Source organism: Maricaulis sp. (genome assembly GCF_039978735.1).
Lineage (GTDB): Bacteria > Pseudomonadota > Alphaproteobacteria > Caulobacterales > Maricaulaceae > Maricaulis.
In genome coordinates this window covers 112624-166648 of the sequence record NZ_JBDWAS010000014.1, presented here as the reverse complement: position 1 = coordinate 166648, position 54025 = coordinate 112624, and the positions used below count along the sequence as shown (strand labels likewise).

The following is a 54025-nucleotide window of genomic DNA, read 5'->3' as shown; positions in this document are numbered from 1 at the left end:
CAAGAAGGACGATCGTCGCGGCCGTCGCGAGCGCAGCTAGAAAGGACTTAACAGATGTCTTCCGGAAACATTTCCAACCTGCCGGCACGCCGTCCGTTCATGCGTCGCCGCAAGGTCTGCCCGTTCTCCGGCGAAAACGCGCCGAAGATCGATTACAAGGACCCCAAGCTGCTGCTCCGCTACATGTCCGAGCGCGGCAAGATCGTGCCGTCCCGCATCACCGCGGTTTCGGCCAAGAAGCAGCGTGAACTGGCCCGCGCCATCAAGCGCGCCCGCCAGCTGGCCCTGCTGCCGTACGTGGTCGATTGAGGGAGGACTGACACATGAAACTGGTTCTCCTTGAACGCGTGGAAAACCTTGGCGCCATGGGTGACGTTGTCTCCGTGCGTCCGGGCTTCGCCCGCAACTTCCTGCTGCCGCAGGAAAAGGCGCTGCGCGCCACCGAAGCCAACCTGGCCCGTTTCGAAGCCGAACGCGAAGCGCTGGAAAAGCGTAACGCCGAACGCGCTGCGGAAGCGGCCACGGCGGGTGAAACGATCGATGGCGAAAGCTTTGTCATGATCCGCCAGGCCGGCGAGAGCGGTCAGCTCTACGGTTCGGTCACCTCCCGCGATATCGCCGACATCGTGTCGGCCAGCGGCACCTCGGTTGCCCGCTCGCAGGTCGTGCTGAACTCGCCGATCAAGACGCTGGGTGTCCACGATGTGCGCATCAAGCTGCACGCCGACGTCTCCGTGACGGTGTCGATCAATGTCGCCCGTTCCGAAGAGGAAGCCGAGCGCCAGGCGGCCGGTGAAGACGTGATCGCGGCCCAGGCCGACGAAGATCGCGCCATCGCCGAAGCCCAGGCTGCGGCCCTGTTCGAAGCCAGCGAGGAAGGCCAGGAACTGGCTGCCCAGCAGGCTGCGGAAGCCGAAACGGCCGGCGACGAAGCCGAGACCGAGGAAACCGAGCAGTAAGCCCTGCAGGTTCCCGAGTTTTCAAAGGGCGGCCCGCCGGGCCGCCCTTTTTCTTTGCACCTCGCCAATCCGGATGACGCGCGCTAGCGTATCAAATTGTAGGGGATGGCCGGACCTGCTTCCGTGCCGAGTAGACGCGAATGGGTTTTCCGGTTGTTTTCCGTCTCGTCGAGCGCTGGCTTGGCGTGATCCTGTGTTTCCTGCTCGCCCTGTCGCAGGGCTATTTCATTCTCGGCCTCTATGTGTTCTCGGTCGACGAATATGTCGATCTGGAACCCAATGTGACGTTCGAGGACGTGCGGCCGGTGATCGAATGGCCGCTGGAAACGGCGATCATCATCGCCTTTGCCGGCGCGGCGCTGGCCACCGTGCTGGCCATATTCAGATCCCGCTGGGCTTTTGCCGCCATCCTCGTGCACTTCATTGCGGCGAAAACGGCCTGGGTGCTGTCGACCTTCCTGCCCTATTATGACGGCGGTGCGATCGGCGCCTGGCTGACCGTGATCCAGATGGTCGCCATTGTCCTGATCTTCCGTACGACCACGCCTTTCCGGTCCCGGCCCGTCGCGTAACAGTCGCACTGTGGATAACCCGGCCGCGCAACCCCTTGTTTTCCCGCTCCTGAAACTCTCCTGCCCCAACCGTCAACACCATGACAGGCAAGGCGCACTTAACGTTATCCACAGCCATCAACAATCGTTAACGCCGACCGGGCCGGCAGCTGCATCTGACAGTGTTCGACAGTGGTCACGGGCGATCCGGACCGGTATTGATCCGCTCTTCGCCTGCGGGCGAGGTACAGGGGACAACCGGAATGACCACCGCGCTGCAGCCGTTCGTCGAGAACGGCTCCGAGATTGCCGATGCCGATACGGCGCCGCACAACCTGGATGCGGAGCAGGCGTTTCTGGGTGCGCTTCTGTATGACAACGAGATGTATCACCGGGTCGCCGACTGGCTGAAGCCGGCGCATTTCTACGACCCGGTCCACGGCCGCATCTATGAAACGGCCGCCGACCTGATCGGCCGCGGCTCGCTGGCCGATGCCGTGGTGCTGAAAACCCAGTTCGACCGCGATGACGGGCTGCGCGAAATCGGTGGCACCACCTATCTCGCCGTCCTGATGGAAGGCGCGGTGACAGGCAATGCGGCTGTCGAATACGCCAAGATCATCTACGAGCTGGCGCTGCGCCGCGAACTGATCCGCATCGGCCACGACCTGGCCAATGCCGCCAGTGGCGGTGGCGATGCCGAGATCCAGGCCCGTGCCCTGATCCAGGACATCGAACAACAGCTCTACAATCTGGCCGAGGAAGGCTCGGCCTCGCGCGGCTTTGTCAGCTTCAAGCAGGCACTGGCGGAATCGGTGGAAACCGCCTCGGCGGCCTATGAGCGCGAAGGCGGGCTGGCCGGTATCTCATCGGGTCTGAGAGAGCTGGACCGCAAGCTGGGCGGGCTGCACCCGTCGGACCTGATCATCCTCGCCGGCCGACCCTCGATGGGTAAGACCTCGCTGGCGACGAATATCGCCTTCAACATCGCCAAGGCCTACCGGTACGAGGAACAGCCCGACGGCACACGCAAGACCGTCAATGGCGGCGTGGTCGGCTTCTACTCGCTGGAAATGTCAGCTGAACAGCTCGCCACGCGTCTGATCGCCGACCATACCGGCATTCCCGGCTACATGATCCGCCAGGGCACGATCGATGCGGCCCAGTACGAGGACATCCGCGACGGTGTGCTCGAGATCCAGGGTCTGCCGCTCTATATCGACGATACCGGCGGTCTGCCCATCTCCGCCCTCGCTGCCCGGGCGCGGCGTCTCAAGCGCACGCACGGCCTCGACCTGATCGTGGTCGACTATCTGCAGCTGGTCACCTCCTCGCGCGCCCGTGCCGGCGCCAGCCGGGTGGAAGAGGTCTCCGAGGTCACCCAGAACCTCAAGGCGCTGGCCAAGGAACTCGCCGTCCCGGTGATCGCCCTCTCCCAGCTGTCACGTCAGGTGGAAAATCGCGACGACAAGAAACCGCAGCTGTCGGACCTGCGGGAATCCGGCTCGATCGAGCAGGATGCTGACGTCGTGCTGTTCGTTTACCGGGAAGCCTATTACAAGGAACGCGAGAAGCCGCGTGAAGACACGCCGGAATATCTCGCCTGGGAAGAAGAGTTCCGCCGGATTGAGAAAGTCGCTGAAGTCATTATCGGCAAGCAGCGTCATGGCCCGATCGGATCGGCAAAGCTCCACTTTGATGGCATGCTGACGAAGTTCACCGATCTCGAGACCCGCTATGACGACGAGTCCGACTGACACACGCGCCGAACCCGCTCCGCGCCTGATCATCGATCTGGCGACCATCCAGCAGAATTACCGCAAGGTCCGCGACCTCGCGCCCGGCGCCGAGGCCGGCGCGGTGGTGAAGGCCAACGCCTATGGGCTCGGCGCCATGGAAGTCGTGCCGGCCCTCGCCGATGCCGGCTGCCGCACCTTCTATGTCGCGCATACGTCGGAGGGCCGAGAGGCCCGCACGGCGCTCGCCGGACGCCCGGCCGATATCTATGTCTTCAACGGCTTCTGGCCCGCCGAACTGCCGGCCCTGCGCAAGGCCGAGCTCTTCCCGGTGATCAACGAGCTCGCCCAGCTGGAACAATTGCGCGAGCAGGCACCGGACCTGCCCTGCGCCCTGCATTTCGACACCGGCATGAACCGTCTGGGCCTCGGCCCCGAGGAAACCGACGCGCTGATCGCCAATCCCGCCCGGCTGGATGCGATCGATGTGCGGCAGATCATGAGCCATCTCGCCTGCGCCGACGAGCCGGTCTATCCGCTCAATGCGCGGCAGCTGGAACGCTTCTCCCGCATCCGCGAGGCCTTTCACGGCATTCCCGCCTCGCTGTCCAATTCCGCGGGCGTGCTGCTGGGGCCGGACTATCATTTCGACGTGCTGCGGCCGGGGCTCGCCCTGTTCGGCGGGGTTCCCGCGCCCGGCTATCCCTCGCCCTTCGAACCGGCGGTCGAGATCGACGCGCCGATCCTGCAGATCCGCACGCTGCGGCCCGGCGATACGGTGGGCTATGGCGCAACCTTCACGGCTGACACGCCGCGCCGCATCGCAACGGTCGCGGCCGGCTATGCCGACGGTCTGCTGCGCGCCTTCGGCAATGGCGGGTTCGGCCGGATCGGCGAGACCCGTGTGCCGATCCTGGGACGGGTCTCGATGGACCTGATCGGTGTCGACGTGACCGATGTCGATATACCGCTCGCACCGGGGCATCCGGTCTGCTTCCTCGGCGGGGATATCGAGGACATGGCCGACAGCGCCGCCACGATTTCCTACGAATTCCTGGTCCGCCTGGGCCTGCGTTTCCACCGCATCTACAAGCCGGCTGCCAAACGGCGCTGACCCCGGACACATTCTGTCATCCTCCCCTGCTTGACTGTGCGCAAACAGAAGGAGACACACCCACATGGCCCGATCCGATAGCGTCTATGTCTGCCAGTCCTGCGGCGCCGTCCATTCCAAATGGGCGGGCAAGTGCGATGATTGCGGCCAGTGGAACACCCTGGTCGAGGAAGCCGCATCCGCACCCCTGGGCACACAGGCAACCGCTCCGAAGAAACGTGGCCGCGCGGCCCGCCTGGAACTGGTCGATCTCGGCGCCGAGACCCCGGAAACGCCGCGCCTGCGTTCGGGGATAGACGAGCTGGACCGGGTCGCAGGCGGCGGGCTGGTGCCCGGCTCGGCCATCCTGGTCGGCGGCGATCCCGGCATCGGCAAGTCGACGCTTCTCCTGCAGATGATGGCGCAGCTGGCCAACCAGAATACGCGCGCCATCTATATTTCCGGCGAGGAAGCGATCGACCAGGTGCGCCGCCGCGCCCGGCGGCTCGGTCTGGCCGATGCGCCGGTGGCGCTGGCCGCCGAGACCTCGCTCAACGACATTCTGGACGGGCTGAAGTCGGAAAAACCGGACATCGTCGTGATCGATTCGATCCAGACGCTGTGGACCGACCAGCTGGCGGCCGCGCCGGGCACGGTGGCCCAGGTGCGCGCCTGCGCCCAGGAACTCGTCCGCTTTGCCAAGAAACGGAACTGCACCGTCATCCTGGTCGGCCATGTCACCAAGGACGGCCAGATCGCCGGACCGCGCGTGGTCGAGCACATGGTCGATGCGGTGCTCTATTTCGAGGGCGAGCGCTCGCACCAGTTCCGCATCCTGCGCGCCGTGAAGAACCGCTTCGGTCCGACTGACGAGATCGGTGTGTTCGAGATGGGCGACAAGGGACTCGGTGAGGTCGCCAACCCCTCCTCTCTCTTTCTCGATGGCCGCGCCGAGGCCAATCCCGGTGCCGCCGTCTTTGCCGGCATGGAAGGCACGCGGCCGGTCCTGTCGGAAATCCAGGCCCTGGTCGCGCCCGCCGCTTTCGGCACGCCGCGCCGCGCCGTGGTCGGCTGGGATTCGGGACGCCTGGCCATGGTGCTGGCCGTGCTGGAAGCGCGCTGCGGCGTCAATATCTCCAATCGCGACATCTTCCTGAATGTCGCCGGCGGGCTGAAAATCACCGAACCGGCCGCCGATCTGGCCGTCGCCGCCGCGATTGTCTCCTCGGCAATGGATGTGGCACTGCCCGGCAAGGGCGTTGTTTACGGAGAAATCAGTCTTTCCGGCGATGTTCGGCCTGTCGGCCGTTCGGAGGCCCGGCTGAAGGAAGCCGCCAAGCTCGGTTTCGACTCGGCCATCGCGCCCCAGGCAGCGGCCGACGGTAACGCACCCGTGCGGGTGCATGGCGTGGCCACGGCGCTCGAATTGGTGCAGACTTTGCGGGCTCTGGCGGGAGAGTAGGAGTTGCAGGGATGGATAGCACGCTGAGTGCCTTCGACGGGATCGGCCTCGCCATCCTGCTGATTTCCGGCCTCCTGGCGCTGGTGCGCGGCTTTGTCCGCGAAGCCCTGTCAGTCACCGCCTTCGTTGCCGCTTCACTGGCAGCCTTGTGGAGCCTGCCGGTCTTCATCGGTCCGGCCCGCGAAATCATCGACCCCGACTGGCTGGCACCTGTTGCCGTCGGTGCAGCCGTCTTCATCCTGATCTACCTGGCCGTCACCTTCGTGACGAGTTCCCTGTCCAAGGGGCTGGCAAAGGGCGAGGATGTGAATGTGGTCGATCGCACGCTCGGCTTCGTATTCGGCGTCGTGCGCGGTCTGGTCCTGCTCGGTCTCGGTGTGATCTTCATGGCCGCAACGATGGGTGAAAGCGGACGCCCGCCGGCCTGGGTGACCCAGGCGCGCATCTATCCGCTGGTCGGTGCAACGGCCCGGGCCCTGCAGACACTGGCGCCCGAGACCTCGCGACTGGCCGAGACCCGTCCCCTGCCCTATGGCGAGGACGACCCGATTGCAGAAACAATAAGAAATAATGACAGCTCCTATGGAAGCCGCGACCGAAACCGACTAGATGACCTCATCGGTTCGACCACGGATGACCAGGACGAGGACGGATGAGCCAGGCCAACCCCCAAACTGCCACGCTCACTTACGATCCCGAGACGGATCGCCCCCAGGAAGAATGCGGTGTTTTCGCCGTTTACAATGCGGTAGATGCCGGTGTTCTCACGGCGCTCGGGCTTCACGCCCTGCAGCATCGTGGACAGGAAGCCTGCGGCATCGCGACCCATGACGGGTCGCGTTTCCATATCGAGCGCTATCTCGGCCTTGTCGGCGAGAACTTCACCTCGCCGGACATGCCGCAACGCCTGCCCGGCAAGGTCGCGATCGGCCATGCCCGCTATTCCACCCAGGGTGCGTCGGTGCTGCGCAATGTGCAGCCGCTGTATTCGGATGTGCGCGGCGGCGGCATCGCCCTCGCCCATAACGGCAATCTGACCAATGCCCGCGTCCTGCGCGAGGAACTCGTCAGCCACGGCGCCATCTTCCAGTCGACCTCCGATTCGGAGGTCGTGCTGCACCTGGCTGCCCAGTCGAAGAAGACCAAGCTGACCAATCGTGTCCTGCAGGCACTGAAACAGGTCCAGGGCGCCTTCGCTTTCGTGGCGCTGGTCAATGACCGGCTGATCGCGGCGCGCGACCCCTACGGCATCCGGCCGCTGGTGATGGGCACGCTGGGTGACGCGGTGATCTTCGCCTCGGAAACCTGTGCGCTGGACATGGTCGGTGCGAGTTTCGTACGCGATATCGAGCCCGGCGAGGCTGTCGTGGTGAGCGAGGACGGCATCCGCTCCGAACGCTTCGCCCCGGCCCATCCGGCCCGTATCTGCGCCTTCGAATACATCTATTTTGCCCGCCCCGACTCGATCATCGGCGGCCGTTCGGTCTACGAGGCCCGCAAGCAGATGGGCCGCCAGCTGGCGATGGAAACCCCGGCCGATGTCGATGTCATCGTGCCCGTGCCGGACAGCGGCGTGCCGGCCGCGATCGGCTATTCGGAAGCTTCCGGTATTCCCTTCGAGCTAGGCATCATCCGCTCGCACTTCGTGGGCCGAACCTTCATCCAGCCGACCCAGGACCGGCGCGACCTGTCGGTCCGCCGCAAGCACTCGGCCAATGCCGCCGTGGTGCGCGGCAAGCGCGTCCTGCTGATCGACGACTCGATCGTGCGCGGTACGACCTCGCTGAAGATCGTGCGCATGATGCGCGAGGCCGGTGCGTCCGAAGTGCATTTCCGCTCGGCCTGCCCGCCGATCAAATTCCCGGACTTCTACGGCATCGACATGGCCGGACGGGCCGAACTGATCGCCGCGAACATGGACCTCGACGAGATGGCCGCCAAGCTCGAGGCCGACAGCCTCGGCTTCCTGTCGGTCGACGGTCTTTACCAGGCCGTCTGCGGCGAAGGGCGCAATGACGCCAACCCGCAACTCGCCGACCACTACTTCACCGGCGAGTATCCGACGCGTCTCGTCGACCATGACCGGGACCTCTCGGCCAAGGAATTCCAGCTCTCGCTTCTGGTGGACGCATGACCGACATCGATCTGAAAGGCCGCCTCGCTCTTGTCAGCGGGGCCTCGCGGGGTATTGGCCGGGCTCTGGCCCTGGAACTGGCCAAGGCCGGCGCCCATGTGATCGCCACCGCCCGCACGCAGGGCGCCCTGGAAGAACTGGACGACGCCATCAAGGCCGCCGGCGGAACCACGACGCTCGTGCCGATGGATCTGATGTCGGAAGACGGGATCGAGCAGCTCGGCCAGATCGTCACCGACCGGTGGGGCAAGCTGGACATCATGATCGCCAATGCCGGCGCGCTGGGCGAGCTGACGCCTGCCGCGCAGGTGAAGGCCAAGACCTGGCAGAATGTGCTGGGTGTGAACCTCGTCGCCCCGGCCCGCATGATCCGCGCCTTCGAAGGCCCGCTGCTCTCGTCGGATGCCGGCCGCGCCGTCTTCATCTCCTCGGGCGCCGCCAGCTCGCGCCGCGCCTTCTGGGCACCCTATGCGGCCGCCAAGTCCGGCCTCGACGCCCTCGCCCAGTCCTGGGCTGCCGAGCACGTGAATTCGCCCAGCCTGCGCATCAATGTCGTCTATCCCGGTGCCATGCGCACGCGGATGCGCGCCAAGGCCTTCCCGGGCGAGGATCCCAACTCCCTGCCGGAACCGGCCGCCCTGTGGCCGCTGGTCGCCGAACTGGTCGGCCCGGACTGCGCCCGCCACGGCGAAATCGTGCGGTTCGAGGGCTAGCGCTCAACTTGCCGTGAGCGCGTGACGCACCGGCTTCCCGTTGCCCCGGGCCGGTGCTAGCTGGCGTCATGCCTCAGCGTCCTGACATTACCTTCATACGCCTGACCGGGGTCGCGCCTGACGCGATCCTGGACCACATGTCCGATCCGCGTCTGGCCGAGCACATGCCCCTGCTGAAGAACGGGTGGGACATGGAGACCTGCACAGCCTTCATCGCCGCCAAGGAGGCGTGCTGGGCGCGGGACGGGCTGGGACACTGGGCGATCCTGGCGGACGGCCGCTATGCCGGCTGGGGCGGCTTCCAGAAGGAAGGCGAGGACTGGGATTACGGCCTGGTGCTGCGGCCGCAGGATTTCGGTCTCGGCCTCGCGATCATCCGAAAGGCCCTCGCCTATGCCCGCACCGATGCGCGCATCCCCCATGTGACCTTCCTCCTGCCGCCCTCGCGCCGCCATGTGCGCGGTCTGGCCCGGCTGGGCGCCGAGATGGTGGGCGAGATCACCTATGAGGGCGAGGTCTTCCGCAAATACCGGCTGGAGACGTCCTGAGCGCCGTGCAGGAAGGACCGGCTATTGTCAGCTGCGCTTGCGCGGCCCGACCGCCTTGCCCGGCTTGCCGGCTTTCTTGACCGATCCGGCGGCGCCCTTGGGCTTCTGACGGATGCGCGGCATGCTGGCCCGCGCCGGCGCTCCGGCCCGGACCGGCGCACTGCCGCCGCGCTCGCCATCGGCGTAAGGGTTCTTGCCCGCTTTCACGATCAGACGGATCGGCACACCGGGCAGATCGAAGGCCTCGCGAAGCCCGTTCACCAGATAGCGCTTGTAGCTTTCCGGCAGTTCGCTGGCGCGCGAGCACATCATCACGAAAGTCGGCGGACGGCCCTTGGTCTGGGTGATATAGCGCGGCTTGACGCGGCGGCCATTGATCGAGGGCGGCGGATGCCGCTCGATCATCTCGTGCAGCCAGTCATTGAGATCCCGGGTCTTCACCTTGGCATCCCAGTCGGTATGCAGTCGCGACAGGGCCGGCATGATCGTCTCCAGCCCCTTCTTCTTCAGGGCGGAGATCGGCAGGATCGGCGCGCCGGTCATCTGCGGCAGCAGGCGCTCGAACTCGGTGCGGATGTCCTTGATGAAGGCGTCGCGCTGGTGCACGAGGTCCATCTTGGAAACAGCGATCGCGACCGCCCGGCCTTCCTTGTAGGCCATGTCGGCCAGGTGCAGGTCCTGCTTTTCCAGCGGGTGGCCGGCATCGACGATCAGCAGCACGACTTCGGCAAATTTCACGGCGCGCAGCGTGTCGGCCGCGCTCATCCGCTCCAGCCGGTCATTGACCTTGCCGCGCTTTCTAAGGCCTGCCGTGTCGTGCAGGCGTACCCGGCGGCCGTCCCACATCCAGTCGATCGAGATCGCGTCGCGGGTGATCCCCGCTTCCGGACCGGTAATCAGGCGTTCCTCGCCGATCAGCGCATTGATCAGGGTCGACTTGCCGGCATTCGGACGGCCGATCACGGCGATCCGCAGCGGCGGATTCTCGCTGTCGTCACGATAGCGTTTGGCATCGCGGGCCATGGCGCCCAGGCCGGTCTCGACGGCGTCATAGAGATCGCCGATACCGCCGCCATGCGCCGCCGACAGGGGGACAGGCTCGCCCAGGCCGAGGCCATAGGAGTCCATCAACCCGCTCTCGCCGAACCGGCCTTCGCACTTGTTTGCGACCAGCACGACCGGCTTGCCCGAGCGGCGGATCACATCGGCAAAGCTCTTGTCCAGCGGCGTCACGCCGGTACGGGCATCGATCAGGAAGAGGCAGAGATCGGCATCCTCGAGCGCGATCTCGGTCTGGGTGCGCATTTCAGCGTCCAGACCGGCCTTTTCGCCATCGTCATAGCCCGCCGTATCGATCAGCAGGAGTTCCATGTCGCCCAACCGGCCGCGCGCCTCGCGGCGGTCACGCGTGACCCCCGGGCGATCGTCGACAATCGCCAGCGGCTTTCCGGCCAGCCGGTTGAACAGGGTGGATTTGCCCACATTGGGCCGTCCGACGACGGCGATGCGGGGAAGATATGCAGTCATTGGCGAGCGCCTAGAGCAATTTCACGCGGAATGAAATCACAAAAAGCCGCTGGATGCCCGATTTGCCGTTAGCGGATTGCGATCAGCCGCGCTTCGTCGGTGAGGACATAGATGGTCTCGTTGGCGATGACCGGACCGATGAAGACATCATCGCGCAGGTCCATCTCGCGCAGCACCTCGCCATCATAGGCATTCAGCACCACGCCCTGGCCATTGCTGGACGCCACGAAAACACGGCCACCGGCGAGAACGGGGCCCGTCCACGCGATGCGATCCCGGCGCTTGTTCGGGTTCTCGAACAGGTCCAGCTGCGTCATCCAGAGGACGGATCCGTCGCGGCGATCAAGGCAGACGATCTCGGCTTCATTCGTGGTGACGAAGAGATAATTGCCTGCCACCCACGGTGCCTGGGAACCGCCGGCCGGCTGCGTCCACAGACGCTCGCCCGTGCGCAGCGAGATCGCCACCAGAAGGCCGGAATGGCTCATCGCATAGACGGCATCTTCCATGATGACCGGGCTGCCGGCGAGATCGTTGATCTCGGACACGGCGGTCAGACGGGACGAGCCGGACAGGCTGTCCGACCAGATCGGATTGCCGTTCTGCACACGCAGCGCAATGAGCTCGCCCGAGGCGAAGGGGGCAATGACCAGATCGCCCAGCACGGCCGGGGACGGCGCGGTCAGAAGGCGGGCCGTCTCGACGATACCCGGATGGGTCCACATGACGGTGCCGTCATCGGCGTCGAGCGCGAGAAGCTCGTTATTGTCGCTGGTCACGAAGACACGGCCATCGGCCACGGTCGGCGCCCCATGGAAGGGAACCAGCACTTCGCTGCGCCAGATTTCGTCACCGCTCTCGGCATCCAGCGCCACGAAATAGTTGTAGCCGGAATGGGCGTAGATACGGCCACCATCATAGGCGACGGCGCCACCGAAGGACATGCGGTCACGCCGGTTGGGGCCTTCCAGACGCGTCGACCAGAGGCGGCTGCCGCCATCGGCGTCGTGAGCGAAGACCACGCCGTTGGCGTCGATCGTGAAAATGCGGCCATCGGCGACAACAGGCCGCGCGATGATACGGCGGTTATTGTCCGAGCCTTCACCGAAGCTCTGGCGCCAAACCACTTCGAGGGGGCCGCTGGCCTGGGTGTGCTGCAGGGCATGGGTCGGATACCCGTCCGGCTGCGGCCAGACCTGGTTCACATACGCCGTCGGCAGATCGACCGGCGCCGCTTCGGTATCGAGCTGAAGCCCCTGCTCGAACGACATGATCGAAACGCGGTTATCTTCCGGCGCCGTGCCGTTCAGATTTTCATCATCGTCGTCACCGATGCCCGGGATCACATTGAGCGGATTGGGAATGTCCGGGATCGACGAACAGGCAGCCAGCGGCGCGATCAGCGCCACGGCGAGAAGATTACGGATACGCTCGACACTATTCATCGCCTGGCTCCCCGGCGTCATTTTCATCATCGCCGGCCGGTGACGGGTCTTCCGTCACGTCGCCTGCCGGCATATCGGCTTCAGCTTCGCCGCCTGCGGCTTCGGCCGGTGCCTGCGTCGCCGACCGGCTCGCGATCACGGCCAGGGCTTCCTGGGCGCGTTGCCGCACGCCCTGCGGGGCGTCGAAGCCGAAGCTGATCAGCTGGTAGGTTTCGCGGGCGCGTTCGAGATTGCCATCGCGCAGCGCAGCCGCAGCGATCGCCTCACGCGCCAGGAAGCGGTAGGGCGAGGTGTCGCCGGTCAGTGGCGTCAGGCGGATCTCGATATCGTTGAAGCTGAGCGCTTCCCACCGGGCCCAGACCGATTTCAGCGTGGCCAGATCGCGAATGACAGGATCGGACGCCTGGCGGGCCGCCCGGTCGAAGAAACCGGCAGCCGCTTCGCGATCGCCCTCTTCCAGCGCCACCGAACCGCGCTGCAACAGCGCCAGTTCCGGATAGCCGCCGACGCCGTCCTCGGCGAGCGTCTCGAATCCGGTCGATGCCAGAGAGTAATTGCCCGCCTCGGCCGCACGCAGCGCAGACACATAGGCATCGGACGACGCCTCATGCTGCGCCGTACGCCAGGCGTTCCAGCCCTGGTAACCGGCCGCACCGGCGATGATCGCCAGCGCGCCGCCCAGCACCCAGGGGCCGTACTTGCGCAATAAATCCTGATACTTGTCGCGGCGAAGTTCTTCGTCGACTTCTTCGAAAATATCGACCACGTCGATGTGGCTCCGTCGTTCTTGTGCCCATACCCAAAGGTTTGCGCGGGACCCTAGCCTTACCCGCGCCGGGCGGCAACAGAGCTCAACCGTCCTGACGCGTCATGGTGTAGACCTGTGCCGTTGCCGGGAAGCTGCGATCGCGCACCTCCTCGGCATAACGCTGCACCGCAGCGGTGGTGCGTTCGGCCTGGTTGTCATAGCGCTTGACGAATTTCGGCGTCCATTCGAACACGCCCAGCATGTCCTGTGTGACCAGAACCTGGCCGTCACAGGCTGCCGAAGCACCGATGCCGATCGTGGGAACCGGCACTTTCTGGGTGATCTCGAGCGCCAGATCCTCGGCCACGCCTTCCACAACGATGGCAAAGGCGCCTGCGTCCGCGGTCGCCATGGCTTCGTCGATCACTTTCTGACGTTCCGCACGGGTACGCCCCTTGGCCTTGAAACCGCCATCGGCCAGCGCCGCCTGGGGCCTCAGCCCGATATGGCCCATCACCGGGATCGAGCGCTGGGCCATGAAATCGATCGTCTCGGCGGCATAGGTGCCGCTCTCGATCTTGATCGCCTGGCAGCCGGTCTCGGACAGGATGCGGGCCGCATTCTCGAACGCCTGCTGCGGCGATTTCTCGTAGCTGCCGAACGGCATGTCGACGGTGACCAGCGCGCGCTTGGCGCCGCGCATCACGGCCTGGCCGTGCAGGATCATCATGTCGAGGGTAACGCCGATGGTCGAATCAAGCCCGTGCACCACCATGCCGACGCTGTCACCGACCAGCAGGAGGTCGCAGTGCGGGTCCAGCAGCCGCGCCATCGGCGCGTCATAGGCCGTCAGGCAGACAATCGGCTCACCACCCTTGCGGGCCCGGATTTCAGGAGCTGTGATGCGGCGGGTCTGGGTCTGGGCGGACATGGCTGTCTCTCCGGGGTTGGCCGGAGAGACTAGCTCACAATGTTGCGGTGCAAAAGCCCGCGCTCGCCGGTGCGGTATCAGCCGGCAATCCGGCGCGGCAGAACCACAGCCACAAGACCGACGGCCACAGCCATGGCGGCGGCCGCAAGCACTTCCGGCGACATCAGGAAGCCGGCATTGGCCAACAGGCCTTCAGTAGGCACATGCATGTTGCCGAGCACGCTCTCAAGCTGGGTCCCGGCAATGGCAGACCCCGTGGACCCGGCACCGCCGAGGATCAGGACCCGCTTGCGGTCCGGACGCGAAAGGCGTTCCACCACCGATCTGGAGAAGGCTTCGCTCTCGCTCTCGCGCTCCAGCGGGGCTGCGGCGTCGGCGAAGGCCGCCTTCAGCCTTGCATCGAATGCATCATCCATCGTCATGACGCCATTTCCTCAGCTTCCTGGAAGTAGGCCTGCAGTTTGGCCCGCCCCCGGTTCACATGCGATTTCACCGTCCCCAGCGGCATCCCGGTCGCCTCGGCGGCTTCGGAATGCGACAGTCCGCAGGAGTAGCACATCACGACCGCGATGCGTTCCTCCTCCTTCAATGTGGCAAGCGCCCGGTCGAGATCAACCACATTGCCCATGTCCCGTGGCGCTTCGCTGTCATCCAGCCCCGTCTTGAACTTCTCCATCGCCCGCTCCGTGGAGCGCCGCTTGCGTGCGGCCATCAGGAATTCGGTGTAGGCGATCGAGCAGAGCCAGGATTTGAATGCGCCCTTGCCGGTGAAGGTGCCGATCTTCTCGTAGGCGCGGATGAAGGCGTCCTGCGCGAGATCGTCGGCCAGGGCATGATTGCGGCACATGCGCTGCAGCATCGCCCTGACCAGCCCCTGGTGGCGCCGGACCAGCTCCCCGAAAGCCGCCGCATTCTTGGTGGCGACAACGAGGGCGACAAGTTCTTCGTCCGGCGCCTTCATCGGCGGCGTCCTCCTCAGGCCTGGTCTTTTTTGCCGAACAGGCCAAAGCCGATCAGCACCAGCCCGATCAGGCCCGGGAAGGCTGCGACGGCCGGCATGATGTACATGGCTTCCTCGTCACCCTCGACACCGAAGATGGCAAAGCCCAGGACGATCAGGGCCAGCGCGATGGCCACCAGGATCGAACCGCTCTTCAGATCGCCGTTGGAATCCTTGCGCGGCATACCCAGCGCGCGGATCGTCTCCGGCGTCATGGTCTGCCCGTTGCGGATCGCCTCCTCGACGACGCGCAGCGTCGCCCGGCGATTGCGCGATACCGCGCTCATTGCGATCCAGACGATAGCCACCACCATGATGAAGGGCGACATCGACACCAGCATGACTGTCAGGTCCATTTTCGTAACTCCCGTATCTGGGCGGGTCCGCACAATGCTGCCCGTTTGACACCTTGATGCACCATTGTGCGGAATTGGATGCAGGCGGACTATCCGATGATGGCCACGCCGAACAGATACATGTGAAGATTCATGATGATAAGGGCTGCAAGAGCGCCCAGGACGATCGCCGTCAGATCACCGCCCCAGCCCTTCACCACCGGCGGCGGGGTCTCGCGCAGCCAGGACGACACGAAGGTCACCAGCGACCAGACGAAGAAACTGCCGAACAGGACCAGCGCGGCGCGCTCCCCATTGGCAAGAAAATGCGCGCCTGCCCACAGCATGACCCCGGCCAGCATGGGATGGCGTACCCAATGGCGGATATGTCCCGGCGCATAGGCGGAAACGATCAGGATCAGCCCCAGCGGCACCAGGGTGAAGGCCAGATGACGCGTCCAGACCGGCGGTGCCCAGACGGTTCCGGCGACAGGCTGGGCGAGCATCATGCCGTAGATGATGAGGCCGAAACCCACGAGCGAGATCGCGGTATAGGCCAGCTTGTAGGGTGTTTCCCCCAGCGCCGACTGCAGGGCCGGCCGCGCGCCCGGCACCACGCGCAGCGAATGAACGCCCAGAAACAGAACCAGACCGGTAATCAGGACCAGCATGCGCACCTCCCCGCTGTCCGGGCGCGAGTATAGGCGATTCACGCCCGCGTCGCGGGGGCAAATGGCTGACGCCGGAATCCGGGTCCAGGCTAGAGCAAATTCGGCAGGCGCACATGCAGCCGGCCGTTCAGCCAGAAATGGCCGATCAGGGCCGCGCCCAGAGCCAGAGGCAGCGTCACAAGGGCGAAACGGGCCTCCCCGCCCCGGAACAGGGTTTCCAGAACGTCTCCGGCAATGGGGGCCATGATCAGCACGAGCAGGCACACCACCAGCCCCTGCCCCAGCCGTTCGGCCAGTTCCCGCCGGAAGCGGCGGCGGGCGATATCGGCCATCACGGCAAGCCGGAAACCGGGATCGCGCGCCGGCACATCGCCAGCGCGGAAGAAATCCTGCAGCGGATCGTGTTCACGCATCATCCACTCCCAGAATGGCCATCAGACGGGTGCGGCCCCGGCTGACATGGGATTTTACCGTACCCAGCGGCAAGTCCAAGACATTTGCCGCCTCGCTGTGCGACCAGCCGCCGGCCAGGCACAGCGCAACCGCGGCGCGCTGTTCAGCCGGCAATTGCACCAGCGCCTGCTGCATCGCCAGTGCCATCTCGTGCTGCGGCTCGTCACTGGCCGGTTGCACGGCCTGCCAGGCCGTCTCGCGGGTGCGCGTGCGGGCCATTGAGCGGGCCCGCGCCTTGGCCTTGCGCCAGGCAATCGCGAACAGCCAGGATTTCAGCTTGGCCCCGTTGCGCAGGCTGCGCAGATGCGTCCAGGCGTCGACGAAGGCATCCTGGGCGATCTCGTCGGCATCGGCATCATTGCCGCTCACCCGCCGCAGGAAGCCGCGGACCGGCGACTGATACCGGTCCACGATGCGGGCAAAGGCCTGATCCGATCCCGACCGCGCCGCCGCGACCAGCGCAGCGTCGTCGGGGGTCTGCATGATCAGTCATTCCTGCGGCGGCGCGAAAACAGGCCGCTGAAAAGGAATGCCACCGCCAGAACGCCCAGGACCATGGAAATGAAGTACATTTCACGGGTGGCGCCGCCCAGCAGACCGGCATAGCCGGTATAGGCAAAGACCCCGGCCAGACCGGTGAAAAGCACGACCAGGAAGACGTGACCGCCCCCGGGGCTTCCACCGCTCTCATCGCCAGACGTGTGATACTCGTGGCGGTGCGTATTGTCGCTGTCGAGCGAGGCCAGCAGTTCGGCCGGCGGTTCCTTGCCAGCCGCGGTGTAGCTCTTGATCAGATCGATCTTGGCCTGGGTGCGCTTGTAGCGCATGAAACTGCCCCAGCCTGCGGCGATAAAAAAGCCCAGCGGAAACAGCAGCCACCAATAGCTTTCAAAGATCTCGACCATCGCATTTGTCCCTTTCCGGCGGCACCCCGCGGTGCCTTTCGATACCAGGTTGCCGCCGGGAACCCGTCCGGATGCAGCACCCGGAAATTATTCTGCAACCGGTGTCCGGCAGCACCCGTCCAGCAGCCGGCGTCCGTCACCGTCTTCGATATCCGCGCTGACATGCCAGCCATAGCCGAGATCGCTCATGCCGTCAGAACAGGCCTGCGGCGATACAAGCGCAAATCCGGTCACCTCCCCCTCGAACCGGTAGACGAAGGGATGCATGCGGCCTCGCGCCGTGCGCGCATCGCGCACCTCGAAATCACGTTCCTCACCCAGCGACATCGCGTCATTGAAACGCCCCTGGCCGTCCGGATCGATCTCGATCCCCCAGAAGGGCTCGGTGCCGGCACAGGTAAAGCCGCCCGGCGCTGACTGTCCGGGAATGTCCGGCCGCGCGTCTTCCGCCAGATAGGCGAGACTGACCCAGCCCTCAGCGCCTCGAAGCAGAACCCGGCCCCAGCCGTGCCGCGTCTCCAGAATCTCGACCCGGCTTGCTCCGGGCGGCAGAGAGCCGACAAGTGCACTCGTCGGACTGGGCGTGCTGCGCACATTGAGTACGTCATGACTGTCGACATTGACCACGCGATAGACCGCGGGCTGGGCCTGTGCCGTCCCGGCGGCCATCAACATGGCGAGCCCCGTCACCGCTCCTGCCAGAAATGCACGCATGCTCTGTCTCCTACCGGCCGATACCAGACTATCCGGACCACAGGTCCGACCTCAAACCGGATGTCAGCAAACCGGGACCAAAATCAGGCGAGCGGCAGATAGATATCCGACCGCCATTCCGCTTCAGGTCGGCTTTCCGGGTCGTCGACATAGTTCACGATCAGGGGCCGGTCGGCGATCAGATGCGTGTCGTCCGCCATGATGCGGGCATAGAGCCTGTCGATTGTGTCGTGCAGCGTCGTATAGCTGCCGACATGGCGCAGGCGGGCATGCCGGCCACCGGCGATATCGAGCAGCTCGACCTCACCCTGCGCCAGAAAGTCCTCGCCAATCTCGATGGCGCAGTCGAAATGCAGCTCGGCGGGATCGCAGAAACGCGGATCCTCGTGCCAGACACCCCAGATGCCGCGCAGGCTTTCCATCGGAAGCTGCGAGAAGACGGTGGCGAACAGGCGCTCATAGGTCCGGTTCAGCTCGGCATAGGCGCCGATATTGCGGATTGCGATGAGGCGCAGCGGATCGGTCGAGACGATCTCGACCGGCATGGGGGTCGCGGCATCCATGTTCTGCGGCTGCAGCAGACGCTCGAACAGGCTGCCGCCTCCCGCCCGGATTTCGCTTGCCGTTGCACCGGTCGCGGCCTTGATGGCCCGCGCGAAGGACTGGCTGGACGAATACCCCGAAGCCGCGGCCGCCTGGGTCACGGTCAGGCTGTCATCCTGCAGGGCCGGCGCGGTACGCACCAGACGGATGCGGCGCACGGTTTCCGCCGGGGTCTCCCCCGTCATGATCCGGTAGATGCGGTGGAAGTGAAACGGCGACAGCGCCGCCACGCCCGCCAGGGTATCCAGGTCCAGCATGGCGTCCTCGTCGGCCGCCTCGATATGCGCCACGACACGATCGATCCGGTCGGCATAGCCTGCACGATTATCCGCTCTCATCCCCATGTCTCCTCTGTCCGGGCGGCAATGATACTCACCCGGACCGGCAGGGACAGCGTGCCTGTTCTTGCTCATTTGCCCCGGTCACACGGTGCCGGGCGCTTCCAGCGTGATCGTGCGGGTGACACCGATTGCGTCGAGAAAGCGTGCATCATGGCTGGCAACCAGGATGGCGCCGTCATAACCCGCGAGGGCCTGTTCCAAGAGTTCCACCGCTTCCAGGTCGATATGATTGGTGGGCTCGTCGAGGATCAGCAATTGCGGAGCCTCCGCCGCGCAGGCAAGACAGGCCAGTCCGGCCCGCATCCGCTCGCCGCCGGACAGGACGGAAACGGGCTTCTCAGCGGCTTCTGCCCGGAAGGCATAACGCGCGAGCGCTGAGCGCACCGTGTTCTCAGAAAGCTGCGGATTGAGCCGGCGGGCATTGGCGGCAACCGACAAGTCAGGCTCCAGAAAGCTCACCGCCTGATCGAGCAGCGCGAAGCGCTCATGACGGCCCGAAACAGTCCCGCTGTCCGGCTGCAGCCGCCCGGTCACGAGATCGAAGACCGTGCTCTTTCCCGACCCGTTGGGACCGGCAAGCGCGATCCGTTCAGGCCCCGTAACCTCAAACGAGAGCGGACCGACAATCCGCTGACCGTCGCGCGAGAAGACAAGGTCCTGGACACTCAGCACCGACTGGCCGGTGGCCAGACCGCTGGCGGGAAGATCGATACTGAGCGGCGTGACGATCTCGACCTTCTCGCGCGCAGCATCGTATTCGGCCCCGGCTGTTTCCAGCTGCCGCGCCGACATGCGGGCCACCCGGCTGTCACTGCCCTCGGCGCGGTTCTTCCGCGCATCCAGGAGGATTTTGGGCTGGCTGCCGGCGGCCCGTTCCTGCCGCCCGGCCCGGTCCGAGCGCGCCTTGCGCTCGGATCGCTGGCGTGCCGCGGCGCGGGCCTGACGGACACCGGCCGCGGCCCGTTCGGCCTCCGCCTCGACGCGGGCGAGCCGCGCCGCACGGGCCTCCGCAAACGCGGTCCAGCCCCCGCCAACAACCGTCGCCCCCACGGGGGTCAGTTCGACGATCCGGTCCATACGCTCCAGCAGGTCGCGGTCATGGCTGGCGACAATGATGCCGCCGGGCCAGCTCTCGATGAGAGACAGGATCGCGGCCCGGCCGTCGGCATCCAGATTATTTGTCGGCTCGTCGAGCAACAGGATATCCGGTTCGGCCAGCAGCATGCGCGCGATTGCAAGACGCGTTCTCTGGCCACCGCTGGCGGCCGCAGCCGGACGGTCGAGCGGCCAGGCTGGCAGGCCCACCTGCACCAGCACGGCCTCGACACGGCTTTCCAGCGTCCAGTCGGCTTGATCGAGATCGGCCTCGCTGGCCGTGCCATCGAGAATGCGCGCCAGGCAGGCCCGCGCCTCCTCCACCCCCAGCGCTTCGGCAATGGTGGCAGCACCGGCGCAGGCATGCTGTTCCATCAGGGCGATCTTCCCCGTGACGGAGACCTCGCCGGCCGCAGGTGCAAGCGCACCGGAGATAACATGAAGAAGGGTCGACTTCCCGCAGCCATTGCGGCCGACAAGGCCGGTGCGTTCCGCCCCGAAGGCGAGCGTCAGGTCCGCGACGAGCGGACGGGCATCAGGCGTGGCGAGGGAAAGACTGGAAAGCGTGATCGAAGCAGACATGGCAAACACCGGCAAAAGCAAAACATTGGGTTTCGATTTGCAGGTGGTTGTTCATCACGCGCTCCGGGTTCGAGGTCCGATAGGGCCGGTATGACCGCGCCCGGCCCGGAAATCAAGCCGGGCCGGGGCGGTATTGGTCGACGGTCAGTCCCGCCTAGAAGGGCAGTTCGGTGAAGTCCGGCAGATCGACAATGATCTCTTCGGTCCCCACCGGCTCATTGCGCATGAAGCGGTGCATGACATCGTGCACCTCCGGCGATGTCATGAAGAGATTGTGCCCGGCATTGCGCACGATCACCTGTGTCACATCGGACAGTCCGGATACTGCCGCTGCCTGACCTTCCGGATAGGTGCGACCGTCCAGCGTGCCGGTGAGCAGCAGGACCGGCGTGTCGCCGGCCGGCGCTGTGCGGAAATCCTCACCCAGATCGAAGCCGTTCCAAGCGCCGCGGATCTGCGGCATGGGATGGTTGAGATAGGCGCCGACCAGCCCGTTCTGCGCCTGCTGTTCGAACGCAGCCAGACGCGCATCGCCGATACCCGAGGCCAGATCCATGGCCGTCGGCATGGCGCTCAGCGAGACCGGCTCGCCCGGCGTGTGGAAGCGTTGCAGAAGTCCGATGGCCAGCCCGGTCTCGCCGGCGTCGAGCGTCGCATGGAGCGCCAGCAGGATCGCCGCGTATTGCGGGTCGGAGATCAGGCCGGAACTCATTTGCTGCATGTGCCGCCGCTGCAGGAGAACGGACGCCACCGAACCATCCTGCTGCGGGATATCCAGCAGGATCGGCTCGGCCTCCAGGCGCGCATGCACCCGGCGCATCATGCCGGCAATATCCGGATAGCGGGCCGCGGCTTGCGGCTGGCTGTCCACGGCCGCCTGCAGGCGCGCGAAATACGCGTCGGTATAGGCGGGCATCTTCACCGTCTGATCGAGGCCTTCGGCACTGGCGATGATCACACGGTCGATCTCGTCCGGGATATCCTTCAGCGCCGCCAGGGCCAGATGACTGCCATAGGAGATACCCCACAGCGTGACCGTGTCGGCGCCGAGATGGGCCCGCAGCGCCGAAATGTCCTGCACGCTTTCGCGCGTCGTATAGCCCTCGATGGCGACACCCTCGCCGCGCCAGAAGGCGCCGCATTCCTCGACAGCCTGCCGGTAGGCATTACCGTATTCGGCGTCGGACACCGGCTCGGTCTCGGATACATGGACCGAGGAGACACAGCGCGGCAGGCGGGTCGAGTCGCCGGTTCCGCGCTGGTCGAAGGCGATGACATCGCCATGCTGGCGCATCGCCATGAACAGTTCGAAGCGCGGCCCTTCTGCCGTACCGCTGCCCGAACCGCCCGGCCCCCCGGCCAGATAGACGATCGGCGGTCCGTCGGCATCGCCGGTTGCGGGAAAGCGGACATAGGACAGGGTGATCATGCGGCTGCCGGGATCGGACCGGTTTTCAGGCACCTGGAACGAGCCGCGCAGGGCGTCGACACTGTCGCCGGACCGCGCCGTGAAGGTGATCGGGTCCTCGGCACTTGCGGCCGGGATCACCGGCAGCGCCATGGCAAGACCGGCAATGACGAGAAGGGATCGGATGGGGGGCATGGGACTACCTCTGGAGCTGTTTCACCCTCATCCTCGGGCGCCCTGCTCCACCCCACACGCCGCGATCTGTGAACGGTCATGACCGGCCTGCAAACGGCATCGGCCTTCGCCCGGCGGCAGGCTAGACTGGGTGAATGAAAACCATCTGCGCCCTCCTCGCCGCCATCACGGCCTGGCTGATCATGTGCGACCCGGCACAGGCTCAGCCGGGCGCTCATGTCGAAGCGGCAAATGCGCGGGTCTGCCCCGTTGAAGATCCGGACCGGCTTCCCGACTTCTCCGGACCGGACTGCGAAACCGTGCCGCTATGGTCCGTCGATCCGCAGGGCCGGCATCTCTGGGTGCAGGCGCAGCTGATCCTGCGTCCTGAAAATCTCGACGGTCCCGGACCGTTCGGACTGCAGGTGCTCGCCAAGGCCTCCAGCGAAGCCTGGATCAATGGCACCTATCTGGGCGCCAATGGCCGGCCCGCCGGCACGCGCGACGCGGAGGTCCCTGGCCGGATGGACAGTGTGATCTATGTCCCGCGCACGCTTGTGCAGGAGGGCGAGAACACGGTCGTGCTTCGCCTGTCGGCCCAGCATGGCCTTATCCGGCTTGCAGCGCCGATCCATCGCGTCGCCTTCGGTCCCTACCGGAACCCGGGCCAGAGGATGATCCTGGCCTACTGGCCATCCCTGATCACATTCGGTGCCTTCGCGATCGGCTGCCTGTTCTTCGGCGTCACAGCCCTGCGCGGCGAAGACCGCGAGGGCTCGGCCATCCTGTCGGCGGCCTCGCTGTTTGCGGCGATCCAGTTGCTGGCGGAAGTCTCGCGCTCGCTCTACTCCTATCCCTACCCCGTGCACGAGATCCGGCTGGTGACGATCCTCGCCTGTGCCTTCGGTTTCGGATTGTGCCTGAACGCCTACCTGTTGCTGCGCCTGAGCGGGCTGGGCGTCAGGGCACGGATGCTTCGCCTGGCCGGACTGGCCGCCATCATGGCCTTGATCGTGGTCGTCGTGCCCGGTTTCGACGGCAAGACCGGCTTCGCGCTTCTGGCTGCCGTGGCGGCCGGGATCATCGGGGGCATCATCTGGAGCATCGGGAAACGCCCCGGGGCCCCGGCCTATCTCGCGCTTTTCTGCGCGTTCGCAGCGCTCATGATCGCTTTCCCGACCGACTTCATCGACACCTATTTCTACCTCGCCGCCGGCGGCATGCTGATCTTCCTCTTCTACCACCAGGCCCTGACCCTCGTCGGCGAACGCCAGCGCCGGCAAGCCGAGGAGCGGCGCGCGCGGCAACTCGAAACGGCCCTGGCCGAAGCACGCCAGCGCACAGCGCCTGCACAGCTGCAGCTCGTCAGTGCCGGACGCGTCGATTACGTGCCCACGGACCGGATCGTGCAGCTGAAAGGCGCCGGAGATTATGTCGAAGTCCACTACGATGACGGCCGCACAGCGCTCTACAACGGCTCCCTGGCGGGGCTGGAGGCGGAACTGCCGGAGACATTCCTGCGCGTTCATCGCTCTCACATCGTCAACACCGCCTTCGTCAACGCGCTTGAGCGCGACGCCTCCGGTATCGGCCGGCTGCTGCTGACCCAGGGCAGCGAGGTGCCGGTGAGCCGCCGCATCATGCCGAAGGTTCGCACAGCGCTGGCTCAGACTGCATCCTGATCGGGGCATTTGAGCTGGATCAAAGCCGCCACGGCTGTCATGCCCGATAGTGTTTCCGGCCCCATTGGCAAGGACTCCGGACATGCAAATCAACGAAACCCCGCAGTACGACGATACCGAGAACACGACCGGATGCTGCCCGCGTTTCAACCCGGTCGGGTGGGATGACCAGCTGCTGCATTTCAGGAACAAGCTCTTTGTCCGGGCGACCACACTGAGCGTTGCGCATATGCCGGTGAATATGGGTCAGGTTTTCGCACGCACCTTTGCCCGTATCGAAGCCGCGGGTGCTGGACCGGAACGCCAGTTCCTGGTTCTCAGCCGCGATCTGTCGCCCTGGAAGGCCGAACACCTGTTCGCCATCGCGAAGCGGGTGCCCGGCTCCGAGGTGGTAGAGATGTCAGGACATTTCCGTACACGGGTTTTCGAGGGCCCCTACAGTGAACAGCCCCGCTGGATCGAGCAAATGGAGGCCTTGCTGGCGGCTCGTGGTGAAGCGGCGGAAGCGATATACTTCTTCCTCACCACATGTCCGCGTTGCGCGCGCGCATACGGACGCAATCCGGTCGTGGCCTTTGCCCGCCTGACCGACCCAGCCTGATCTCGGAGCGCTTCAAACAGGCGCTCGCGCCCGGCCCGGCTGAGGGTGAACAGACCGCAGCCGATTTCGAGCACCCGCTCGGTCGGACGGATATCCAGACAGTCGACGATGCGCTGAAGCCGGTGCATGACGGCCGTCAGCTCCCGAGCGGCCAGCGGTCGAGAATGACGTGCTTCGTCTGACCGAGCAGGCTGTGCACCAGCACGAACTCGCCCGCGGTCCAGGCAATGGGCGCGACGGGGTGCGTGGCGATCATCGCGTCGTCATAGAGCAGGGTAACATGCGGCAGATACGGGCCGGCCTTGCGGCCCAGCCCCGTCCCCATCATGGCCTGCGCCAATACGCGCTGGAACGCCGTCACAGGCGTTTCGCTCTCGCTCGACTGCAGCACGAAGGGCCGGTTTCCGGACCGCCCGGAGAAACTGCCGACCCGGTCGAAATGCGGACGGAAAGATGGTGATGACACCCGGTCACCGGCCTGGCGTGCCTTGGCAACCAGATCGGCGGGCAAACCCGCATAGTCGCCGAGATGGGCCAGGGTGATGTGAAAGCGCTCCGGCGAGAGCGGACGGCCGGTCAGCCCGTGCCTGTCGCGCAATTGCGCCGCCAGCGCCGCAATCTGTCCGGCCGTGTCCGGGTCGGGGAAAAGAGCGAAGAAGAGCCGGTCCGTCGTGCGGACCGGATCCAGAAGGTTCAGCTGTTCGGACATGGCAGGCTCCGGCGACTCGGCGTCGCGCCAGCCTCACGGCATGGCGGGGACGAGGTCAAGCCGGAGCGCCTGGGACGCTTCTAGTCACGAGACATGTGCATGCGGTCGGCAACAGGTGCTGCAGCATGAACATCCGCCGGCAGCGGCGTCTCGAACGCACCCGCCCGTATGTCCTCGATCTGCCGGCGCACCCAGTGCTCCACCTCGACGCTCGGCAGGAGACCGCGGCCGGTGGAGGCGTAGTCCAGGCCTTCCAGAACCTCGGCATAGGGCCCGAAGCCCTGGACCCGATAGGGCAGGACGATCGTGCGCCCCTCGCCTTCATTGGCCGCTGTCACAAAGTCCCGGATCCGCACTTCGGCGGCTTCGCGCGCTTCCGGCCAGTCCTCGCGCAGCGTCTCGACACGAACCTCGCGGAAGGGCATCGCCTCGCGAACGGTATCTGCGCGCGCATCGATCCAGTCGATCCAGCGGTGGTTTTCCGCATCATCGCCGGGACCGTGGGCGAGGATCAGAACACTCTCATTCTCGGGCGTTTCGCTGAGTAAGCGCGCCCGCTCGACCAGCACCGCACCCATCTCCGGCGCTTCGGCCAGCCCTTCAGTCGAAAGCGCGTACTCCGCATCGGTGTCGAGGCGCCAGTATTCCATGCGCATGCCGTGATGGCCGCCCTCTTCCCCGTCCGCGTCTTCCGGTTCAGGCCGCGCCGGCGCGCCGGTGTCCAGGCCGATGATCTCGCGCGTGCGCTCGTACCAGCTCTCACCTGAGATGAAGAGACGCACCACACCGATACGGTCGACACCACGGTTCTCCAGCCGGTCGACAGCCTCCTGCAGGCTCACCGCATCGGCCATGCCGAAGGCCAGTTCCAGCGGATAATCCTGATCGATCGGCGCGAGCATGTCGCGCACTTCGCCGTTCCACGTCTCGCCACCACCATGTGCCATGACCAGAACGCCGAACCCGTCGGCCTCGTTCTGGGCGGTAGCAGAGGCGGTCGCGAGGCTTGCAGCCGCCATCGCAGCAAGAATGGGGAATTTCATGATCGCACTCTGGGTCAGCCATCAGACAGGCTGCAGCCGTAATGCGATTGCATCTCAAAAGCAATAATGACCGGTGCGACCGACTGACGCTTTCGCCAGACGCCCGTGGCTCAATAGTGCGGCGGCGGTGCGTTGTCCGGCAGCGGCGCCTGATCCTCCAGCGTCGCGACGCGGGACATCAGCTTGTCGAGCCGGCGTTCAAGCCGGCGGATATCCTCGCGCTGGGCCAGCACGACCTCGTTGAGCTCCTCGATCGTGCGATCCTGGTGCGCGATATGGGACTCGAGACTGTCGATGCGGGCGGCCTGGCTGTCGATCATGATCAGTCTCCCGGGAGGTTTGCTTGGGTGCGTCACCCTATGCCGTGTCGAGCCGGGCTCGAACAGTCTTTCGCACCCGGCAAGGCGGTCCGGCGGGCCCCCGATCGCATCCCCGCCGATGCCTTCATGGCAATAACGAACTCACCAGCAGTCCGGACAGATAAAGTCCCAGTCCGAACACGGCATGGGTCACCAGGCTGTGGAAGCGGGCGCGGCCCGGCGCCGGGGTACGGCTGGCGGCAAAGCCCGCCCCCAGTGCCGGCTGCATGACCAGAAAGGGGAACAGTACGGTCCCGAGGCCAATAGTGAGAGCTGGCGCGAGAGTCGGCGCGTCAAGCCACCCAAGCCCCCGCACTGCCAGCAGCAACGCGGCAAAAGCGATACCGGTCAGATAGTGGACGAGCCACCCCAGCGCCCGCTCACCCGCGACAGGCACAGCCGCAGCGATGGACCGGTGCGCAAACCGCCCCCGTGGCATGTGACCGATCCAGCGGCCCAGAAGCGCATAATCCAGCGAGGCGACACCCCACAGGCGCGCCTTCACGACGCCCCAGACATCCATGACCGCCGTTGCTCCGCATCCGATCAGCACGGCGGCAATCAGAAAATCGATAGCGGGATCAGACATTCTCGCCTCCGATCGCCCAGCACGCAGCCGTGAAGCGAACCATGCCCCCGGCGGTGTAGGGCCCGTATGCGGAACGCGCGGCCTCGATCACCGCCGCACGATGATCCGTATCGAGTTCGGGCAGGAACCGTCCGAGCGGGCCGAGCCGCGTCAGCCACGTCTCCAGCGCGCGCTCCGGGAGAGAACAGGCGAGATCGAGTGGCGCCATGGTAACGCCGGACCACCCGCTGTCGCGAAGTATCCCGCGCACATGGTTTTCATCGGCAAAGGCGAATTGTCCGGTCGGCTGGAGCGCCGCAGCAAGGTGCTCCGGCAACAAAGGCCGCACCGCGGCTTCCGCGACCGTCATGAAGGGATTTTCCGCCGGGTCGCGCCAGGCGATGACGGCCAGCTGTGCGCCCGCGACGCTGGCCCCGCGCAGATTGGCGAAGGCGCGCACCGGATCGCGGAAAAACATCACACCGAAGCGCGACACGATGCGGTCGTACCGGGCAACGCCAAGCGGATGATCCTCGGCATCCGCACAGATGAAGTCCGCTTTCGATCCCGACATCGCTGCACGTTTGCGGGCCAGATCGATCATCGGTTCCGAGATGTCGATACCAGTACAGCTTCCCGCACCGCGCAAACGATCTGCCAGCGCCAGTGTGGTTGCACCGGTGCCGCAGCCAACGTCTAGGACATCACGCGCGCCCTGCTCCAGACAGCCCGTCACGATGACATCCTCGAAGCGCTTGAACATGCCGTCCAGCAGCACCTGGGCCTCCACCCAGTTCTGCCCGGCAATGCCGTTCCATATATCCTTCGCCGTGGGCGGATTTGCCTGCGCCGTGTTCATGTCGATCTCCATTTTGCCTTGCCGGAAAGCGGCGGAAGGCTCATGCTGCCACCTCAAGTCAACTTGAGGTCAAGCGATGAAAGACCTGGACACAGCAGAACTCGCCCGGCTGACCGGACTGCCCGCCTCGACCCTGCGCTATTACGAGGAAAAGGGGCTGATCGTGTCGATCGGCCGGCGCGGTCTGAAACGCCTGTTCGACCCGTCTGTCGTCGACCGGTTGTCCCTGATTGCCCTGGGCCGGGCGGCCGGCTTCTCGCTGGACGAGATCGGCGGCATGTTCGCGCCCGACGGCGAACCGCGCATCGACCGCGACCAGCTGACGGAGAAAGCGGAGGATATCGACCGGACCATCGGGCGGCTGACCGCAATGCGCGACGGGCTTCGCCACGCCGCCGAATGCCGCGCGCCGACCCATATGGAATGCCCGACCTTCAGGCGCCTGATGCGGGTGGCGGCCAGGGGTGGGCTCGGTCATCCCCGGCAGATGCCACAATCACGTCCAGAGTTGCCGCCCTTGCGCGGCGGGGCATCGACGGCGCGGGCTGACTCGTGAACAATGCGTGCCAAACCCGAGGAGGCTTGCGCATGACCACGATCTACGACTTCAACGCCATCGACATCGCCGGTGAGGAAGTCTCGCTCGCCGACTATCGCGGCAAGGTGCTGCTGATCGTCAACACCGCCTCGAAATGCGGCTTTACCCCCCAGTATGAAGGCCTGGAAGCGCTCTACAAGGACCTGCAGGACAAGGGGCTCGTGGTTCTCGGCTTTCCCTGCAACCAGTTCGGCAATCAGGAACCCGGCGATGCCGAGGAGATCGCGAACTTCTGCAAGCTCACCTATGATGTGAACTTCCCGATGTTCGCCAAGATCGACGTCAACGGCGCGGACGCGGCGCCGCTCTATGAATTCCTGAAGCGCGAAGCCCGCGGCCTGATGGGTTCGAAAGCCATCAAGTGGAATTTCACCAAATTCCTCGTCGACCGCGAAGGCAATGTGGTCAAACGTTTCGGGCCCCAGGAGACACCGGAAAGACTGCGCGGCGCAGTCGAAGCCCTGCTTTAGGCCAGGCGGGCCATGCGCCGCGCACAATCGGGCTGAAAGGCCAGGATGGCGGCCTGCATGACGGGGGAACACCCTGCGCGGTCGAAACCCGGCGGCGATTTCGGGCGCCCGTCCGCCATCGGCATGACCTCGGCATGCGGCGCCAGCGGCAAGAGCACAAACCCGGCCAGCAAGCCGGCAATGCTGCCCAGCCGCCTCACAGCCCCAGCTCGCTCAGTCCAGGATGATCGTCCGGCCGGCGGCCCTGTTCCCAGTGGAATTTTCGGTCGGCCTCGCGGATCGGTGTGTCATTGATGCTGGCAATGCGCCGCCGCATCAGCCCGTCCGGCGCAAACTCCCAGTTTTCATTGCCGTAGGCGCGATACCAGCTGCCGCAATCGTCACGCCATTCATAGGCGAAACGCACGGCGATGCGATTGGCCTGGAATGCCCAGATCTCCTTGATCAGGCGATAGTCGTGCTCGCGTTTCCACTTGCCGGTCAGAAAGGCGACGATTTCCGCGCGCCCGGTGAGAAAGATCTCGCGATTGCGCCACTCACTGTCCGGCGTATAGGCCAGCGAGACCCGTTCCGGATCGCGCGAATTCCAGGCATCCTCGGCCAGGCGGACCTTTTCGGCGGCGGCCTTGAACGTGGTGAAGGGCGGAACCGGCGGGCGGATGGTCGGGGTCATCGTGCGCCCTCCCGGTTGCCCGCAAGGGCGAGCTCGGCCCGCAGACGCGCATTCTCGTCCTCGAGACCCGCCAGGCGTTCACGCACCCCGCGCATGGTCTCGATGATCTCTGCCTCGGTGAAGCGCGGTGTGATGTGTTGCGGACAGTTCCAGTCGAAGGCGGCAAGGTGCAGCAGAACGATGCGCTCCGGCCGGGCGCGATAGCCCGGCGTCAGGACCTGGTCGGCGAGGTCGCTGTCCGGCCCGGACGGCAGAAGCTCGACCGTGGCGAAGATCTTGAGGCGGGCCTGGTTGGCATAGTCCATCAGGATCAGCGCGACACGGGCATTTGCCCGGGCATTGCCGGTAGAGATGTATTGCCGGTTCCCGCGATAGTCGGCGAAGGCCAGCGTGCGCTCGTCGAGCACAGTGAGAAAGCCCGCCGGGCCGCCGCGATGCTGAACATAGGGCCAGCCGGTCTCGGACACGGTGGCCATGTAGAAACTGTCGCGCGCCGCGATGAAATCCATCTCGTTGCGCCCGAACCGGTCGAAGGCGCGATCGCCCTCGAACTGTTCCCAGACATGGGCACTGCCCATTTCCGCCTGCATCGCACGCACGCCGGGCGTGGTCGCAATATCGAGAAATCCGTAGCTCATGGCGAAGCTCCTGTCCTGGCCGCCGCAAAAAGAACGGGCGGACCGGTAAACCGGCCCGCCCGCTCGCCATCAGGCCGCTTCCGCAGCGCTGACGACGGGGAAGTCGATATCCGTCTGGGCGACGATGTTGATGAGGTTGGTGAAGACGTTCTCGGCCGCGACGGCGACGATCTCGACAATCTGGCCATCCGAGTAGCCGGCATCGCGCAGCTCGGCGATATCGATATCGGAGACCTGGCCGCGCTCACGCACCACTTTCGCGGCGAAGCGGACCGCGGCTTCGGCCTTTGCATCACCGGACTGACCGCGGCGATTGCGGTCGATCTCTTCCGGCGTGAGCTTGGCCAGGTTCAGGCCGAGATAGGTGTGGGCGGACAGGCAGTAGTCACAGCCATTGATCTGGGCCACGGCCAGGGCGATGCGTTCGCGGGTCTTCACGTCGAGCGTCTTCGCCAGCGCGCCGTTATTGCCGGCAAAACCTTCCAGTGCCGCCGGGCTGGTCGCGATCAGGCGGAACATGTTCGGCACGGTGCCGAGCTGTTTGTGCACAGCGTTGAGGATCGGCTTGGACGCTTCCGGTGCGGAATCGAGAGCGGGGATCGGCAGACGGGACATGTTTTCTCCTTCGGGGTCCGTGCGATCCATCGCGGATCGCGTCTTGCCGGGGAGAAATAGGCATTTCACCGGAAACGATAATCCGCTACTTCCGGAAACGTCTTTTCCAATTTTCGGAACAATCATGGACCGTCTCAAAGCCATGTCGATCCTGGTTCAGGTCGTCGACAGCGGAAGCTTCTCCGCCGCGAGCCGCACGCTGGGCATCCCCCTGGCAACGGTGAGCCGGCAGGTGACCGAGTTGGAAACCCATCTGGGCACGCGGCTTCTGACGCGCACCACGCGCAAGCTCGCCCTGACAGACGCAGGGGTCGCCTATCTCGCCTCGGCCCGCCGCGTCCTGGAGGATATCGACGAGGCGGAGCGCACCGCGGCCGGCGAATTCCACACGCCGCGCGGCGCGTTGAACCTGACCGCGCCTGTCTGTTTCGGACGGCTGCACACCCTGCCCGTCGTGAAAGACTTTCTCGCCGCCTACCCGCAGATCAGCGTCGGCCTCACCCTGTCCGACCGGAATTTGCATCTGATGGAAGAACATATCGACATGGCGGTCCGGATCGGTGCCCTGCCCGACAGCAACATGATCGCAACCCGCGTCGGATCAGTGCGGACGGTTCTCGTCGCCAGCCCGCAGCTGCTTGCTGCCCATGGCACGCCGAAAACGCCCGACGACATTGCGGCCCTGCCGGGCGTGCATTTCGATGTCCTCTCACCGGGCGGCCGCTGGAGCCTGACGCCGCCGGGCAGCAAGCCGGTCGATATCGCCTGCCAGCCCAGGCTCACCGTTTCTGCTGCCGATGCCGCCGTCTGGGCGGCAAGCGAGGGTATCGGCGTGACCCGGGTGCTCAGCTATCAGTGCGCGGACGCGGTGCGCGACGGCTCGCTGCGCATCCTCATGGAAGACTTCGAGCCCGCCCCCCTGCCCGTGCATCTCATCCATGCGAGCCGCAGGGCCCTGCCGACGAAGATGCGTGTCTTCCTCGATTTCGCCAAAGCTGCCCTGAAAGACCGGCTCGCGGCCATTGCCTGACGGGTTCTACGACAACGCGAGCTGTTTGCGGCGGGCCGCGACATAGTCCCTCAACAGGCCGGCCCGGCGCGGCCGGAAGCTTTCGCCGCCGCGTTCCAGACCTTCAATGCGCGAGACGTGGAAAACCCGATAGTCCAGCCGCAGGCGGCAATGCGCCAGCAGCATCAGCGTGCCTTCGCCATAGGACAGACCCAACGGCCAGATCTCGCGCTCGGTGCGGTTCTCCTTCAGATCCCGATAGGTCATGACGAGCGAGAACTCGTCCCAGCAGGCCTGGCGCAGCAGGTCCATGTCGATCCCGACCGGTGGACGCGTGTCGGCCGGGAACCAGGCGCGCATCGCCGAGTGCATCGCCTGGCGCGACTGGGCGTCCGGCAGCGTCGCGATGATCCGCGCCAGCGCGTTCTTGCCGGCGGCTGTCAGCGTGTCGTCGCCGATCCGTTCCAGCGATCCCACGGCCAGCATCAGCGCCTCGATTTCCAGACGCGAAAAGCTCTGCGGCGGCAGGGCCGGATCCTCGGTCAGCGTGTAGCCAACCCCCGCCGCACCGTCGATCAGGGCGCCACCGGCACGCAGGGTGGCGATGTCGCGATAGAGCTGGCGCAGGGAGACCCCGGTCTCGTCTGCCAGCCGCGCGGCCGTCACCGGGGACGGCAGGCGCCGCATCGTGTCCATCAGACGCATCAGACGGTCTGTGCGGGCCATTCTCGCTCCTGCCGCAATCTGTCAGCAGGGCGTGTGTAAGACACCGTCATCGCTAGACAAAGGAAAAACCCCATGCCCACGCTCTATCATTCCCCGATGAGCCGCTCCTCCGGCATCGTCGCGCTGATCGATGAACTCGGCGCCGATGTCGAAATCCGTGAAGTCACAATCCCGCGCCAGGACGGCACGGGCGGTCCGGATCCGGCCAATCCGCATCCGGAGAAGAAAGTGCCCTTCCTGGTCGATGGCGAGGAAACCGTCCGCGAGCGCGGCGCGATCATCCTCTATCTCACCGACAAATACCCCGAAGCCGGACTCGGTCCGATCGAGGGCGAGCCGGGACGCGGCGCCTACCTGTCCTGGCTGTTCTATTATCAAGGCGTGATGGAGCCGGTCTTCATCCTGCACTGGGCCGGCCTGTCGCATCCTGCGATCACCGCCAGCCTGCGCGACATGGACGCCATGCTGGCCCGGCTCACCGACGCGCTGGAAAAGGGCCCATACCTTCTCGGCGAAAAATACTCTGCCGCCGACCTTCTGTGTTCCAGCCCGTTCCAGTGGTTCTCCGACCTTTTGCCGGACAATCCGAAAATCCGCGACTGGGTCGCCCGCTGTGCCGACCGGCCGGCCGTCAAGCGGACGCTGGAACGGGATGCTGCGGCACTGCAGCCGGGCTAGGACTTCGCGCGGCGCGGACTGCGGCGCTTGACCGGTTCCGGTGCAGGCTGGCTGGCTTCCAGCGCCAGCCGGGCGGCGCGCAGTTTGCTGGTGAGCGCCGTGCGCGCTTCGTGCTCTTCCTTGAGATATTCGCGCACGACCGCATCGGTGACATCGGCCTTGGATTTCGGCGCCGTCGACTTCAGCGTGAAGATACTCTCATCAATTTTCTGGACCATGCGTGTGTTCTCCTTGAACCGGGATCCGGAAACGACAAAGGCCGGGCTGATGCCCGGCCTTTGCAATTGCCAATCCGGCGTGCTGGCATCCAGCTGCCGGATAAACCGGATGCCTAGACGGCTTCCAGATTGTCAGCGGCGCTCTTGCCGGAGCGCTTGTCCTGGACGACGTCGAAGCTGACCTTCTGGCCTTCCGACAGCGTCGGCATGCCGGCGCGCTCGACGGCAGAGGCGTGGACGAACACGTCCGTGGAGCCATCTTCCGGAGCGATGAAGCCGAAACCTTTGGTGGTGTTGAAGAATTTAACGGTACCAATAGCCATGACGAGATCCTTTCAATCAGTCACGTGTAGGTGGGCCCCGCCGACCGTGTGCCGGCAGATACCCGAGTGTCGATTTTGGAAGGAAGAGCGTCAGGGGGGCGAAAACCGCGCCCAGAAGATTCGTCATTCAATATCGATGAGCCATCTTATGCGCCGGAACTGTGTCGGAAACAAGGCCTGACCGGCTGCTTTCCGGAAATTCAGGCGCTCGGACCCTATCAAGTACGCTGCTGCAGCTCAGCGGTCGCACCGGCCGGGAACCGCATCGATCCGTCGCCAGACCTGCTCCCGGGCCAGCAATTCCCGCCCGGCGGCCGCGCGAACGGCGAGATAGCCCAGATCGATCGGGTCGGGCAGATTGCCCATCGCGGCACCGATCGCGACCGACACCCCCTCGTCCATGCTCGCCCCCTCATAGAGCAGCACGTCAAGCCTGTCCGGTCCGGCGGCTGCGATCTCGGCGTGGTAGACCGCCCCCTCGGCGCGGACATAGACCCGGCCTTGCCAGACCCCGGTCTCCGGCTGCGCACGCGCATCGAATACGACCTGGCTGCCGCAGACCCGCTCGCCCCAGGCCCAGAAGTCAGGGTGGGAATAGTCGCGTGCATCGTCCGGCCCGTCATAGGCAACGAGCCGGCCGCACAGGGCATCGGCCCGCGTTTCGCATCGCAGGACCTCGATCACGCCCTGACCGTCTGGCAGCGACCAAAAACCGGTGACGGCGTCGGTGCGCCCGGACGGCATGTCCGGTGTTGCGGCACAGCCCGTCAGGGCTGCCATCAGGGCGATGAGCAGGGCCAGCGCCATGACACGCACGAGCATGACGAAGGGGTTCATGGCTTTGCCCCTTCCCCGCCGCTACGCCGGGCCGGTGCGCCATAGGTCACCCGGCGCAGGACCACTTCCAGCGGCCCCCGCCCGAACAGCCGGGCAAACAGTCCGACAGCCAGCATGGCTGCAAGCGCCACGCCAACGCTCAGCGGCAGGAGGGCGGCATGTCCCAGCTGGCCGAACAGGCCCAGCCCGTAGGCTCCGAACAGCACGCCGGCGATCACGCCCTGCAGCACATAGGCGGACAGGGAATTCCGTCCGGCCAGAACCAGGATCTCCGGCAGGCGCGGCCGTTCGAAGGCGAGACGGATGATGCAGAGATAGGCCGCGGCCAGTACGGGGGCGCCCAGACCGAGCGACACGAAGCTCGCAAGATCGGCCAGACCATTGCTGCCAAAGCCCGGCCCGTTGGCGACATAGCCATAGGCGATGTTGAGCGGCAGGCCAGCCATCAGCAGCCAGGGCAAGGCATGGGCGCAATGGCGCCGCCAGGGGGAACCCGGTTCGAAGAAGCCGGTCTTGGCCGCCGCCAGTCCCGCCGCATAGGCGCAGAAGGCCAGCGGTCCCTGCAGGATGATCAGGAAGACGAGGGTTTCCGGCCAGTCCGCCAGGCGCGCAAGGACGGCCTCGCCATAGCTGCCGCCCAGCCCCGGCCCCGAGGGAAGGGGCACGGCCCCGGACGGCAGCAGCGTGGCCAGCCATATCAGCGACAGGCAGGACACGAGCACCATGCCCGCCGCAATGGCTGCCAGAACGCCGGGACGCGCACGGCGAAACGGCCAGATCAGCAGGCCGAGCAGCGCATAGAGCAACAGGATATCGCCGGAGAAGACGAAAATGGCGTGCGCAATGCCAAAGAGAGCCAGCATGACCAGTCGCCGGCCATAACGCCGCCCGGCACTGGCACCGGCCCGCTCGGCCGACCTTTGCTGGATCTCGATCCCCCAGCCGAACAGGAAGGAGAACAGCATGAAGAACTTGGCTTCAAAAAAGATCCCCGTGAACAACGCAGCAGCCTGGTTCCACAGCCCGTCCGGTGCCGACAGCACCGCGCCCTGTGGCAGGCCCATGAAAGGCAGGTTGACCACGCAGATGCCGATCAGTGCCGCGGTGCGCAGCGTATCGACGGTTGAATTACGATCCGGTACCGGCATAAAACCCTCATTGAACAGTCGCTCAATTTAATTGAGCAATGGCTCAATGAGTCAAGAGGGACGCGATGACAGATGTGAAGAAACCCCGGGGCAGCGGCCGCGAGCGGATATTCCGGGCGGCGGTCGAAGTGTTGATGGAGAGCGGTCTGGAAGCGGCCCAGACCCGCAGTGTCACCGAACGTGCCGGCGTGGGAACGGGCCTGCTGAACCATTATTTCCGTTGGCCGGTGCTGCGGGCAGCGGCCTGGGAAGCCGTGTTCGAGGACGCTCCGGCTGACATCCGGCGCGCAGACGAAACGCCCCGTGCCGCGATCGGGCGCTTCATGGCCGAGGCCTTCGCACCGGAAGCCCGGCTTTACTGGCGACTGTGGATCGATGCCGAACGGCTGGCGCCGCACGACCCGCCCATCGCCGAAGCGCTGGACCGGATCCGCACACAATTGCGCAGCGCCCTCGCCCGCCTGCTTACCGAAGGTGTGACAAACGGCGACTGGCAACTGCCCGACCCGGCCGCCACGGCCCTGCGCCTCGACGCCCTGCGCGACGGCCTCGCCGGGCTTATCCTGGCAGGCGATCCGGCGATGAATGCGGACAAGGCGCGGCAGCATCTGGAAGCGCTGTTCGCGATGGAGTGCGGTGTGGCGGGCGGAGGCTAGACCGAAGGGGCCTGGATGATCGCGCGGACCTGCTTCATCGTCATGAACATGCGTCCGGCCTGGCTGGCGAAATCCTGGAATCCGAAATCCCGATACCAGGCGCAGCGGCGGGCGAACGCGGCCTCGCCGCCATCGTTCATCACATCGAGAACCAGGGCAAAGCAGCCGGCCTCTTCGCTTATCCGGCTGGCCTTCTCGAAAACATGATGCATCAGGATCGAGCCGATCCCCTGACCTTGCGCAATTTGACTGACAGCAACCTGGCCGAGGAAGAGAACGGGCAGTTCGCCATGAGCGGGCGTACCGCGCGGCTTTTTAGGCAGCTCTGTCACATCCATCATGCCCAGATTGATGGCGTGATAGCCCAGAATGCGGTTGTCGCCGTCGGCAGTGATGACATAGACCCGGGTCATGTCGTCGACCTGCGGCCGCTTCGCCGTCAGCTTGAGATAATTGTCCAGCCGGTCGACGCCGCATGAAAAACCGGCGCGGTCATGCCGCGCCGGATCAAATTTTTCGATGCGCAGATCGACGCCGTCAGTCGGCATGCACGACGCGGCGGCGATAGGCTTTTGCAGCCTCCAGGGCCCGCGGCGTCGGCGGCAGATCGGCATCCAGGGCCGCGGAAAAACGTGCTGCGTCCTCCGCCGAAAGCACATGGCGGGATTGCGCTTCGATCACGCGCGCGGCCTCATTCTCGATTGCGGCGCGCAGGAAGACCGACTTGTCGACACCCAGCGACGTCGCCGCACGCTCGATCATCTCGCCAAGCTGATCGCCATGACGAATTTGCGTCGTGCGGGTCTGCTTTTCAGCTGTGCGGCCAGGGCCGGTAAAATTGAGCATCGCAAGCCTCCTCACCGAAATGTGGTGCACGAAGCACTACAAATCAATTAAACGAGCGGAAGGCATCCTTCCCCGACGGGGAAGGCGGGCCGGAGCAAAAAATTCGGGGCGGAAGGGGTGAAAGCGCAAAACGCTTGCTGACTCTAGCCGAGGTCCCCCACTCCACCGCCGCTGATGCACCGGTCCCCTCATTCATCAAGGGCCAACATCGGATCAGGTTCCGCTTGGCCCGACCGTGGACGATTTGCATTCACCAATTCTGGGCTGATCCGGACATATCTGACCTTGGCCTCGAATTCGGCAAGAGTGTCCCCAAGCGCTTTCAAGCCGCAACTCGCGCCCTCCACGCCTGAAGGAGGATCTCGCGCTCTGCCTCGTCAAAAAACTCCGGCGCGCCCTTCCCCCAGGCTGCATCCATCAGCGCGCTCGCCGCTTCAGACCAAGGCGAGACAAGCCAGCTCTCATCCTCATCTTCCTCGATTGCAGCATCACCGTCCGCACGAATGGCCGCATTCCAGACACCTCCATGAACCAGAGACAGCCCATGCCCAATGGGTGAGCGCGTGGCACCCTGCCCAGCGGCGAGCACCCCATCCATGCTGCACTCGTCTGATGTCTCACGCTTCTCGGTTTCCGCCAGCCAACGATACCAGCCGGCGGTCTGGAGTACCTTGGCCTCATCATGCCTGTTCGCAGCAAGCTGCTCGGCCTGCGGCCGCGCCAGCGCGGACGCATATGCCAACACCTCTTCGACCGCTTCGCCGTGTGCGCCAAACACGTGATGCGTCTTTATCTCCCGGATGATCCTGACCGAAATGCAGCGCGTATAGTTTCCGCGATGACCTTGCGGCTCCAGTCTCTCAACAACCTGAACCAGCCAGAGCCGCCCCGGCCAGTTTGCCAGCAGCACATGCCCCAGACTGTGATAGGCCACAATCCACGGCGGCTTCCGGTCGGCAATCTCGATCAGGTCGCCAGGGCTCGCCGTCGCTAAAGGCCCGGTCTTGTCGACTGGAACATATACAAAACCGGCCTCGACAGCTTTCATACGATAGGCCCGCCAAGCGACCTCGCCGGTTGGAAAGTATTGCCCCACCTCCGGCATATGCGTCTCCAGATATTCCAGATCCAGATTGCCACCGCCCGGAAGTCCGATTTCGACAATCCCGCCGAACTCTCCGCTCCAGTTGGACACCTCTATCTTCCAGCCATTGCTCGCAGAAAACAGAATGTCGCCCTTGATGTGTTCTTGAGGGTCGCGGTCAGGTGTGAGCGTGATTTCCCCCGCCTCAATGCGGCGCAAAACGTCGATCACTTCGGCCTGCGTAACGCTCATTCAGTACGCTCCTGCCCGTAAGGCCGCTATTGATGGCTTTTCAGAAGCCGGACTGCTGATCGCACAGATGCCATCGTCTTGCACAGGTGCACGCCTCAGAACGCACGCTGAAGCGTTCCATCAAGGAAACTGCCTCGTCTCGGAAGACGAGGCCGTCTGGCGCGACAATCGGCAGCAAGAGACGGCAAGAATCCGTGCCTACTCCCACTCAATCGTCCCCGGCGGCTTGGACGTGACGTCATAGACCACCCGGTTCACGCCGCGGCATTCATTGATAATCCGCGTCGCCACCCGGCCGAGGAAATCGTGTTCGAACGGGTAGTAGTCGGCGGTCATGCCGTCGACCGACGTCACCGCGCGCAGGGCCAGGACGTGGTCGTAGGTGCGCTCATCGCCCATCACGCCGACGGTGCGCACCGGCAGCAGCACCGAGAAGGCCTGCCAGATCTTGTCATAGAGGCCTGCCTTGCGGATCTCGTCGATATAGATGGCGTCGGCCTTGCGCAGGATGTCGGCCTTTTCCTTGGAGACGGCGCCGGGAATGCGGATCGCCAGGCCAGGCCCCGGGAAGGGATGGCGGCCGACAAAGGCTTCCGGCAGGCCCAGCTCGCGGCCCAGCGCGCGCACCTCGTCCTTGAACAGTTCACGCAGCGGTTCGACCAGCTGCATGTTCATGCGCTCCGGCAGGCCGCCGACATTGTGGTGCGACTTGATGGTGACCGAAGGGCCGCCATCGAAGCTGACGCTTTCGATCACGTCCGGATAGAGCGTGCCCTGAGCGAGGAAGTCGGCGCCGCCGGCCTCTTTTGCCTTGGCCTCGAAGACGTCGATGAAGAGCTTGCCGATCGTCTTGCGCTTCTTTTCCGGATCGTCGATGCCGTCCAGCGCCTCGAGGAAAAGTTTCTCCTCATCGGCATGGACGAGCGGGATGTTGTAGTGCTCGCGGAACAGGGTCACCACCTCGTCCGCCTCGCCCAGGCGCATCAGGCCGGTATCCACGAAGACGCAGGTCAGCTGGTCGCCGATCGCCTCGTGCAGCAGTACGGCCACGACCGAGCTGTCGACACCGCCGGAGAGACCGCAGATAACTTTCTTGTCGCCGACCTGGGCACGCACCTTGGCGATCGCCTCGTCCTTGAAGGACTTCATCGACCAGTCGCCGGTCAGGCCGGCAATCGTGTGGGTGAAATTGCGCAGCAGGGCCGCGCCGCGCGGCGTGTGAACCACTTCCGGGTGGAATTGCACACCGTAGAAACGGCGGTCCTCGTCGGCGATGGCGGCAAACGGGGCATGACCCGATTTCGCGATCACCTTGAAACCCGGCGGCAGAGCGGAGACCCGGTCGCCATGGCTCATCCAGACGCGTTCCTCATGACCGACCGGGCCGAAGCCCTCGAACAGCGGGCTGTCCTCGATCAGGGTGATGTCGGCACGGCCGAACTCGCGATCGTCCGAAGCTTCCACCGCCCCGCCCAGCTGGGCGCACATGGTCTGCTCGCCATAGCAGATGCCCAGCACCGGCAGGCCGCGGGTGAAGACGCTGTCATCGGCGCGCGGGGAATTGTCCCAGTGCGTCGAGTGCGGCGAGCCGGACAGGATGATCGCCTTGGGGTCGAAATCGTCGATGAAGGCGGCGTCGGCGCGATTATAAGGGTGGACCTCGCAATAGACGCCACTTTCGCGCACGCGGCGGGCGATCAGCTGGGTCACCTGACTACCGAAATCGATGATCAGGAGTTTCTGGTGGTTCTGGTCGATAATATCGTCGGTCATGCGCGCACGGGCCTGCAGGCGCAGGCCTCCCGGAGGTCAAATTGTGAGGAAAGGGCCGAGTCGAGGTTCAGCATGCGGCCGGATAGCGCGTAACGGGCAAAATGGCTAGAGGGCACGGGCGCCCCGTATGCAACCGGGCAGATGTTTTCCCGGCGCCCGGCCCGGTTTCCCTTGATCCCGGGCTCCGGGGGCTTCACCTATAGGGCGCCCGCATTCGCAATCTGGAGACTCTCATGCGCCGGTTTCGCCACGCCCTTCTTCCCGCCGCTCTGATCCTCGCGGCCTGCGCCCAGCCCGCGGCTCAGGGCAATGACTGGCAGCTCGACAGCGCGACCTCCTCGGTCGGCTTCGTCTCCATCAAGTCCGGCGAGATCGCCGAGACGCATCATTTCACGAACCTCACGGGTTCGGTTGCCGAGGACGGAACGGCCGAACTCCTGATCGCGCTGGACAGTGTGGAAACCGGCATCGATATCCGCAATGAGCGCATGCGGGAACATTTCTTCCAGACAGGCGAGTATCCGCAGGCCCGGCTGACAGCGCAGATCGATCTTGCGGCCCTGACCGGCCTGGAACCGGGCCAGCGCACCACCCTGCCGCTGCAGGGCACGCTGGAACTGCACGGCGTCAGCCTGCCGGTCGAGACCGAGGTTACCGTGACCGATCTCAATGGCGAGCGCGTGCTGGTGGAAACCGCGCAACCGGTCCTGCTCCATGTCGATGATTTCGGCCTGGCAGACGGTCTCGCCACGCTTCAGGGCCTGGCCGGCCTGCCCTCGATCACACCGGTGGTCCCTGTGACAGCGTCACTGGTGTTCGAGCGGGAGTAATTGCATTACACCTCTGTAATACATTGAATTAGTTTAACTTACCGGATAGCCGCCCGTTATAGTAGACGCCCCACTCTCGTCACAGCGAGGGATGCGGCGCGATGCAGTATGCAGTTGGAAAATCTCCGATTTTCATCGGCGGCGCGCCCCGCTCAGGCACCACCCTCCTGCGCGCCATCGTCAATGCCAGCCGCAATATCGTCTGCGGGCCGGAGATGCGGGTCATCCCGGCGTTATGCCACCTGGCAGAGCAGATCGAGACCTCCCATCTCGACGTTCTCTCGACCGACTACGGTCTGGATGCCGATGCGCTGAATGCCCGGTTCGCAAAGACGATCGACACACTTCTGTCGCCCTTGCACGTCCGTACCGGCGCGCGCGTAGCCGAGAAGACGCCGGCCAACATCCTGCACTTCAGCCAACTGCGCCGGCTCTTCCCGGACAGCCCGCTGATCGGGATTGTGCGTGACGGGCGCGATGTCGTGGCCTCGCTTCTTTCGATGGACTGGCGCGACAGCAAGGGGCGGCCGATGGCGATCACGCAGGATGCCGGGGCGGCCGCCGAGCTTTGGGTGCACAGCGTCCAGGCCGGCGCCCGCATGCATGACGATCCGAATTATCTGGAACTGCGCTACGAGCGCCTTGTGACCGATCCGGAGAACGAGATCGAGCGGCTGTTCGACAAACTCGGTGAAGACGCGGCCGCCAAAGCCCGTGCCCTCGATCACGCCCGCCATTTTGACCGCGATGCCGGCTCGACCGAGTCGAGCGCCGAACGCGTCGCCCAGCCGATCGACGCCTCGGCGATCGGACGCTGGCAGCGCGATCTCGACGACCGCCAGCTGGCACAGATCGACGCCGTTGCCGGCCGCGTCCTGCGTACGCTCGGCTATGCCTGAGCCGGCTGACCCCGCCCCCGGCGACGGTCAGCGCCTGGTCTTTGCCGGCGGTTGTCCGCGCTCCGGCCTCACCCTTCTGCGCCGGCTGGTCGAGCCGCACAGCCGCATCCATTGCGGACCGGATACCGGCCTGCCGCCCGCCATCGCCATGCAATGGCAGGCCTTCGCCAGCCAGCTGGGCGATCTGCACGCGCGCGATTTCGACCTCCAGGCCGAGGATATGCGCCAGGCCATGGCAGACCTGCTGACGGGCCTGTTCGAAGTGCCGCTGGCGGCCGATCCGCGCCGCGTGCTGATCGAGAAGACCTCGCTCAACATTGCGGCATTCGAACAGCTCGGGCGCCTGCTGCCGCGAGCGAAGTTCATCCATGTCGTGCGCGACGGGCGCGATGTCGCCGCCTCGCTGCTCGAACGCGACTGGCGCGATGCCAACGGCCAGACCTATCCGCATGTCAGCCGGCCCGATGCCGCGCTGAAATACTGGTTCGATCTCACAGGGATCGGCCTGCGCGCCGAACAGGCCCTGGCCGGCCGGATCCACCGGGTGCGCTATGAGGATCTGGTCAAACGGCCCAAGGCCACGCTGACCGCGCTGACGGCCTTCCTCGGGCTGGGCTATGAACCCGCCATGCTCCACTTCGCCGGCCGGCCTGTGGAGCTGAAGGGGCTGGAGCGCGACAGCCTGCCCCTGATCAATTCAGCCCTGACCCAGCGCCGCATCGGTGCCGGCGCGGCGCTCGACGCGCAGGTCACGCCGCAGGTGCGGGCCCGGCTGGACGCCCTGGGCTATGCGGCGGCTCCGGCTCCGGGACGCCGCCGGAAGGTGCGCGGCTAGTGCACCGACCCATCCTTCCCCTTGATGGGGAAGGTGTCCGGCGCAGCCGGACGGAAGGGGTGAAACCCGGTAGTGGCCGTTTGAGTGTGTAGCCGGAAACACCTTGCTCCCACCCCATCCACCCCGCCTTCGGCGCGGTCCCCCTGCCCCATCAAGGGGCAGGATGAAGCGGGTGGCGCCAAAGCCGCCAGCCTACCCCACCCGCTCCATCACGCAGATGTAGAAGCCGTCAGTGTCGGTGCGGCCGGGCGAGAGCTGGATTGCGCCGTGTTCGCCGACGCAGGGCTCCAGCATCGCGCGGGCGCCTTCGGCGAGGTGGCCGCTGGCTTCGATCACATCGAGCGCCGGAACCGGTTTGAACGCATCGGTGCGATCGAGGAAGGCCGTGACCCGGTCGCCGTTTTCCTCCGGCAAGACCGAACAGGTGACATAGACCAGACGGCCGCCGGGCTTCACATAGCGCCAGGCGCGGTCCAGCACCGTGTCCTGCTCGGCCATGCGCTTTTCCAGCGCCGCGGGTTTGAGACGCCATTTCGCATCGGGCCGCCGGCGCCAGGTGCCGGTTCCGGTGCAGGGGGCATCGCAGAACACGACATCCATTTTCTCAGCAAATTCGGACAAAGCCTTGTCTTCATTGCCATCATGAACCTGCACATTGCGCGATCCCGCCCGTTTCAGGCGCGGCCAGATGGCCCGCAGCCGGCGCCAGTCCAGATCCCAGGCGTGAACCTGGCCGGTATTCATCAACAGCGCTGACAGGGCGAGCGTCTTGCCGCCTGCACCGGCGCAATAGTCCAGTATCTGCAGGCCCGGCCGCGCTCCGGCGGCCAGTGCCGCCAGCTGGGAGCCGGCATCCTGCACCTCGACCCAGCCCTTGCCATAGGCGGGAATGCTCTCGGCGGCGGCGGCCTTGCCCCGCGGATCGCGCTGGGCAATGCGAATACCCGAGCGCACCAGAGGGGTATTTTCAGCCGCTTTGAGTTTCGAGGATACTTCCTTGAAAGCCTTGTCGAAATCCGCCTTCAGTTCATTCACTCTCAGATCGACCGGAGCCCGCGAAGAGAGGGCATGCCCCTCCTCCGCCGCCGCATCGCCGAAGGCGCGCAGCAGGCTCTCTTCCAGCCATTCGGGCACATCGGCCCGCACGTGGAGCGGGGCATCGGAAATGTCGCGGACAAGGCCTGCCCGTTCCGCTTCGCTCAGCGGTTCCGGCGCGTGCTCGTCGCCCTCGAACAGGGCGTCGATCTCGTCAGCGGACAGTCCCCAGATGCGGCCGACCGTACCCAGGGCGAGCGCCCGGGCCGAACCCTCACCCATCGCATGGGCGATCGATGCCTGGTGCCGCAACGCGTCGAGCACGAGGCCCGCAATCCAGGCCCGGTCGCCGGATCCGGCAAAGCGGTGCGCCTTGCCCCAATCGCGCACGGCGTCCTTCACCGGCTGGTGCTGACGCGTCAGCGTGTCGAGGATTTCAATGGCCGCAGCAATACGGGCGCCGTCTCTCATGGGGTGCGATCCTGTGCATCTGACGTCCCGGCATAACGGGGAAGTCGTCCGGCGCAAAGCGCCGGATCAAAAGGGCGCCTTCCCTAGCGCAAGCGGGACACGCCGGACAGTGCCGCGCGCAGGAGCGCTATTTCGGCCGGGCACCGCTATGGGTGGCTGCAAGCTGGCGGCAGATCGTCTTGGGATCGGTGAAGATGCGAAGGCCGTTCACCACGGCCTCCGGCTCCTCGTGCGCCACTGTGTCCCCTGCGAGGATCAGGGTCGGCGCGTTCTGGTGGTCGGCGTCCAGCAGGGCGACGATCTCGGCCCGCGGCCGGGCATAGTCGACGCGCACCAGGGTGATGGCATCCACCCAGTGCGGATTGACCGCGAGCGCGCCCTCCATCGTGCAGCAATCGGCGCACAACCAGGGACCGCCATCGGCGTCATCCCACTGGCCGGTCAGCAGGAAGAGCACATCTTTCGACAGATCGAGCGGCGGCTGGTCCTGCATCATCGGGTCAGCACCTCGATGGCCATGAAGACCCAGAATGCAGCCAGCACGAGCACGCTTGCCAGGAAGGCCGCGAAACGGTGCAGCATGTGGTTGGTGGTGATGTGGATCGCGACATGCACGATGCGCAATCCGACCCAGATCCAGGCCAGGGTGAGCAGGAGATCTCCGGCAACGCCGAACACGCCCGCAAACAGCACGCCGGCATAGAAGAGGATCGGCGTTTCCAGCTGGTTCTGGTAGGCGTTGGAGACTTGCATCGACCGTTTCGGCCACGCCTTCTGCCCCAGCGCCACCTCGGACACTTTCACCTCGCCCCGCCGGATAGCGGCTGTCCGGGTCAGCCCGGTCGCAATCACCAGCGCGAAGGTCAGCGCCACCTGCACCAGGACCGGATAGAGAAAAGCCGTGTTCATTGCATCACTCCCCTTTTGCAGCCGCACGTCCGGCGGCCCTGCGCGACCCTAGGCAGGCTTTCCGGCGAACGACAGCCATCCGCAATGGATGGCTGCCATACACCGGTTTTGGCAGCGCCAGGAGACTAGCTCGTGGTCGGGTAGTTCGGCGCTTCGCGTGTGATCTTCACGTCGTGCACATGGCTTTCGCGCAGGCCCGCATTCGTAATGCGCACGAATTGCGCGCGGCTGTGCAGATCGGCAATCGTGCGCGAACCGGTATAGCCCATGGCCGCACGCAAACCGCCCACCATCTGGTGCAGGATCGGACCAACCGGACCCTTGTAGGGCACCTGGCCTTCAATCCCTTCGGGCACCAGCTTCATGCGCTCGGTATCCTTCTGGAAATAGCGGTCGGCAGACCCGGCCGCCATCGCACCCAGCGAACCCATGCCGCGATAGGATTTGTAGGACCGGCCCTGGTAGAGGAAGACCTCGCCCGGCGCTTCTTCCGTGCCGGCCAGCAGCGAGCCGATCATCACGCAATGCGCGCCGGCCGCGATGGCCTTGGCCATGTCGCCGGAGAATTTGATCCCGCCATCGGCGATGATGCAGGCATCGGAACCCTCGGCTGCACGGCGGGCATCCATGATCGCGGTGAGCTGGGGCACACCGACACCGGCGACCACGCGCGTGGTGCAGATCGAGCCCGGCCCGATCCCCACTTTCACGCAGTCCGCACCGGCATCGATCAGCGCCTTGGCACCGTCATAGGTCGCCACATTGCCGGCGACGACACGGGCGGCGCTGGAGGCTTTCTTCACCCGGGTGACCTGGTCGAGCACCGATTTGCTCTGGCCGTGGGCGGTATCGATCACCACCACGTCCACGCCGGCTTCCATCAGGGCCACAGAGCGCTCGAAACCGCTATCGCCGACCGTCGTGGCCGCCGCACAGCGTAGACGCCCCTGGGCGTCCTTGGCGGCCATCGGGTGGGCTTGGGCCTTTTCCATATCCTTGACCGTGATCAGGCCGATGCAGCGATCCTGGTCATCGACCACCAGCAGGCGTTCGATCCGGTGCTTGTGAAGCTTGGCGCGCGCCTCGTCCTGGGAGGCGCCCTCGCGCACCGTCACCACATCGCGCGTCATCAGATTGCCGACCTTCTCGTTGGGGTCGTCGGCAAAGCGCACATCGCGATTGGTGATGATGCCCACCAGCTTGCCCGGCAGACCATTGCCATTGCCTTCCACGACGGGAATGCCGGAAATCCGGTGCTGGGCGATCAGGGCGCGCAGATCGGCGAGCGTCGCGTCCGGCGAGATCGTCACCGGATTGACCACCATGCCGCTCTCGAACCGCTTCACCCGGCGGACCTCTTCGGCCTGCTCGGCGATGGTGAGATTGCGGTGGATCACCGCCAGGCCGCCGGCCTGGGCCATGGCGATCGCCATGCCGCTTTCGGACACGGTGTCCATGGCGGCGGCCATCACGGGAATGTTCAGCCCGACATCGCTGGCGATGCGGGTGGACACATTGGCGTCGGCGGGGAGAACTTCGGACGGGCCGGGCTGCAAGAGCACGTCGTCGAAGGTGAGACCTTCGCGAATCTCCATGGGAGACTCCTTTCTGCTGCTTGCGGCGCGGCTTTAGTCCGGATTCGACAAGGAGGCAAGGGGGCGGGGTGCGACATCGCGGAATTGTCGCATTTGGCGAGGCCGGCACCAGGCAGGGATCTGCCGCCCGGCCCCGCATTGGCATATATTGCCACACTGACAAAGGAGCGCCTCATGGCCACACGCAATGTCGTTCTGACCGAAGCCCAGTCCGGCCTGATTGACCGGCTGGTGGCATCAGGACGCTTCCAGAATGCCTCGGAAGCCATGCGGGCCGGCCTTCGGCTTCTGGAAGCCGAGGAAGCGGAACTTGCCGTACTGCGTGACCGGCTTCAAACCGGCATCGCGCAGGCCCGGACCGGCGAACTCGCCGCCGGCAGTGGCGAAGACGCCGTCCGCCGGGCTTTCGCACAGGCTCGGGCAAGCAAGGATTGACCCGCAAGCGGGGATAACCCCGATCTTATCCCCACCCTGCAAAGACCGCGCATAATCACCTCACGGTCCGCTGTCGCCGGTGCACAGGCGTTGCGGAGCGGGTGGCGCTGAGGCGGGCACGATCGGCCGGCTTCTTAATCGGCTTCACCGGGTTGCAGACGATCCTGCGGGACTTCTCGTACCCATATTAGATACCGGATACCCCGAAGGGTCGTCTGCAATGCCCGCCCTCCGGCGCCGATGCGCCCGGAGACGCTGTCGTGCGCGCATGTGAGAAAAGCCAATATCCCCAATCAAATTGAGGACTTCCAGACACGAAATATCAATATGCCGCTGCGACAAACCGCCCCATAGCGCGACCAAAAAAGAAAGTTGGGGTTGGTCATGCGGGTGATTACCTGTCTTTTCACGGAACATAATCTCTGGCTGGTGCTTCTGGCAGCGGCGATGTGTGTCATCGGCTCCTTCGCCACCTTGCGGCTGGGCCGCCGCGCCGCGGCGAGCGAGGCCACGCCGGAACGCCTGGGCTGGCAGTTCCTGACCGCCGTCTGTGCCGGCTCCTCGATCTGGACCACACACTTCATCGCCATGCTGGGCTATCAGCCCGGCGTCCCCGTGAGCTTCGACGCCGCCCTGACCGTCATCTCGATGATCATCGCCATTGCCGGCACAGGCATCGGCATCCTGCTGTCGACCGCCCCGCTGGGCCGGCTGGCCAACCCGCTGGGCGGCGCCGTGTTCGGCCTGGCCATCGCGGCGATGCATTTCACCGGCATGTTCGCCTATCGCGTCGACGGGCTGGTCTCCTGGGACCAGGCCTATATCACCGCCTCCATCATCCTGTCGGTGACGCTGACCGCCCTCGCCTTCATGGGCGTGAAACGCTGGACCACGGGCGCGATGTCCTACGCGCCGGCCGGTATTCTCGTGCTCGCCATCGTCGCGCTTCACTTCACCGGCATGGCCGCCTTCGAAGTCACGCCGCTGGCCGGGATCGAGCACGGCGCCGACAGCGCGGCCTTCCGCGCCATGGCGCTGTCGATCGCGGTTGCCGGCCTGGTGATCGTCGGCACCGGCATGTCGAGCTATCTGATCGACACCCGCGTGCGCGAAAGCTCCGACGAACGCCTGCGCCACATGGCGCTGCACGATCCGCTGACCGGCCTGCCCAACCGCACCAGCTTCAATGCCTGCCTGGATGACTGGCTGGCCGAAGCCGAGGATGGCGGCGTGGCGGTGATCGGGATCGATCTCAATCGCTTCAAGGAAATCAACGATGTGTGGGGCCATGAAGCCGGCGATGCCGTGCTGTGCACCCTGGCCAATCGCCTGAAGGGCTTTGTCGGCAGCACGCATTTCGCAGCCCGCCTGGGCGGTGACGAATTCAGCGTGGTCCTGCGCACCGACTCGCGCATCGGCCTGCAGGAACGCGTCGAGGCGATCGAGAGCCTGTTCAACGACCCTGTCGTGTTCGGCGAGTACAAGTCGGCGACCGGTGCCAGCCTGGGCATTGCCGTCTACCCGCAGGACGGAAGCGACCGCGACACGCTGGTGCGCAATGCCGATCTGGCGATGTACAAGGCCAAGGTCGACCCGCTGCAGGATGTCTGCTTCTACGATACCGGGCTGGGCGAAGCGGTGCGCGAGCGCCGCGCGCTGGCGAGCGATCTGCGCGAGGCGATCGAGACCGACCAGCTGCAGCTGCACTACCAGGTCCAGACCGCGATCGGCACCGGCGACATCCGCGGCTATGAGGCACTGCTGCGCTGGACCCACCCGACGCGCGGACGCATCGGTCCGGACGATTTCATTCCGCTGGCCGAGGCCAACGGCCTGATCCTGCCGCTGGGCGAATGGGTGCTGCGCCGCGCCTGCGAAGAGGCCATGCGCTGGTCCGAGCCGCACAAGATCGCGGTCAATCTCTCCGCCGTGCAGCTGACCCATACCGGCCTGCCGCAGCAGATCCACCAGATCCTGATGGAAACCGGTCTGCCGCCGGCCCGCCTCGAGATCGAGCTGACCGAGACCGCCGTCATCAAGGACCGGGTTCAGTCCCTGCACATCATGCGGCAGATCAAGGCGCTGGGCGTGTCCGTCGCGCTCGACGATTTCGGTACCGGCTATTCCTCGCTGGATATCCTGCGCACCTTCCCCTTCGACAAGATCAAGCTGGACAAGTCCTTCACCGAGGAACTCGAGCACGATCACCGTTCGCTGGCCGTGGTGCGCGCCATCCTGGCGCTGGCCAAGAGCCTGGGCATTCCGGTGCTCGCCGAAGGCATCGAGACCGTGCAACAGCTCGACCTCCTGCGCAGCGAGGCCTGCGACGAAGGCCAGGGCTATTATCTCGGCCGCCCGGCCCCGATGGACGTGGTCAGCAATCCCGATAGCACGGCTTCGACGGTGGACCGGGACGACGCCGTGGCGTAACCGCACAAGGCCGCTTCAAGCGGCTTCCTGCGCGCGTTCATAACATATGACTGCGTCCAGACGTTGTGATTAGCGGCTGATTTGTCAGGACAATCTCTGTCCTGCGAAGTTGGCCGGCCACACGCCGCGATTTCGGATAACCTTTCGTACACAGCCTCGTCGTCATCTGGACCCTGGACGTAGTTCTGCCCGGGGCGGACATCCCCGAGCAGTCAGACAGGGGGTGCCGCATGGCACAGTCGATGACGATCAAGACCAAGATGGCGGTCATTCTTGCCACCGTCGTTCTGGGTTCGACCCTCATGATGGGGTGGAATGCGTATTCCACCTATCGCAGCCTTCTCAGCCAGCGCCAGACCGAGCTCGCAAGCCTCGTCGACAACGCGATTTCCGTGCTGGCAGGACAGCAGGCTCGCGTCGACAGCGGAGAACTCACGCCCGCCGAAGCCCGGACTGAAGCCGCCGCGCTGATCGAGTCGATGCGATATCGGGGCAATGAGTATTTCTTCATTATCGACGAACGGGCCCATTTCGTCATGCACCCCTTCCGCCCCGACTTGAACGGCACGGACGGCAGCGGGATGGAGGACCCCAACGGCGTCCGCCTCTTCGTCGAAATGGTTGATATCACCCGTGCCGAAGGCTCCGGTATGGTGCGCTACAGCTGGCCGCGCGCGGGGGAGACAGAACCGGCCCCCAAAATGACCTTCGTCGAGGGCTTCGACGGATGGGGCTGGATCGTCGGAACCGGCATCTATGTCGACGACATTCACGCCATGATGCGCAACAAGCTGATTGAGGCCGGACTGACCCTACTCGCCTTCGGCGGTATCCTGACCGCCATTCTCCTGGGCCTGACACGCTCGATCCTGGCTCCGCTGTCCAATCTCGGCGAAACCATGAACCGCCTGGCCGGTGGAGAACTGGAACACGCCATCGAGGAGGCCGGCCGGAAGGACGAGATCGGCATGATGGCCCGCCGGGTCGAGCATTTCCGCAAGGGCATGCTGGAACGCCGCGAGCTCGAGGAGAAGTCTGCGGCGGACCAGGCGGCACGACTTGCCCGCCAGGAACGGGTCGACGGCTTCATCCGCGAGTTCCGGGAAACCAGCCAGTCGCTTCTTCAGCGTGTCTCGGACAATGTCGGAACCCTGCGCGATGCCTCCCGCGCGCTGCAGGAGGTGACTTCCGATACGCTGTCGCAGGCAACGAATGCAGCCCGTCAGTCCAGCGAGACATCCAGCAACGTCCAGACGGTTGCCGCCGCATCGGAAGAATTGTCCGCCTCGATCGAAGAGATCATGAGCAATGTCGCCTCCACGGCGAAGACGGTTTCCGATACGGCAGACATGACCGAACAGACCAATGCCAAGGTCGCCGCGCTCAACGAGGCGGGCCAGCGCATCGGCACGGTCGTCAGCCTGATTTCTGACATTGCCGAGCAAACGAACCTGCTCGCACTCAACGCGACCATCGAGGCAGCACGGGCCGGTGAAGCCGGCAAGGGGTTTGCCGTTGTGGCGAGCGAGGTGAAGTCACTGGCCAACCAGACCAGCGGCGCGATCAGCGAAATCACCAGCCAGATCGAGGCTGTCCAGACTGCAGCGACTGAGGCCGCGCGGGCGATCGATGCGATCAGCGCAGCCATGGCGACGGCGTCCAGCACGACGGCGGCCATTGCTGCTGCCGTGGAGCAGCAGGGCGCAGCCACCTCGGAGATCAGCCGCAACGCCCAGTCGGCCGCGGACGGAACGCAAAGCGCGGCCAACAGTGCCAATCACGTGTCCGGGTCGGCCGAGACGACGATGCAGTCCTCCGGCCAGGTCGGTGAAGCCGCCGACGATGTCGCCTCGAACGCGGAAGCCCTGCGCAAGGCCATGGAAGCTTTCCTCGCCGATGTCGCGGCAGCCTGATGCCCGCCTTGCCGCCCAACAAGCAGGAACACGCCATGTCATCTCTCGTCCCCGCCCTGCGCCTTGCCGGGCTTACCGCTGTCCTGGCCTGCTTTGTCCCGGGTGCTGCACTTGCCGATGACCGGGCCGAGCTGGAAGCACGGATTGCTGCGCTCGAAGCCATGGTCGCCGAGCTGCGCGCCGACCTGGACGCCACGGCGGCCGGCCAGGATGCACCGCAAGACGGTGTCGTCCGCCTCGCCGCGCCAGCCAGCCCCGCTCCCGTGCGCAGCGCAGATCCGGCGGGCTTTGCAACCACGGCAGGCCGGATCGAGATGGGCGGTTTTGTCGATGCCGACGCCCATGTCAGCGACATCTCCGATGGCAGTATTGCGCCCGGATCGATCGCCCGGGACTTCTACATCCCCGGCGCGACGCCTGTCGGCGGAACCGGCGGCGACGCGGTGACCGACTTTACAGCCAAGGCCTCGCGCTTCTTCCTGGCGGCCCGTACCCCAACGGATCGCGGGGATGTGCGCGGGCGGATCGAGATGGACTTCCTCGGCTCGCCCGGCGGCGATGAACGGGTTTCCAATTCCTACAATCCGCGCCTGCGCGTGGCCTGGGTCGAGCATGATGGCTGGCGCTTCGGCCAGGACTGGTCGACCTTCCAGAACACAGCGGCAATACCGGAAAGCGTCAGCTTCTTGGTGGCCTCGGACGGCATGATCTTCGTGCGGCAGGCGCAGCTGCGCTACACGCGCGGCAACTGGCAGGTCGCGCTGGAAAACCCGGACACCACGCTCACGGCAACGACCGGCGGCCGGATCAACAATGGCGACAATGCCCTGCCCGATCTGGTGCTGCGCTACAATCGCAGCGGCTCTTTCGGCAATCTCTCCCTTGCCGCCCTGGCCCGCAATCTCTCCGGCCCGTCCGGCGAAGCGGAAACCGCCGGCTGGGGCCTGTCGGCCAGCGGCCGCATCCGTCTGGGCGACCGGACGGATCTGCGCGGCAGCATGACGGTCGGCGAAGGCGTGGGGCGGTATATCGGTCTCAACGCCGTCAACGCGGCCGCGATCGCTCCCGATGGTGAGCTCGAGGCCATCCCCGTGCTTGGCGGCTATGTCGCCCTGCGCCGGCAGACCGGCGAAACCGGGCGCTTCAATCTGGGCTATTCCCGCCTGGAGGCGGATCACCCGGACTGGCTCGACGGCACCCCGGCAACCCGCCGTGTCCAGTCCGGCTTTGCCAACTACATGACCGACATCGCCCCCGGCGTGACGGTAGGCGCAGAAGTCCTGGTCGGCGAACGCGAGACCGAAGACGGCCGGACCGGCACGCTGTCGCGTTTCACACTGTCGACGAAATACACCTTCTAGCCCGCAGCCGCGGCCGGACCGTCAGTCCTTGCGGCCCCGGAATCCCATCGCGACGACAAAGGTCTCGGCGCTCTCGGAGCGGCTGGCGTCGGGTTTGAAGTGGCGGACCTTGTCGAAATTGGCTTTCAGCAGGTCCAGCAATTCGCCCTCGGCGCCGCCCTGGAAGACCTTGGCGACGAAGAAGCCGCCGGGCTTGAGGGTTTCCAGGGCGAAGTGGGCTGCGAGTTCAACCAGGGCGACAATGCGCAGGTGATCGGTCTTCTTGTGGCCGGTCGTCCAGGGCGCCAGATCCGAGATCACGGCATCGGCGGGCCCGCCCATTTCGGCTTTCACCAGGTCCGGCGCGTCATCGGCCGAGAAATCGTGCTGCAGCAGGGTGGCCCCGGCGATGGGTTCGATCTCCAGCAGGTCGATCCCGACGACTTCGGCCGCGTCCTTCTTCAGCGCCACCTGCACCCAGCCGCCCGGCGCCGAGCCGAGATCGACGATCCGCATGCCCGGACGCAACAGATGGAAGCGCTCGTCCAGCTGGATCAGCTTGTAGGCCGCGCGCGAGCGATAGCCCTCCATCTGGGCTTTTTTTACATAAGGATCGTTCAGCTGGCGCTGCAGCCAGCGGGTAGAGGAGGATTTGCGGCCGCGCGCCGTCTTGACGCGCTCGAACATCTGCTTGGCCGCCCGGGCATCACCGCCCTTGGTAACGGGACCGGACCGGCGCCGGCGGCGACCGCCGCTCTCACCTTCGCCCTCGCCTTCGGGCTTTTCGCTGTCGTCGTCGCTCATTCTTCGCCATCCGTCTCGTCGCTGCTGCCGCGGCGC

At 65.3% G+C, this 54025-nt stretch carries 64 protein-coding genes (2 of these 64 running past the window's edge); 25 read left to right on the top strand and 39 right to left on the bottom strand.

Translation table 11 applies throughout. From position 1 onward, the window contains the following. From rpsF to ABJO18_RS04435, 11 genes are all read left to right on the top strand, one after another. On the top strand, positions 1 to 40 hold the 3' end of the coding sequence (gene rpsF, locus ABJO18_RS04485; RefSeq protein WP_291884275.1) for a 30S ribosomal protein S6. It extends 314 nt beyond the left edge of the window; only the last 40 of its 354 coding nucleotides appear in the window; its start codon lies beyond the left edge, outside the window; the stop codon is at positions 38 to 40. 14 nt (positions 41 to 54) lie between these two features. Next, positions 55 to 309 carry a 30S ribosomal protein S18 gene (gene rpsR, locus ABJO18_RS04480; RefSeq protein ID WP_138510340.1) on the top strand — a complete coding sequence of 85 codons (255 nt, stop codon included), beginning with the start codon at positions 55 to 57 and terminating at the stop codon, positions 307 to 309. Between the two features lie 14 nt (positions 310 to 323). After that, positions 324 to 959 carry a 50S ribosomal protein L9 gene (rplI, locus tag ABJO18_RS04475; RefSeq protein WP_348507691.1) on the top strand — a complete coding sequence of 212 codons (636 nt, stop codon included), beginning with the start codon at positions 324 to 326 and terminating at the stop codon, positions 957 to 959. A 140-nt stretch (positions 960 to 1099) separates the two neighbouring features. Beyond that, positions 1100 to 1531: a hypothetical protein gene (locus ABJO18_RS04470; protein WP_348507692.1), complete on the top strand. Its 432-nt coding sequence runs from the start codon at positions 1100 to 1102 to the stop codon at positions 1529 to 1531. 242 nt (positions 1532 to 1773) lie between these two features. After that, positions 1774 to 3267, top strand: a complete 1494-nt coding sequence (locus ABJO18_RS04465) for a replicative DNA helicase (protein WP_348507693.1) — start codon at positions 1774 to 1776, stop codon at positions 3265 to 3267. After that, positions 3248 to 4360: an alanine racemase gene (alr, locus tag ABJO18_RS04460; protein WP_348507694.1), complete on the top strand. Its 1113-nt coding sequence runs from the start codon at positions 3248 to 3250 to the stop codon at positions 4358 to 4360. The genes ABJO18_RS04465 and alr overlap by 20 nt, the downstream gene beginning before the upstream one ends. A 64-nt stretch (positions 4361 to 4424) precedes the next feature. Then, positions 4425 to 5801, top strand: a complete 1377-nt coding sequence (gene radA / locus ABJO18_RS04455; RefSeq protein WP_348507695.1) for a DNA repair protein RadA — start codon at positions 4425 to 4427, stop codon at positions 5799 to 5801. Positions 5802 to 5812: 11 nt separating this feature from the next. After that, positions 5813 to 6457, top strand: a complete 645-nt coding sequence (locus ABJO18_RS04450; protein WP_348507696.1) for a CvpA family protein — start codon at positions 5813 to 5815, stop codon at positions 6455 to 6457. Further along, positions 6454 to 7935, top strand: a complete 1482-nt coding sequence (purF, locus tag ABJO18_RS04445; protein ID WP_348507697.1) for an amidophosphoribosyltransferase — start codon at positions 6454 to 6456, stop codon at positions 7933 to 7935. The genes ABJO18_RS04450 and purF overlap by 4 nt, the downstream gene beginning before the upstream one ends. Then, entirely contained in the window at positions 7932 to 8648 is a 717-nt protein-coding gene (locus tag ABJO18_RS04440; RefSeq protein WP_291884286.1) for an SDR family NAD(P)-dependent oxidoreductase, read from the top strand. The genes purF and ABJO18_RS04440 overlap by 4 nt, the downstream gene beginning before the upstream one ends. A gap of 68 nt (positions 8649 to 8716) precedes the next feature. Further along, entirely contained in the window at positions 8717 to 9196 is a 480-nt protein-coding gene (locus tag ABJO18_RS04435; RefSeq protein ID WP_348508138.1) for a GNAT family N-acetyltransferase, read from the top strand. A gap of 27 nt (positions 9197 to 9223) precedes the next feature. Here the strand turns inward: ABJO18_RS04435 and der are convergent, their stop codons facing one another. The 15 genes from der to ABJO18_RS04360 all read right to left on the bottom strand — a co-directional run bounded on the left by der (position 9224) and on the right by ABJO18_RS04360 (position 22149). Beyond that, entirely contained in the window at positions 9224 to 10723 is a 1500-nt protein-coding gene (gene der / locus ABJO18_RS04430; protein WP_348508139.1) for a ribosome biogenesis GTPase Der, read from the bottom strand. A 68-nt stretch (positions 10724 to 10791) separates the two neighbouring features. Beyond that, a complete protein-coding gene (locus ABJO18_RS04425) occupies positions 10792 to 12168 on the bottom strand; it encodes a PQQ-binding-like beta-propeller repeat protein (RefSeq protein WP_348508140.1) in 1377 nt (458 codons plus the stop codon). Further along, on the bottom strand, positions 12161 to 12934 hold the full coding sequence (locus ABJO18_RS04420; protein ID WP_348508141.1) for a tetratricopeptide repeat protein: 774 nt from the start codon (positions 12932 to 12934) through the stop codon (positions 12161 to 12163). Before ABJO18_RS04420 ends, ABJO18_RS04425 begins: the two co-directional genes overlap by 8 nt. A gap of 85 nt (positions 12935 to 13019) precedes the next feature. Beyond that, positions 13020 to 13847, bottom strand: a complete 828-nt coding sequence (gene panB / locus ABJO18_RS04415; RefSeq protein ID WP_348508142.1) for a 3-methyl-2-oxobutanoate hydroxymethyltransferase — start codon at positions 13845 to 13847, stop codon at positions 13020 to 13022. A gap of 77 nt (positions 13848 to 13924) precedes the next feature. Beyond that, positions 13925 to 14269, bottom strand: a complete 345-nt coding sequence (locus ABJO18_RS04410) for a hypothetical protein (RefSeq protein ID WP_348508143.1) — start codon at positions 14267 to 14269, stop codon at positions 13925 to 13927. After that, positions 14266 to 14808, bottom strand: coding sequence for a sigma-70 family RNA polymerase sigma factor (locus ABJO18_RS04405; RefSeq protein WP_348508144.1), 543 nt, complete (start codon positions 14806 to 14808; stop codon positions 14266 to 14268). The genes ABJO18_RS04410 and ABJO18_RS04405 overlap by 4 nt, the downstream gene beginning before the upstream one ends. A 14-nt stretch (positions 14809 to 14822) precedes the next feature. Further along, the gene (locus ABJO18_RS04400; RefSeq protein ID WP_348508145.1) at positions 14823 to 15203 is read right to left on the bottom strand and encodes a DUF6249 domain-containing protein; all 381 of its coding nucleotides are present in this window, start codon (positions 15201 to 15203) and stop codon (positions 14823 to 14825) included. 89 nt (positions 15204 to 15292) lie between these two features. Further along, complete coding sequence (locus ABJO18_RS04395; RefSeq protein ID WP_348508146.1) at positions 15293 to 15853, bottom strand: NnrU family protein; 561 nt, start codon at positions 15851 to 15853, stop codon at positions 15293 to 15295. Positions 15854 to 15942: 89 nt separating this feature from the next. Beyond that, positions 15943 to 16266: a hypothetical protein gene (locus ABJO18_RS04390; protein ID WP_348508147.1), complete on the bottom strand. Its 324-nt coding sequence runs from the start codon at positions 16264 to 16266 to the stop codon at positions 15943 to 15945. Next, positions 16259 to 16789, bottom strand: a complete 531-nt coding sequence (locus ABJO18_RS04385) for an RNA polymerase sigma factor (protein ID WP_348508148.1) — start codon at positions 16787 to 16789, stop codon at positions 16259 to 16261. The genes ABJO18_RS04390 and ABJO18_RS04385 overlap by 8 nt, the downstream gene beginning before the upstream one ends. A 2-nt stretch (positions 16790 to 16791) precedes the next feature. Further along, a complete protein-coding gene (locus ABJO18_RS04380; protein WP_348508149.1) occupies positions 16792 to 17211 on the bottom strand; it encodes a hypothetical protein in 420 nt (139 codons plus the stop codon). Between the two features lie 87 nt (positions 17212 to 17298). Further along, a complete protein-coding gene (locus ABJO18_RS04375) occupies positions 17299 to 17925 on the bottom strand; it encodes an SH3 domain-containing protein (protein ID WP_348508150.1) in 627 nt (208 codons plus the stop codon). Positions 17926 to 18008: 83 nt separating this feature from the next. Beyond that, entirely contained in the window at positions 18009 to 18866 is an 858-nt protein-coding gene (locus ABJO18_RS04370) for an AraC family transcriptional regulator (RefSeq protein WP_348508151.1), read from the bottom strand. Between the two features lie 84 nt (positions 18867 to 18950). Then, positions 18951 to 20546 carry an ABC-F family ATP-binding cassette domain-containing protein gene (locus tag ABJO18_RS04365; RefSeq protein WP_348515747.1) on the bottom strand — a complete coding sequence of 532 codons (1596 nt, stop codon included), beginning with the start codon at positions 20544 to 20546 and terminating at the stop codon, positions 18951 to 18953. Positions 20547 to 20700: 154 nt separating this feature from the next. Then, on the bottom strand, positions 20701 to 22149 hold the full coding sequence (locus ABJO18_RS04360) for an alpha/beta fold hydrolase (protein WP_348508601.1): 1449 nt from the start codon (positions 22147 to 22149) through the stop codon (positions 20701 to 20703). Positions 22150 to 22283: 134 nt separating this feature from the next. Here ABJO18_RS04360 and ABJO18_RS04355 point away from each other — a divergent pair, with 134 nt between their 5' ends. Beyond that, complete coding sequence (locus ABJO18_RS04355) at positions 22284 to 23810, top strand: LytTR family DNA-binding domain-containing protein (protein ID WP_348508600.1); 1527 nt, start codon at positions 22284 to 22286, stop codon at positions 23808 to 23810. Positions 23811 to 23892: 82 nt separating this feature from the next. Next, complete coding sequence (locus ABJO18_RS04350; protein ID WP_348508599.1) at positions 23893 to 24411, top strand: hydrolase; 519 nt, start codon at positions 23893 to 23895, stop codon at positions 24409 to 24411. Positions 24412 to 24547: 136 nt separating this feature from the next. Here the strand turns inward: ABJO18_RS04350 and ABJO18_RS04345 are convergent, their stop codons facing one another. From ABJO18_RS04345 to ABJO18_RS04325, 5 genes are all read right to left on the bottom strand, one after another. Then, on the bottom strand, positions 24548 to 25120 hold the full coding sequence (locus ABJO18_RS04345; protein WP_348508598.1) for a 2'-5' RNA ligase family protein: 573 nt from the start codon (positions 25118 to 25120) through the stop codon (positions 24548 to 24550). An 80-nt stretch (positions 25121 to 25200) separates the two neighbouring features. Beyond that, the gene (locus ABJO18_RS04340) at positions 25201 to 26163 is read right to left on the bottom strand and encodes a hypothetical protein (RefSeq protein WP_348508597.1); all 963 of its coding nucleotides are present in this window, start codon (positions 26161 to 26163) and stop codon (positions 25201 to 25203) included. A 110-nt stretch (positions 26164 to 26273) separates the two neighbouring features. Beyond that, a complete protein-coding gene (locus tag ABJO18_RS04335; RefSeq protein ID WP_348508596.1) occupies positions 26274 to 26483 on the bottom strand; it encodes a SlyX family protein in 210 nt (69 codons plus the stop codon). A gap of 124 nt (positions 26484 to 26607) precedes the next feature. After that, positions 26608 to 27111: a DUF2938 domain-containing protein gene (locus tag ABJO18_RS04330; RefSeq protein WP_348508595.1), complete on the bottom strand. Its 504-nt coding sequence runs from the start codon at positions 27109 to 27111 to the stop codon at positions 26608 to 26610. After that, on the bottom strand, positions 27104 to 27949 hold the full coding sequence (locus ABJO18_RS04325; protein ID WP_348508594.1) for a class I SAM-dependent methyltransferase: 846 nt from the start codon (positions 27947 to 27949) through the stop codon (positions 27104 to 27106). The genes ABJO18_RS04330 and ABJO18_RS04325 overlap by 8 nt, the downstream gene beginning before the upstream one ends. Positions 27950 to 28025: 76 nt before the next feature. Between ABJO18_RS04325 and ABJO18_RS04320 the strand changes: the two genes are divergently transcribed. Together ABJO18_RS04320 and ABJO18_RS04315 are read left to right on the top strand one after the other, a co-directional pair. Next, a complete protein-coding gene (locus tag ABJO18_RS04320) occupies positions 28026 to 28505 on the top strand; it encodes a helix-turn-helix domain-containing protein (protein ID WP_348508593.1) in 480 nt (159 codons plus the stop codon). A gap of 32 nt (positions 28506 to 28537) precedes the next feature. After that, on the top strand, positions 28538 to 29017 hold the full coding sequence (locus ABJO18_RS04315) for a glutathione peroxidase (protein ID WP_348508592.1): 480 nt from the start codon (positions 28538 to 28540) through the stop codon (positions 29015 to 29017). Here the strand turns inward: ABJO18_RS04315 and ABJO18_RS04310 are convergent. From ABJO18_RS04310 to ABJO18_RS04295, 4 genes are all read right to left on the bottom strand, one after another. Next, positions 29014 to 29217 (bottom strand): hypothetical protein, encoded by a 204-nt coding sequence (locus ABJO18_RS04310; protein ID WP_348508591.1) that lies wholly within the window; start codon positions 29215 to 29217, stop codon positions 29014 to 29016. The two genes, ABJO18_RS04315 and ABJO18_RS04310, sit on opposite strands and share 4 nt — an antisense overlap. Next, on the bottom strand, positions 29214 to 29690 hold the full coding sequence (locus ABJO18_RS04305; RefSeq protein ID WP_348508590.1) for a nuclear transport factor 2 family protein: 477 nt from the start codon (positions 29688 to 29690) through the stop codon (positions 29214 to 29216). Before ABJO18_RS04305 ends, ABJO18_RS04310 begins: the two co-directional genes overlap by 4 nt. Continuing rightward, on the bottom strand, positions 29687 to 30328 hold the full coding sequence (locus ABJO18_RS04300; protein WP_348508589.1) for a pyridoxamine 5'-phosphate oxidase family protein: 642 nt from the start codon (positions 30326 to 30328) through the stop codon (positions 29687 to 29689). Before ABJO18_RS04300 ends, ABJO18_RS04305 begins: the two co-directional genes overlap by 4 nt. A gap of 69 nt (positions 30329 to 30397) precedes the next feature. Further along, positions 30398 to 30943 (bottom strand): carboxymuconolactone decarboxylase family protein, encoded by a 546-nt coding sequence (locus ABJO18_RS04295; RefSeq protein WP_348508588.1) that lies wholly within the window; start codon positions 30941 to 30943, stop codon positions 30398 to 30400. A gap of 124 nt (positions 30944 to 31067) precedes the next feature. On the opposite strand from ABJO18_RS04295, the gene ABJO18_RS04290 reads away from it, so the two are divergent. After that, complete coding sequence (locus ABJO18_RS04290) at positions 31068 to 31973, top strand: LysR family transcriptional regulator (protein ID WP_348515746.1); 906 nt, start codon at positions 31068 to 31070, stop codon at positions 31971 to 31973. Positions 31974 to 31979: 6 nt separating this feature from the next. Here the strand turns inward: ABJO18_RS04290 and ABJO18_RS04285 are convergent, their stop codons facing one another. Continuing rightward, complete coding sequence (locus tag ABJO18_RS04285) at positions 31980 to 32678, bottom strand: YafY family protein (RefSeq protein WP_348506355.1); 699 nt, start codon at positions 32676 to 32678, stop codon at positions 31980 to 31982. 72 nt (positions 32679 to 32750) lie between these two features. Here ABJO18_RS04285 and ABJO18_RS04280 point away from each other — a divergent pair, with 72 nt between their 5' ends. Next, positions 32751 to 33356 carry a glutathione S-transferase family protein gene (locus tag ABJO18_RS04280; protein WP_348506357.1) on the top strand — a complete coding sequence of 202 codons (606 nt, stop codon included), beginning with the start codon at positions 32751 to 32753 and terminating at the stop codon, positions 33354 to 33356. Here the strand turns inward: ABJO18_RS04280 and ABJO18_RS04275 are convergent. The 4 genes from ABJO18_RS04275 to ABJO18_RS04260 form a co-directional block, all read right to left on the bottom strand. After that, the gene (locus ABJO18_RS04275; RefSeq protein WP_271187752.1) at positions 33353 to 33574 is read right to left on the bottom strand and encodes a hypothetical protein; all 222 of its coding nucleotides are present in this window, start codon (positions 33572 to 33574) and stop codon (positions 33353 to 33355) included. The two genes, ABJO18_RS04280 and ABJO18_RS04275, sit on opposite strands and share 4 nt — an antisense overlap. Before the next feature lie 113 nt (positions 33575 to 33687). Then, on the bottom strand, positions 33688 to 33897 hold the full coding sequence (locus tag ABJO18_RS04270) for a cold-shock protein (protein ID WP_348506359.1): 210 nt from the start codon (positions 33895 to 33897) through the stop codon (positions 33688 to 33690). A 237-nt stretch (positions 33898 to 34134) separates the two neighbouring features. Then, a complete protein-coding gene (locus ABJO18_RS04265; RefSeq protein WP_348506360.1) occupies positions 34135 to 34734 on the bottom strand; it encodes a DUF2147 domain-containing protein in 600 nt (199 codons plus the stop codon). After that, positions 34731 to 35882: a DUF418 domain-containing protein gene (locus tag ABJO18_RS04260; protein WP_348515745.1), complete on the bottom strand. Its 1152-nt coding sequence runs from the start codon at positions 35880 to 35882 to the stop codon at positions 34731 to 34733. The genes ABJO18_RS04265 and ABJO18_RS04260 overlap by 4 nt, the downstream gene beginning before the upstream one ends. 65 nt (positions 35883 to 35947) lie before the next feature. Here ABJO18_RS04260 and ABJO18_RS04255 point away from each other — a divergent pair, with 65 nt between their 5' ends. Further along, positions 35948 to 36538, top strand: coding sequence for a TetR family transcriptional regulator C-terminal domain-containing protein (locus tag ABJO18_RS04255; RefSeq protein WP_348506364.1), 591 nt, complete (start codon positions 35948 to 35950; stop codon positions 36536 to 36538). On the opposite strand, the gene ABJO18_RS04250 is transcribed toward ABJO18_RS04255, so the two are convergent. From ABJO18_RS04250 to guaA, 4 genes are all read right to left on the bottom strand, one after another. Then, positions 36535 to 37086, bottom strand: coding sequence for a GNAT family N-acetyltransferase (locus ABJO18_RS04250; RefSeq protein ID WP_348506366.1), 552 nt, complete (start codon positions 37084 to 37086; stop codon positions 36535 to 36537). The genes ABJO18_RS04255 and ABJO18_RS04250 overlap by 4 nt on opposite strands. Next, positions 37076 to 37384, bottom strand: a complete 309-nt coding sequence (locus ABJO18_RS04245; RefSeq protein WP_348506368.1) for a DUF1778 domain-containing protein — start codon at positions 37382 to 37384, stop codon at positions 37076 to 37078. Before ABJO18_RS04245 ends, ABJO18_RS04250 begins: the two co-directional genes overlap by 11 nt. Positions 37385 to 37706: 322 nt before the next feature. After that, positions 37707 to 38720: a hypothetical protein gene (locus ABJO18_RS04240; RefSeq protein WP_348506370.1), complete on the bottom strand. Its 1014-nt coding sequence runs from the start codon at positions 38718 to 38720 to the stop codon at positions 37707 to 37709. A gap of 198 nt (positions 38721 to 38918) precedes the next feature. Then, positions 38919 to 40493 (bottom strand): glutamine-hydrolyzing GMP synthase, encoded by a 1575-nt coding sequence (guaA, locus tag ABJO18_RS04235; protein WP_348506371.1) that lies wholly within the window; start codon positions 40491 to 40493, stop codon positions 38919 to 38921. Between the two features lie 233 nt (positions 40494 to 40726). Here guaA and ABJO18_RS04230 point away from each other — a divergent pair, with 233 nt between their 5' ends. The 3 genes from ABJO18_RS04230 (at position 40727) to ABJO18_RS04220 (ending at position 43057) form a co-directional block, all read left to right on the top strand. Further along, complete coding sequence (locus ABJO18_RS04230) at positions 40727 to 41323, top strand: YceI family protein (protein WP_348506372.1); 597 nt, start codon at positions 40727 to 40729, stop codon at positions 41321 to 41323. A gap of 101 nt (positions 41324 to 41424) precedes the next feature. Next, on the top strand, positions 41425 to 42222 hold the full coding sequence (locus tag ABJO18_RS04225) for a sulfotransferase (RefSeq protein WP_348506374.1): 798 nt from the start codon (positions 41425 to 41427) through the stop codon (positions 42220 to 42222). Continuing rightward, the gene (locus ABJO18_RS04220; RefSeq protein ID WP_348506376.1) at positions 42215 to 43057 is read left to right on the top strand and encodes a sulfotransferase; all 843 of its coding nucleotides are present in this window, start codon (positions 42215 to 42217) and stop codon (positions 43055 to 43057) included. Before ABJO18_RS04225 ends, ABJO18_RS04220 begins: the two co-directional genes overlap by 8 nt. Before the next feature lie 192 nt (positions 43058 to 43249). Here ABJO18_RS04220 and ABJO18_RS04215 read toward each other — a convergent pair whose 3' ends face one another. The 4 genes from ABJO18_RS04215 to guaB all read right to left on the bottom strand — a co-directional run bounded on the left by ABJO18_RS04215 (position 43250) and on the right by guaB (position 47067). Continuing rightward, positions 43250 to 44563, bottom strand: coding sequence for an RsmB/NOP family class I SAM-dependent RNA methyltransferase (locus ABJO18_RS04215; protein WP_348506378.1), 1314 nt, complete (start codon positions 44561 to 44563; stop codon positions 43250 to 43252). A gap of 127 nt (positions 44564 to 44690) precedes the next feature. Beyond that, positions 44691 to 45059, bottom strand: coding sequence for a DUF3088 family protein (locus tag ABJO18_RS04210; protein ID WP_348506380.1), 369 nt, complete (start codon positions 45057 to 45059; stop codon positions 44691 to 44693). Next, a complete protein-coding gene (locus ABJO18_RS04205) occupies positions 45056 to 45472 on the bottom strand; it encodes an MAPEG family protein (RefSeq protein WP_291884411.1) in 417 nt (138 codons plus the stop codon). The genes ABJO18_RS04210 and ABJO18_RS04205 overlap by 4 nt, the downstream gene beginning before the upstream one ends. Positions 45473 to 45597: 125 nt before the next feature. Continuing rightward, entirely contained in the window at positions 45598 to 47067 is a 1470-nt protein-coding gene (gene guaB, locus ABJO18_RS04200; protein ID WP_348515744.1) for an IMP dehydrogenase, read from the bottom strand. Positions 47068 to 47241: 174 nt separating this feature from the next. Between guaB and ABJO18_RS04195 the strand changes: the two genes are divergently transcribed. From ABJO18_RS04195 to ABJO18_RS04180, 4 genes are all read left to right on the top strand, one after another. Further along, positions 47242 to 47502, top strand: coding sequence for a type II toxin-antitoxin system ParD family antitoxin (locus ABJO18_RS04195; RefSeq protein ID WP_348508909.1), 261 nt, complete (start codon positions 47242 to 47244; stop codon positions 47500 to 47502). A 384-nt stretch (positions 47503 to 47886) separates the two neighbouring features. After that, a complete protein-coding gene (locus tag ABJO18_RS04190; RefSeq protein WP_348515743.1) occupies positions 47887 to 49932 on the top strand; it encodes an EAL domain-containing protein in 2046 nt (681 codons plus the stop codon). 230 nt (positions 49933 to 50162) lie between these two features. Continuing rightward, complete coding sequence (locus ABJO18_RS04185) at positions 50163 to 51845, top strand: cache domain-containing protein (RefSeq protein ID WP_348507353.1); 1683 nt, start codon at positions 50163 to 50165, stop codon at positions 51843 to 51845. A 35-nt stretch (positions 51846 to 51880) separates the two neighbouring features. Beyond that, on the top strand, positions 51881 to 53206 hold the full coding sequence (locus tag ABJO18_RS04180; protein ID WP_348507354.1) for a DcaP family trimeric outer membrane transporter: 1326 nt from the start codon (positions 51881 to 51883) through the stop codon (positions 53204 to 53206). Between the two features lie 21 nt (positions 53207 to 53227). Here ABJO18_RS04180 and ABJO18_RS04175 read toward each other — a convergent pair whose 3' ends face one another. Next, positions 53228 to 53989 carry an RlmE family RNA methyltransferase gene (locus ABJO18_RS04175; RefSeq protein WP_348507355.1) on the bottom strand — a complete coding sequence of 254 codons (762 nt, stop codon included), beginning with the start codon at positions 53987 to 53989 and terminating at the stop codon, positions 53228 to 53230. Further along, positions 53986 to 54025, bottom strand: the final stretch of a protein-coding gene (locus tag ABJO18_RS04170) for a Ppx/GppA phosphatase family protein (RefSeq protein ID WP_348507356.1). 1067 nt of this gene lie beyond the right edge of the window; 40 of the gene's 1107 nt are visible here — the last part of the coding sequence; the start codon falls outside the window, past its right edge — the gene reads right to left on this strand; the stop codon is at positions 53986 to 53988. Before ABJO18_RS04170 ends, ABJO18_RS04175 begins: the two co-directional genes overlap by 4 nt.

Coding starts and splice junctions, on each gene's coding strand:
- ABJO18_RS04320 (WP_348508593.1), top strand. CDS start 28,026: ATGAAAGACCTGGACACAGCAGAACTCGCCCGGCTGACCGGACTGCCC.
- ABJO18_RS04260 (WP_348515745.1), bottom strand. CDS start 35,882: ATGCCGGTACCGGATCGTAATTCAACCGTCGATACGCTGCGCACCGCG.
- guaB (WP_348515744.1), bottom strand. CDS start 47,067: ATGGAGATTCGCGAAGGTCTCACCTTCGACGACGTGCTCTTGCAGCCC.
- ABJO18_RS04220 (WP_348506376.1), top strand. CDS start 42,215: ATGCCTGAGCCGGCTGACCCCGCCCCCGGCGACGGTCAGCGCCTGGTC.
- ABJO18_RS04280 (WP_348506357.1), top strand. CDS start 32,751: ATGCCCACGCTCTATCATTCCCCGATGAGCCGCTCCTCCGGCATCGTC.
- ABJO18_RS04240 (WP_348506370.1), bottom strand. CDS start 38,720: ATGAGCGTTACGCAGGCCGAAGTGATCGACGTTTTGCGCCGCATTGAG.
- rpsR (WP_138510340.1), top strand. CDS start 55: ATGTCTTCCGGAAACATTTCCAACCTGCCGGCACGCCGTCCGTTCATG.
- ABJO18_RS04180 (WP_348507354.1), top strand. CDS start 51,881: ATGTCATCTCTCGTCCCCGCCCTGCGCCTTGCCGGGCTTACCGCTGTC.
- ABJO18_RS04325 (WP_348508594.1), bottom strand. CDS start 27,949: ATGAACACGGCGCAGGCAAATCCGCCCACGGCGAAGGATATATGGAAC.
- ABJO18_RS04295 (WP_348508588.1), bottom strand. CDS start 30,943: ATGTCCCGTCTGCCGATCCCCGCTCTCGATTCCGCACCGGAAGCGTCC.
- ABJO18_RS04245 (WP_348506368.1), bottom strand. CDS start 37,384: ATGCTCAATTTTACCGGCCCTGGCCGCACAGCTGAAAAGCAGACCCGC.
- ABJO18_RS04390 (WP_348508147.1), bottom strand. CDS start 16,266: ATGCGTGAACACGATCCGCTGCAGGATTTCTTCCGCGCTGGCGATGTG.
- ABJO18_RS04440 (WP_291884286.1), top strand. CDS start 7,932: ATGACCGACATCGATCTGAAAGGCCGCCTCGCTCTTGTCAGCGGGGCC.
- ABJO18_RS04270 (WP_348506359.1), bottom strand. CDS start 33,897: ATGGCTATTGGTACCGTTAAATTCTTCAACACCACCAAAGGTTTCGGC.
- ABJO18_RS04360 (WP_348508601.1), bottom strand. CDS start 22,149: ATGCCCCCCATCCGATCCCTTCTCGTCATTGCCGGTCTTGCCATGGCG.
- ABJO18_RS04340 (WP_348508597.1), bottom strand. CDS start 26,163: ATGAAATTCCCCATTCTTGCTGCGATGGCGGCTGCAAGCCTCGCGACC.
- ABJO18_RS04185 (WP_348507353.1), top strand. CDS start 50,163: ATGGCACAGTCGATGACGATCAAGACCAAGATGGCGGTCATTCTTGCC.
- ABJO18_RS04250 (WP_348506366.1), bottom strand. CDS start 37,086: ATGCCGACTGACGGCGTCGATCTGCGCATCGAAAAATTTGATCCGGCG.
- ABJO18_RS04410 (WP_348508143.1), bottom strand. CDS start 14,269: ATGACGATGGATGATGCATTCGATGCAAGGCTGAAGGCGGCCTTCGCC.
- panB (WP_348508142.1), bottom strand. CDS start 13,847: ATGTCCGCCCAGACCCAGACCCGCCGCATCACAGCTCCTGAAATCCGG.
- ABJO18_RS04265 (WP_348506360.1), bottom strand. CDS start 34,734: ATGAACCCCTTCGTCATGCTCGTGCGTGTCATGGCGCTGGCCCTGCTC.
- ABJO18_RS04380 (WP_348508149.1), bottom strand. CDS start 17,211: ATGGTCGAGATCTTTGAAAGCTATTGGTGGCTGCTGTTTCCGCTGGGC.
- ABJO18_RS04255 (WP_348506364.1), top strand. CDS start 35,948: ATGACAGATGTGAAGAAACCCCGGGGCAGCGGCCGCGAGCGGATATTC.
- ABJO18_RS04370 (WP_348508151.1), bottom strand. CDS start 18,866: ATGAGAGCGGATAATCGTGCAGGCTATGCCGACCGGATCGATCGTGTC.
- ABJO18_RS04315 (WP_348508592.1), top strand. CDS start 28,538: ATGACCACGATCTACGACTTCAACGCCATCGACATCGCCGGTGAGGAA.
- ABJO18_RS04355 (WP_348508600.1), top strand. CDS start 22,284: ATGAAAACCATCTGCGCCCTCCTCGCCGCCATCACGGCCTGGCTGATC.
- ABJO18_RS04330 (WP_348508595.1), bottom strand. CDS start 27,111: ATGTCTGATCCCGCTATCGATTTTCTGATTGCCGCCGTGCTGATCGGA.
- ABJO18_RS04300 (WP_348508589.1), bottom strand. CDS start 30,328: ATGAGCTACGGATTTCTCGATATTGCGACCACGCCCGGCGTGCGTGCG.
- purF (WP_348507697.1), top strand. CDS start 6,454: ATGAGCCAGGCCAACCCCCAAACTGCCACGCTCACTTACGATCCCGAG.
- radA (WP_348507695.1), top strand. CDS start 4,425: ATGGCCCGATCCGATAGCGTCTATGTCTGCCAGTCCTGCGGCGCCGTC.
- ABJO18_RS04435 (WP_348508138.1), top strand. CDS start 8,717: ATGCCTCAGCGTCCTGACATTACCTTCATACGCCTGACCGGGGTCGCG.
- ABJO18_RS04345 (WP_348508598.1), bottom strand. CDS start 25,120: ATGTCCGAACAGCTGAACCTTCTGGATCCGGTCCGCACGACGGACCGG.
- ABJO18_RS04385 (WP_348508148.1), bottom strand. CDS start 16,789: ATGCAGACCCCCGACGACGCTGCGCTGGTCGCGGCGGCGCGGTCGGGA.
- ABJO18_RS04225 (WP_348506374.1), top strand. CDS start 41,425: ATGCAGTATGCAGTTGGAAAATCTCCGATTTTCATCGGCGGCGCGCCC.
- ABJO18_RS04205 (WP_291884411.1), bottom strand. CDS start 45,472: ATGAACACGGCTTTTCTCTATCCGGTCCTGGTGCAGGTGGCGCTGACC.
- ABJO18_RS04175 (WP_348507355.1), bottom strand. CDS start 53,989: ATGAGCGACGACGACAGCGAAAAGCCCGAAGGCGAGGGCGAAGGTGAG.
- ABJO18_RS04305 (WP_348508590.1), bottom strand. CDS start 29,690: ATGACCCCGACCATCCGCCCGCCGGTTCCGCCCTTCACCACGTTCAAG.
- der (WP_348508139.1), bottom strand. CDS start 10,723: ATGACTGCATATCTTCCCCGCATCGCCGTCGTCGGACGGCCCAATGTG.
- ABJO18_RS04365 (WP_348515747.1), bottom strand. CDS start 20,546: ATGTCTGCTTCGATCACGCTTTCCAGTCTTTCCCTCGCCACGCCTGAT.
- ABJO18_RS04465 (WP_348507693.1), top strand. CDS start 1,774: ATGACCACCGCGCTGCAGCCGTTCGTCGAGAACGGCTCCGAGATTGCC.
- ABJO18_RS04275 (WP_271187752.1), bottom strand. CDS start 33,574: ATGGTCCAGAAAATTGATGAGAGTATCTTCACGCTGAAGTCGACGGCG.
- ABJO18_RS04350 (WP_348508599.1), top strand. CDS start 23,893: ATGCAAATCAACGAAACCCCGCAGTACGACGATACCGAGAACACGACC.
- ABJO18_RS04400 (WP_348508145.1), bottom strand. CDS start 15,203: ATGGACCTGACAGTCATGCTGGTGTCGATGTCGCCCTTCATCATGGTG.
- ABJO18_RS04195 (WP_348508909.1), top strand. CDS start 47,242: ATGGCCACACGCAATGTCGTTCTGACCGAAGCCCAGTCCGGCCTGATT.
- ABJO18_RS04450 (WP_348507696.1), top strand. CDS start 5,813: ATGGATAGCACGCTGAGTGCCTTCGACGGGATCGGCCTCGCCATCCTG.
- ABJO18_RS04210 (WP_348506380.1), bottom strand. CDS start 45,059: ATGATGCAGGACCAGCCGCCGCTCGATCTGTCGAAAGATGTGCTCTTC.
- ABJO18_RS04335 (WP_348508596.1), bottom strand. CDS start 26,483: ATGATCGACAGCCAGGCCGCCCGCATCGACAGTCTCGAGTCCCATATC.
- ABJO18_RS04470 (WP_348507692.1), top strand. CDS start 1,100: ATGGGTTTTCCGGTTGTTTTCCGTCTCGTCGAGCGCTGGCTTGGCGTG.
- ABJO18_RS04375 (WP_348508150.1), bottom strand. CDS start 17,925: ATGCGTGCATTTCTGGCAGGAGCGGTGACGGGGCTCGCCATGTTGATG.
- ABJO18_RS04290 (WP_348515746.1), top strand. CDS start 31,068: ATGGACCGTCTCAAAGCCATGTCGATCCTGGTTCAGGTCGTCGACAGC.
- ABJO18_RS04285 (WP_348506355.1), bottom strand. CDS start 32,678: ATGGCCCGCACAGACCGTCTGATGCGTCTGATGGACACGATGCGGCGC.
- alr (WP_348507694.1), top strand. CDS start 3,248: ATGACGACGAGTCCGACTGACACACGCGCCGAACCCGCTCCGCGCCTG.
- ABJO18_RS04405 (WP_348508144.1), bottom strand. CDS start 14,808: ATGAAGGCGCCGGACGAAGAACTTGTCGCCCTCGTTGTCGCCACCAAG.
- ABJO18_RS04215 (WP_348506378.1), bottom strand. CDS start 44,563: ATGAGAGACGGCGCCCGTATTGCTGCGGCCATTGAAATCCTCGACACG.
- rplI (WP_348507691.1), top strand. CDS start 324: ATGAAACTGGTTCTCCTTGAACGCGTGGAAAACCTTGGCGCCATGGGT.
- guaA (WP_348506371.1), bottom strand. CDS start 40,493: ATGACCGACGATATTATCGACCAGAACCACCAGAAACTCCTGATCATC.
- ABJO18_RS04190 (WP_348515743.1), top strand. CDS start 47,887: ATGCGGGTGATTACCTGTCTTTTCACGGAACATAATCTCTGGCTGGTG.
- ABJO18_RS04395 (WP_348508146.1), bottom strand. CDS start 15,853: ATGCTGGTCCTGATTACCGGTCTGGTTCTGTTTCTGGGCGTTCATTCG.
- ABJO18_RS04230 (WP_348506372.1), top strand. CDS start 40,727: ATGCGCCGGTTTCGCCACGCCCTTCTTCCCGCCGCTCTGATCCTCGCG.
- ABJO18_RS04425 (WP_348508140.1), bottom strand. CDS start 12,168: ATGAATAGTGTCGAGCGTATCCGTAATCTTCTCGCCGTGGCGCTGATC.